Below are 57,410 nucleotides of genomic sequence, written 5' to 3' on the forward strand. Positions count from 1 at the left end.
TGCGGATGCGCTCGAGGATTTCGTTGCGCCGCTGCCGCGATGTGGATGGCAGAGCAAGAAGCACGTTGTGCACGCCAAGAGCCTCGGCGAGTACAGGCAGATCGGACGGGTCGTAGATCGGCAAGCCGCCCATGATGCCGCCCTTAAGACGCGGATCATCATCCAGGTAGCCGACGACATTGAGTTCGGCGCTATTTGTCAGCGCGCCGGCGAGTTGTCGGCCGGCATTCCCTGCCCCGTAGATCAGCACCTTGGCGAGCGTATTCTGGTGAAGGATCCGCTGATAGGTATCGCCGAGCCAATAGCGGATGCCCAACCGCGACAGACCGATCGCGATCAGCAGCAGGAAGGGCTGGAGAATACCGACGGTTCTCGGAACGCCCGGGACGCTCAGCGCCGTAAATATCGTCATGAAGGCGACGCCGTAGATCGCAATCGCCTTTAGAACCGCGATGAAAGCGGCCATGTTGGCATAACGAAAGATCGCCCGATACATGCCCATGACGATGAAGATGGGAAGGGCCATGCACAAGGAAACGAAGACCGGCAGCCACTGCACGCCGGTCAGCACCGTCCATTCGTTCAAGCGGAAGCAATAGGCCAGCCAGATCGTCAGGACACAAAGACTGGAATCCACCAGCAAGGCGAGCGCGCGTTTGGCAGCACGCGGCATCGCCAGCAAAGGGGCGACGAGCGCCTGCATCGGCACTAAGAACCATGCTGAGCGTGGCGTCTCAGTGGGGGTATTTTCAGGCATTGCTTCCCAGCGTCTCGCAGATCAATCAGACAATCACCTTCTTGTCATTTTCTACAACGAGCGCAACTGAAATAATCGGAAATCAAGGTCTTCCGCACCGCTTATCTATCGGAAGTTGGTAACTTAATGCCTTATTCCCTTGCGGCCGATCACCTTGCCGGCGGTCAGAAACAGAATGCGCATGTCGAAACCGAACGAGCGCCGCTCGAGATATTCGACATCGAATTTCACCTTGTCAGGAATCGGCAACTCGTCGCGGCCGTTGATCTGCGCCCAACCGGTCAATCCGGGCAGGAGTTTATCGACGCCGTGGGCTGTCCGCAATTCGATCAGATCATATTGGTTGTAGAGCGCCGGCCGAGGCCCGACAAAACTCATTTTGCCGCCCAGAATGCACCAGAGCTGCGGCAATTCGTCGAGGCTCGATTTGCGCAGAAACGAACCGATGGGTGTCAGAAACCGATCGGGATTCTCGAGCAGATGTGTGGCAACCGTCGGCGTGTCGACACGCATGCTGCGAAATTTCGGCATCAGGAAGATCTGATTGAAGCGGCCGACACGTTTTGACCAGTAGAGGATTGGCCCCGTCGAGGTCAGCCGGACACATAGAGCGACGACAAGGATCGGAACCAGCAGGATGACCGACGCGACCACAGCCAGAAGAAAATCGACCGCCCGTTTCAAACCCATGCTCCGCACTTGTTCCATCGCCTTGTGGGGATTTCGCCATACGCCCCACCGCGCCGTATCGTCAAAAAGGTGTTTCACGTCAACTCCAGTGGGCGTCGTTTCCTCCATGGAACTCTGGCTTTTAGTTTAAAAGACCAATATGTCGCCTGTGCTTAGGAGAACCGCTGACGCCCCGACGCCTCCCGGCAACTCCTTCTTTGGACCCGACGGGCGGGCCTCGCATTTAGGTCCTGGCGCTACATTTATATCTCAGTGATCTGCGCAGAACGGAGACCTCTCTTGGAACGATCGCTATTTCTCGCCAAGCTTCTGGGGCCGACATTCGTCGCCGTCGCGTTGGGGATGCTGCTCAATCTCGGCCTGTACCGGACTATAATCGCCGAGGGGCTGCATGCCGGCATCTTACTCTACCTGTCCGGCTTCCTGTCGATGCTCGGTGGCCTGGCAATCGTCAACCTGCACAACAGGTGGCAGATGGACTGGCGGGTCGTCATTACAGTACTGGGCTGGTTGATGACAATCGGTGGCGCCATCCGGATCGTCTTGCCACAAATAGCAATTGCGGTCGGTTCGACTATTTATAGCGGTCGCGCCTCCGTTGTCGTCGCCGCCCTCACAACCGGGGCGCTGGGCGTGTTCCTCAGTTTCAAGGGTTACATGCGGCGCTCCTAAGCCATGAAACTTCTACATCGACGATTTCGGCCACGCGCGCAAATATAAGCGCCAAACACGACGGCCGCATCGATCTCGTCAAAGAATCCGGACTTCGAGAAGCACGTGTGCTGCCCATGTGAAGCCGTTAAGCCAAAATTGAATGCTGGATTTTCAGCTTGGCGCTTCAATTGAAATTGGGACGTAAAAGCCACAACGGAACGCGCGGCGGATCATCGGCCATTTCCCTCCCTCCCCGACCAACTGGAAGTATCTAACCTCATGATCTCAAAGGGAGAAGACGCCAATGAGAAGTTATTTCCATCTTTAGTTCCGTCACACTTCGTTAACCATACATTCGCACAACAAAGGCCGCTCGGAATCTCATCCCGTCTTGCCTCTCACCGGCACATTGGTGCGGGCAAGGGCCATCACCATCGGGCCAATGGCAAACTCTCCTCTTTCGGCACGGCGCGTCAAGTCGCGGAGATAGCCGCCGGCGGAGTTGATGTGCCCTGCCCTTTCGAGGACGCAAGCCATGACGGTGGCCGCATTTTCCGGCCCCATGATCTCACAGGCCTGTTCGTAGGCCGACGGACTGACACCGAGCATCGAACGAACGACCACAGCCGCGGCCATCAGATCGCGCCAGGAGCCAATCGAGCCCTGCGGTCCATAGGCCGCGATCTCGGGGCAGGCCTGCAGCACCAGGCCCAGGGGGAAGGATTTGAGCGCGCCGCTGCCAACAGAAGCAGACCTGGCGTCCCGGACATGGCCGTTCGTCCCTTCCCCTTTCTGCATTCGGGCTGCCGGTTCGGCCCGACCTGCCGATCGATCGTCCGCCGTTGCGCCCTGCTTCGTTTCGAAGCCTGGTTCAAGTTCAGTAATGGAGTGTGGGTTTGAATTCTGTATGTGCCGCTCATAATGTGGGGCATTGCCGCTTTGATTTTGTGTTTCTTCCTGCATTTCCAACTGATTGGTGATTTCGTCGCGCAGCAGTTCCAGTTCATCGAGCGCTGCAGTGATCTGTGCGGCGGATGGCGAGCGTGGCAGTCGCTCGACGACATCGCGGAAATGCAGATGGATCCGGCCCCAGTCGCCGGCGACCCCCTCTTCCAGCGCCATCTCGATGAGCTTGGCGACGTCGCGACGGCATAGCGTCAGGCGCTCTCTGAGCCGCTGCAGATGCAATCGTTCGGCCGCCACCTCCGCCGCCAGCCGCTCGACCTCATCGGCGCGGGCGAGCAGCGGCGCCAATGAGAAACCGAATGCCTCGCGGATGTCCCCGCTCTGCTCCTTACGGGCATAACGCTTGCCGTTCGGGCTGTCCTTGCGGATCAGCAGTCCGGCCTCGATCAGGCTCGCCAGGTGACGGCGGATCGTCTGCTCCGCCATTCCATGCGCGCGCAGGGAGAGCTGAGCGTTGGACGGGAATACGACAAGCCCATTTTCCTCGGAGAGCTCTGCTTTGGGATAAAAGCTCAGCAGGGCGTTGAGGATGGCGAGCGCCCGGTCGGTGATGCCGAGCAGCGGCTTGGCCTCACACAGGGCGCGGTAGAGTTTCCATTTGTCGATCGATTGACCGGGCTCGATTTTCCGAGCCGCCGCCTGGCTTGCCAACATGCCAAACGTCATCGGCCGCCGCCCGAAGGGCGTCGTCACATTTCCGCTTTCCATTTTCTTCGCCTTCTTCAAGGCAAAAGATCGCAGCTCACCAAATTCGGTGCCAAAGACTCTTGACTATGATTCGCGGAAATGTGATTCTCTGGGTGTCTAGATCAGAGAGGGCTTCCGCGACGGCAACGTTCGGGGGCCTTTTCTTTTGCTTATTGATCTCCGTTCTTCGTCGAATCCTGTGTCTTCTCGAACGCCTCGTAGAGGCGATCCAGATTGCTGGCGATGTAGGCTCCAAAGGCAGATGCCTTTTCCGCCTTCAGCGCGATGGTGAACTGCCTTCCATCATCCTTGATCTTCGCCTTGACGGCTCCGTCCTGGCGCTGCCAAGCGCGAGCCACCGGCTGAAGCGCGGCAGTGGACGAGACTTGATGCTTCCTGCTGATGAAGGCAACGAGCATGTCGAAGCGGGCGTCCGGCTCCGCCGTCTCGAACTCCGCCGACCGGGCAAACTCGATTGCCCGGGCGGTGATGTTTTCAGTCTCGAATTTCACCGAAAGATCATGCCAGCGGTCGCGGCCGGTGGTCTTGGCCGCGCCGATCGCCGCCAGGACTTCGGCTGGAATCCGTTTGGTGACGGACAGCATCTTGGAAACCGTGGTCTTGTCGGCGCTAAGGGCCGACATGATCGTTTCCCGGTCGAAGCCCAGCGTGTCGAGCCGGTCGGCGAACATCGTCCTCTCGATGAAGGACAAATCGGCGCGGGCCGAATTCTCCTGTCCCTGAGCAATGACGTGGTCGCGATCGTCGAGCCTCTTGACCACCGCGCGGACGGGCCGGCCGAGCTCTTTTGCAGCGCGGGCGCGGCGATGCCCGAAGGCGATCTGATATCGGCCGTCTTTCTCGGGATGCGGGCGAACGAGGATTGGCGAATCCTGGCCGCGCAGGCGAATCGCCTCGACCAGTTCGCGGAACTGCTCGTCGGTATGGACCAACCGATCCGTCACGAAGGAATCTTCGATCAGCGCGGGATCGAGATCGACCACCGTCTCGCCACTCGCCAATTGCTCTTCGATCGCCCTGGCTGCATCAGCCTTCGCAGCCAGCGCATCAATGCTGCGGGTGACGGCCCCGAGCGCACCGATCCCTTTATAGGTGATGTGCTGTCTCTCATCGCGATGGGTCGGCTCATCCTCATTGTTTACCGCAGTAAACTTCTTGGAGTCGTCCATCAGGCCGGAGAGGAGATTTTTACGCGCCATCAGCCATCTCCCCGCCCCGGTTTACCGCAGTAAACTTCCTGGTCATTTCCGCCCCCACGCCTTGTGGATCAGATCGACAATTTCGGTGTTGACCGCGTCCATTGCCTCCATGGCGCGGTCATAGGTCGCCCGGGTAAACTGACTTCGCTCGACCTCGTAAAGTGTCTGGTTGGTCATCGCCGCATCTGAAATCGCCACGCTGCGCAACATCGGATTGGTGAGCACGTGGTTTTTGAACATCGACCGCATGAAGGCGACCATCTGTGTCTGCGGCCCATCCTGCGGATCGTAGCGGGTCACGAGATAACGCAGCCAGTCGAGGTTCATGTTGCCGCCGGCGCCCTTCAGCGTGTTCAGCACTTCACCAAGCATCTGCAGGAACTGGCACATCGACATGACATCGAGCATCTGCGGATGAACGGTGATCAGGACCGCCGTCGCGCCGCAAATGGCGCTCATGGTCAGAAAGCCGAGCTGGGGAGGGCAGTCGATGATGACGACGTCGTAGTCGTCGGCGACCGAAGAAAGCGCTTCGTCCAGCCGGGCGAAGAACACGCGTCCATAGTCGCCTGCCTTGCCCTGAGCGAGGACCCGCGGCGTGTCATGCTCGAATTCCATCAGCTCGAGGTTGCCCGGCACCAAATGAAGGTTCGGGAAATTGGTCGGGCGGATCACGTCCCGCAACGGCCGCCGCCGATCGTCGTAGCGAATGGCGGCGTAGAGCGTCTCGTTCTCGTTGACGTCGAACTCCGGCTGAAAGCCGTGAATGGCCGAGAGGGACGCCTGCGGGTCGAGATCGACGGCAAGGACGCGGTGACCCGTCAGGGCAAGGTGCTGGGCAAGATGCGCCGCACTTGTCGTCTTGCCGCTGCCGCCCTTGAAGTTGACAACGGCGACCACCTGCAGATGTTCATGGCCGCGGCGATGGCGGACATAATGTGTTCCGGCGCGCGCATTGTGCTCAAGGAAGGCGCGCATCTCTTCCATCTGTTCCGCCGTGTAGGACCGACGGCCCGACGGCGTAACCTGGGGGAGGGCGCCCTTGCCCTCCAGCGACAGATTGCGAAGATAGCCGCTGGTCACGCCGAGAAACCGCGCCACTTCGGCAAGCTGAAATTCCCGGAGCCCCTTCAGTGCGCGCGGCGGAAACATTTCGAGCCGATGCTGCTTCAGCTTGTCGGATAGTTCCTGCGCCTGACCGATGATGAGTTGGTCGACATCGGAAATTGCTTTTTCTATCTGCGGTGCCATATTCATGGAAATCTCGAAAATGCGATTTAAAAGCTCTACGTGCTTTGAAACCGCATTTAGCGCCGATTCTGGAGGAGTGGCAAGGCAAATAGGGTTAACAAGACCCTATCAAGAGGTTGTCCAATCTTTTTCAAGCACTTGCCCAAGCGCGCGTGTCGCTGGCGGGTGCGGCAATCGCGCATTCACAGGCCGAATCGGACGAGACCAAGCTGCAACAACGGCATTGTAGCGGAATCGCATATCTAGCATACGAACCCTTTGACACAAGCCCGCGGCCGCAAGCCCGGCGCCGTCGGCGACGATTGAGCGCCGCGTGCCGGCAGCAAGACGTGACGAGGTCGGTCAGCCGCAGCGTGGCAAATGACGCAGATCTGAACTCACACGAAAAGTCCGGTTACTCCCCGAGCGGACGGGAGCTATCTGCAACGGAGGCCGCCGCGGTCAGACCACGGCTTTCTGCCTGCCCCATCGCCGTGACCAGTGCGATGATCGATTCACGAATCTCGGGATCGGCGATCTTCAGAAAGGCGCGATTGAGCACCAGTCCCTCTTTGGTTCGCAGGAATTCGGCAACCGGATCGGCATGGTCCGGTCCATCCAACCCCCGCACCGCCAACGGCTGGGAGTCGCCCTGCTCGAAAAAGAAGCTCGGTGAGGTGTGAAGCACCTCGGCGATCCGCTGCAAACGACTCGCGCCGATGCGGTTGATGCCCTTTTCATATTTCTGAACCTGCTGAAAGGTCACGCCGATCTGCTCGGCAAGCCGCTCCTGGCTCATTCCGAGCAGCTGCCGGCGCGTTCTGATGCGCGCTCCGACATAGCTGTCTATGGCATTCGGTGTCTTGACATTCATCGCGTATTGTCAGCCTCGATCGCATTTCAATCGGCGCAGCTGTAGTGCCCCTCTGAACGGTTTTCCATGGTTGTTTTCACATAGCATACCACATATGCGACGATCCCGGCTGACTGTGGTATGAAAACCCCCATCGAAAAGACGGGCGAGCGCATGAACTCGCTCGACGGAAGGCAAATCGAACAAAAGCCGTACCAATCCCGGAGAAACCGGGCTGGCGATTGCTGCCAGGCGTGGGTTAAATGCTTCTCAGCGACCGTCGCTCGACAGTCTTGCCAGCCCCGATCGCCGCAAATCCATCGAAAACGACGCAGCACGGCAACTCATCGTGCCCGTTCAGGAGAATATTGATGGCAACCGTTGCCGAAGGCGCGCCCCGTTTCGAAAAAACGACGATGTCTATTCTGATGGCGGTCAGCTTCTGCCATATGCTGAACGACATCATGCAGTCGCTGCTCGCCTCGCTCTATCCGCTGTTCAAGGCGAATTACGATCTGGATTTCGTGCAGATCGGCCTTCTTACCATGACATTTCAGGTTACCGCCTCTCTGCTGCAGCCGGCGGTCGGTATCGTCACCGATCGCTGGCCGATGCCCTATTCTCTGCCAGTCGGCATGGCGAGCACCTTTTGCGGCCTTATTCTGCTCGGCAACGCCGGCAGTTTCGCACTGCTGCTGGTGGCAGCAAGCCTGATCGGCTTCGGTTCGGCGGTCTTCCACCCGGAATCCTCGCGTGTTGCCCGTCTTGCCTCCGGCGGTCGTCACGGTTTTGCGCAGTCCTTTTTCCAGGTCGGTGGCAATGCCGGCCAGGCGATCGGTCCGCTGCTCGCCGCCTTCATCGTGCTGCCCCTCGGCCAGCACAGCGTCTCCTGGTTTGCCGCCATCGCCATGGTCGGCATGATCGTGCTGAGTTGGGTGGGCAACTGGTACATGAGCCATAGGCGCCAGAACGCCAGCAGGCCGGCCGTCAGTCGAACGCTGCCGCTGCCGCAGAACAGGGTCGTCTGGGCGCTGCTGATCCTCGTGCTGCTGACGGCAACGAAGAATGTCTATATGGCGAGCGTTTCCAGCTACTTCACCTTCTATGTCATCGACAAATTCGAACTCAGCGTGCAGCAGGCGCAGCTGATGCTCTTCCTGTTCCTCGGCTCGGTTGCCGTCGGCACTTTCCTCGGTGGACCGATCGGCGATCGCTTCGGTGCCCGTTTCGTCATCTGGTTTTCGATCCTCGGCGTCATTCCCTTCGCATTGCTGCTGCCCTATGCGAATCTTCTCTGGACGGGCGTGCTCAGCGTCGTCATCGGCCTGATCTTCGCGTCGGCATTTTCGGCGATCGTCGTCTTTGCTCAGGAGCTGGTGCCCGGCCGCGTCGGCCTGATTGCCGGCGTCTTCTTCGGCTTCGCGTTCGGGGCAGGGGGGCTTGGTGCGGCGCTGCTCGGTGATTTTGCCGATACGCATGGCATCGACTTCGTCTACCGCATCTGCTCCTACCTGCCGCTGCTCGGCCTACTGACGATCTTCCTGCCGCGTATCCCGAAGCAGAAACCGGCCTGAGGCTAGGTCCGCAACCAATGCGAAGATTTCCTCCGCATCTGGACGGGGAGGATTGGCATGGCTTTACCCTGATGTCGCCCCACACTTGGACAGGCGCTACGCCATCACGATCTCGGCGACCGCGCCCCTCAAGCGCCGCCTTCATCCTTTAGGACATGCTTAAGGGCCGCAATTAATCCATAAATTTGATGGAAATTTATCCTGCCGATATTGAAGGCAGGGCAAGAGTTTTTCAGGCTCTTCCTTCACATCAGACTTTCGTGCTTCGCCCCTGATCCGCGCATTTGCCATGCTCAGCCTGCTCGGGGCGTTCGGCCTCATTCAGTCAGACGGGATGTAATAATGACCAACAACAAAAAACTTCACGGACTACAGCTTTCGCGCCGGGCGGTTCTTACCGCCGCCGCCGTTTCCGCTGCCGCGCTTTTTACCTTTGCAGCACCCGCTCCCTCCTTCGCCGAGGACAAGTCGATCAAGGTCGGCATCATGGCTGGCGAAGAGGAGGACATCTGGCGTGTCGTCACGAGTGAGGCGGCCAAGAAAGGCCTCAAGATCGAAACCGTCGTCTTCAACGACTACACGCAGCCGAACGAAGCTCTGGAGCAGGGCGAGATCGACGCCAACGCCTTCCAGCATCAGCCCTATCTCGATAACCAGATCCAGCAGCACGGATATCATATCGTCCGCGCCGGCTATACCGGGGTCTGGCCGATCGGCCTCTACAGCAAGAAATACAAGTCCGTCGCCGAAATCCCGGAAGGGGCCGTCATCGGCGTCCCGAACGATCCCTCGAATGAAGGCCGGGCGTTGCGCGTTCTTCAGAGCGAAGGCCTGATCAAGCTGAAGGACGGTACGGGCATTCTTGCAACGGTCGCCGACGTCAGCGACAATCCGAAGAAGATCGAGATCAAAGAACTCGATGCCGGCATCGTCGGCCGTTCGATCGAAGATCTCGATGCCGGTGTGGTCAATACCGATTGGGCTTTGAAGAGCGGCCTTTCTCCGGCCGAACGTATCGCGCAGGAGCCGGTCGCCGATAATCCGTACCGCAATTTCATCGCCGTCAAGGACGAGAACAAGGATGCGGACTGGGTCAAGACGCTTGTATCGTCTTATCAGAACGACACCGTCAAGGCCGAATTCGACAAGGTCTATAAGGGCACCGGTCTCAGCGCCTATTGATCCGAAACTCGGCCGGGGTTAAGGCCTGCCGAAAGGCGGTCCGGGCGTTCCTTGCCGGGACCGCCATTGGCGTTTTTAAGGAAAAAGCAGATGAATTCCTTTGTTTCCGCCACGACAATCGAGCCGCAGCCGCAAGCTGCAGCGGCCGAAGAAGTGGTGAGACTTGTCGACGTGAAGCGGCGGTTCGGAGCCACGGCGGCACTCGACGGTATTTCGCTGAGCGTGAAGAGGGGCGAGATCCTCGGCATCATCGGCCGCAGCGGCGCCGGCAAGTCGACGCTGATCCGCTGCCTGAACGGCCTGGAGCGCGCCGACAGCGGCGAAATCCGTATTGAAGGCCGCGATATCACCGGGCTTCAAGAACAGGAACTGCAGCCGCTGCGCCGCCGCATCGGCATGATCTTCCAGCACTTCAACCTGCTTTCCGCCAAGACCGTCGAAGACAATGTCGCCCTGCCGCTGAAGATCGAAGGCGTTGCCAAGGCCGAGCGCCTGCGGCGGGCGCGTGAGCTGCTTGAGCTCGTCGGTCTCGCCGACAAGGCGAAGGCCTATCCCGCCTCGCTCTCCGGCGGCCAGAAACAACGCGTCGGCATCGCCCGCGCGCTCGCGGCACGCCCGGCGCTGCTGCTGTCCGACGAGGCGACATCGGCGCTGGATCCCGAGACGACCCGGTCGATCCTGTCCTTGCTCAAAGACATCAACCGCAAACTCGGCCTGACCATTCTGCTGATCACACATGAGATGGAAGTGGTGCGCGGCATTGCCGATCGCGTCGCGGTCATCGATGCCGGGCGGATCGTCGAGGAGGGCCAAGTCTGGTCGGTCTTTGCCGATCCGCAGCAAGCGATCACCCGGAGCCTGCTCGGCGGCATCCGCCCACAGCTTCCCGATCATATTGCCGGCCGGCTGTCTGCGACATCTGGCAGCGAGGCGATCCTCAGCGTCGATCTGGCCGGGCCTGAAGCGCAAGGCGCGCTGTTTGCCGAGCTGTCGGCGGCGCTGCCGCATTCCTTCCGCCTCGTCCATGGCGGCATCGACCATATCCAGAACCAGCCGGTGGCGCGGTTCTTCATCGCCGTTCCCATGCGCGACCCCGCGCTTGCCGGCAAGGTCGAACAATTTCTGACGGCCCAGTCCGCCCGGGTGGAGGTGCTTGGTTATGACGCCGATCATGTTTGAACTGCTGATCCGCTCGCTTTGGGAGACGGTCCTGATGACCGTCGCCTCCGGCGTGATCTCGCTCGTCGCCGGTCTGCCGCTCGGCCTTGCCCTCGTCGTCACGACACGCGGCGGCATTGCTGAAAATCTCTGGATCAACCGTGTGCTCGGCGCTGTGATCAACGGCTTCCGTTCGGTGCCCTTCATCATCCTGCTGGTGGCGCTGATCCCGCTGACGCGACTGATCGTCGGCACGGCGCTTGGCACATGGGCGGCCATCGTGCCGCTCGCCATCGCCGCCACGCCCTATTACGCCCGCATCGCCGAAGTGTCGCTGCGCGAGGTCGACCGCGGCCTGATCGATGCGGTGCGCGCCATGGGCGGTAATCGCTGGACCATCGTGCGCGAAGTGCTGGTGCCCGAAGCGCTGCCCGGCATCGTCGCCGGCTTCACCGTCACGCTGGTGACGCTGATCGGCGCCTCGGCCATGGCGGGCGCGATCGGCGCCGGCGGCCTCGGCGACCTCGCCATTCGCTACGGCTACCAGCGCTTCGAGACCAATGTGATGATCGCGGTCGTCGCCGTCCTCATCGTCCTCGTCTGCGGCATCCAGTGGCTCGGCGACCGGCTGGTCGCCAAGCTTGACCACAAATAGGTCGGCCCCGCAAAATCGTGGCGGATGGGTGGCAGGCGATCGATGCTTTGCTGCGTTCCACGTCCTAAGGCTTTATCGCATTGCGCGCCTATGAAATGATAAGGTGCAATGAAAGAGCCGGAGGAAGGCATGACGAAGAAGACGCTGTCGGATTGGGCGGAGCTTGCGCAGAAGGAGCTGCGTGCTTCGCCGGAAACGCTGACCTGGCAGACGCCGGAAGGCATTGCCGTCAAGCCGCTCTATACGGCCGAGGATCTCGAAGGCGCCGCGCATCTCGGCTCGCTTCCCGGTTTTTCGCCGTTTACCCGCGGCCCGCGCGCCACGATGTATGCCGGCCGGCCATGGACAATCCGTCAATATGCCGGCTTCTCGACGGCAGAAGAATCGAACGCCTTCTACCGCCGCAATCTGGCCGCCGGCCAGAAGGGCCTGTCGGTCGCCTTCGACCTCGCCACCCATCGCGGTTATGACAGCGATCATCCCCGCGTCGAAGGCGATGTCGGCAAGGCGGGTGTGGCGATCGACAGCGTCGAGGACATGAAGATCCTGTTCGACGGCATTCCGCTTGGGGAAATGTCCGTGTCGATGACGATGAACGGCGCCGTCATCCCGATCCTCGCCTCCTTTATCGTCGCCGGCGAGGAGCAGGGGGTGCCGAGGGCCGACCTTTCAGGCACCATCCAGAATGATATCCTCAAGGAGTTCATGGTCCGCAACACCTATATCTATCCGCCGGAACCTTCGATGCGGATCGTTGCCGACATCATCGAATATACGGCAAGGGAGATGCCGAAATTCAACTCGATCTCGATCTCCGGCTATCACATGCAGGAGGCCGGTGCGACGCTGGTGCAGGAGCTCGCCTTCACACTGGCCGATGGCCGCGAATATGTCAGGGCGGCGATCGCCAAGGGCCTCAACGTCGATGATTTCGCCGGACGGCTCTCCTTCTTCTTCGCGATCGGCATGAACTTCTTCATGGAGGCGGCGAAGCTGCGCGCCGCCCGGCTGCTCTGGAGCCGGATCATGGAGGAGTTCGAGCCGAAGAAGGCGTCCTCGCTGATGCTACGCACCCATTGCCAGACCTCCGGCGTCTCACTGCAGGAGCAGGATCCCTATAACAACATCATTCGCACCGCCTTCGAGGCGATGTCGGCCGTGCTCGGCGGCACGCAATCGCTGCACACCAATTCCTTCGACGAGGCGATCGCGCTGCCGACGGAATTTTCCGCCCGCATCGCCCGCAACACCCAGCTCATCCTGAGCCACGAAACCGGCGTCACCAAGGTCGTCGACCCACTGGCAGGCTCCTATTACGTCGAGAGCCTGACGAAGGAGCTTGCCGACAAGGCCTGGGCGCTGATCGAGGAGGTGGAAGCACTCGGCGGCATGACGAAAGCCGTCAATGACGGCCTGCCGAAGCGGCTGATCGAGGAGGCGGCGGCGCGCCGTCAGGCGGCCGTCGACAAGGGCGAGGAGGTCATCGTCGGCGTTAACCGCTACAGGCTCGACAACGAACAGCCGATCGACATTCTGGAGATCGACAACAGCGCGGTCCGCACCGCGCAGATCAAACGGCTTGAGGAAACCAAGCGACGCCGCGATGGCAACGCCGTACGCGAAACACTGGCCGCCCTGGCGGATGTCGCACGCAACGGTCGCGGCAACCTGCTCGAAGCCGCGATCGAGGCGGCGCGAGCCCGTGCCACCGTCGGCGAAATCTCCGATGCCATGCGCGCTGCCTTCGGCGACCATGCCGCAACGCCCGAGGTCATCACCGGCGTCTATGGCGAGGCCTATGACAACGAGCCGGAACTCGCGGTGCTGAAGACCCGCATGGCGGAGGTCACGGAAACGATGGGGCAGCGGCCGAAGATCATGGTCGCCAAGCTCGGCCAGGATGGGCATGACCGCGGCGCCAAGGTGATCGCCTCAGCTTTCGGCGATATCGGCTTCGATGTGCTCGCCGGTCCGCTTTTCCAGACGCCTGACGAGGCCGTCGAAATGGCGCTTGGCGAAAAGGTCAATGTCGTCGGCGTCTCGTCCTTAGCGGCAGGCCATAGGACGCTGCTGCCGCAGCTGATCGACAGGCTGAGAGCACAGGGCGGTGACGATATCATCGTCGTCTGCGGCGGCGTCATCCCGCGGCAGGACTATGAGTTCCTGCACGAACACGGCGTCGCGGCAGTGTTCGGTCCGGGCACCAACGTCCTCGAGGCGGCAAACTCCGTGCTCGACCTGCTGCAGGGCAGGCGGCGGAATCAGTAGTCACAGCAATCCGCGCTTCGCCAGGTTGCTCATCAGCGCCGAAATGCCGAAGGTCCAGGGCGGGCATTCGGTGGAGAGGCGTACGGTGTTGACGAGGGCGCCGAGCCCCGCCGAGGAAATCTCGACGACATCGCCGATCTTGTGGGTGAACCCCTGCTTCGGCGCGTCGCGATCCTGGGTCGGGGCAAACAGCGTGCCGAGAAAGAGCATGAACCCGTCGGGATACTGATGATGGGGGCCAAGCGTCTGTTTGACGAGATCGGCCGGATCGCGGCTGATCTGCGACATTGAACTTTTGCCGTTGAGCACGAAGCCATCGCGGCCGGTGACCTTGAGGTCGAGTTCCGCCCTGCGCACGTCATCCAGCCCGTAACCGGCATCGAACAGGCGGATGAAGGGACCGATCGCGCAGGAAGCGTTGTTGTCCTTGGCCTTGCCGAGCAAGAGCGCCGAACGGCCTTCGACGTCACGCAGATTGACGTCATTGCCGAGTGCGGCCCCCTTGATCTCGCCGCGGCTATTAACCGCCAGCACGATTTCCGGCTCGGGATTGTTCCAGGTCGAGATCGGATGCAGGCCGACATCCGCACCCCAGCCGACCGAGGACAGCACCGGCGCCTTGGTGAAGACCTCGGCGTCGGGACCGATGCCGACCTCGAGATATTGCGACCACATGCCCTCGTCGATCAGGGCCTGCTTGACCTTGGCGGCCTCCGGCGAACCGGCCTTGAGATTGGTGAGACTGCCGCCGATCAGCGTGCTGACGCGCTCGCGGATCGCGGCGGCACGATCCGGATTGCCGGCCGCCTTCTCCTCGATGACGCGCTCGATCATCGACTGGGCGAAAGTGACGCCGCAGGCCTTGACCGCCTGCAGGTCGGCGGGCGCCAGCAGATGGGGACGCGCCTTATCCGGCGTTCCCATACTGTTGCCGGCGACGTCCTCCAAGGAACCGACCGCCTTGCCCTTTGCGGCGCGGACGAAGCCGGCAGCATCCTGTTTTTCAAGCAGGGCGCTTAGCGTCGGCGCGTCGCGCGAGGTAATGTCGACCAGCATCCCCTCGCGAAGCGTTACGATGCTCGGGCCGGCAGCCTCGGGGCTCCAGATGCGGCCGACAAAAAGACCAGCCGAAGCAGCGGCATCGAGAAGGGGATGAGACATGGTGATCCTCCGTCACAGGCAAGCGGGGAGCGCTCTTTGAATATCTTCGAGGTCGTTGCCGCCCTCCAACCCGGCGGCGGCGGAAATCGATCACATTCACGCAGACGGGGCAAGACATGCTGGAGAAAAAGACTTTCGTCCAATCGGATCGAATGAGCGACTTGTCGGCAAAACGGCGCCGGAAGTCAGTAAATAACTATTTAGATACAAAATATCTATTTAATTTCAGATATTTACATGTATCGATACGCACTTTCAGCCTCGATCTCGCCTTGACAGGAGGCAAGTTTCGTTATCTGTTTTGCCCGACATGGAGGATGCCGGCGCCAGCCGGCGCTCAGAAAATCCCGGGAGGATATTGCAGCGATGTTGAGATTTGCCGTCGTCGGAATCGACCATGGGCATACATTCGATCATGTGAAGGGATTGCTTGCCGCTGGCGGCGAGTTCGTTGGCTATTGCCCGCAGACCTCGGTGCCGGCATTGCGCGAAGCCTTCGAGAAGACCTATCCCGATGCGCCGCAGATCGATCGGGAGAAGCTGTTCGACGATCCGTCGATCGATGTCATCTGCATTGCCGCGATCCCGCGCGATCGCGCCGGGCTTGCCATCCGGGCGATGAAAGCGGGCAAGGACGTGATGACCGATAAGCCTGGTGTGACGACCTTCGCCCAGCTCGAGGAGGTTAAGCGCACCGTTGCCGAAACCGGCAAGATTTTCTCGATCTGCTTTTCCGAGCGCCACTGCGTGCGCTCCGCGGTCAAGGCCGGCAAGCTCGTCGCCGACGGCGCGATCGGCAAGGTGATCCAGACGCTCGGCGTCGGCCCGCATCGGCTGCAGCTGCCGACCCGGCCGGATTGGTTCTTCGATCCGGAAGCCTTCGGCGGTATCATCGTCGACATCGCCTCGCATCAGGTCGACCAGTTCCTGTTCTATACCGGCTCGACCTCGGGCGAGGTCATCGCCAGCTCGATCGGCAATTTCGGCATGCCCGACAAGCCGGCCTTCCAGGATTTCGGCGAAGTGCTGCTGCGGTCCGACAGAGCGGCAGGTTATGTCCGCGTCGACTGGTTCACCCCGGAGGCGCTGCCGACCTGGGGCGACGGACGCCTCACCATCCTCGGCACCGAGGGTTATATCGAACTACGCAAATATATCGATATTGCCGGCCGGCCGGGCAAGGATCATCTCTTCCTCGTCAACGGCAAGGAGATGACCCATATCGATTGCAGCGGCGAGAAACTCGATTATTTCGATGCTTTCACCGCCGATGTCGCCAACCGCACGCAGACGGCGATGACGCAGGACCACGTGTTCGAAGTCTGCCGCCTTTCGCTCGAAGCCCAGACGAAAGCCGCGCGTATCGGCGCTCGCTGAGGAGGAAAACATGACCAGGAAATTGCGCGTCGGCGTCATCGGCGCAGGGATTGCCGCGCGGCATCTGACCGGCTTCGGCTGGAACAAAGATCTTTTCGACGTTCCCGTGCTCTGCTCGCTCGACGAGGACCGCGGCAAAGCGCTCTGCGAAGAGTTCGCCATCGCCGAATATACGCAGGACGCAGACTCGCTGTTTGCCCGCGACGATCTCGATATCATCGATATTTCGACGCCGCCGAGCTCGCATTTCGAGCTTTGCCGCAAGGGCATCGAATCCGGCAAGCACGTGATCTGCGAGAAGCCGCTTTTCGGCTCGATCGCCGAGGTCGACGAGATGGAGCGCATCCTCGCCCGCTTCCCCGGCAGGAAGCTGATGCCGATCTTTCAGTATCGTTACGGCTCCGGCCTGCAGAAGCTGAAGCTGCTGATCGAACGCGGCCTGGCCGGCAAGCCGTTCCTGACGACGATCGAGACCCATTGGTGGCGCGGCCCGGATTATTATGCCGTGCCGTGGCGCGGCAAATGGGCGACAGAGCTCGGCGGCGGCCTTCTCGGCCACGCGATCCACGCCCATGACATGCTGAATTACGTGCATGGCCCCTGTGCCGAGGTGTTTTCCTATGGCGCCACCCTGGTCAACCCGATCGAGGTCGAGGATACGGCAGCGCTTTCGGTGAAGATGCAGAACGGTTCTCTGGCGACGCTGTCGATGACGCTCGGCTCGCGCAAGGAGATCTCGCGGCTGCGTTTCTGCTTCAGCGATCTTGTCGCCGAAAGCATTCTCGAACCCTATACGATGGGCCGCGATCCCTGGGTCTTTACCGCCGGAACGGAGGAACATCAGGCGCGGATCGACGCGGCGCTGGCCGCTTACGTGCCCGGCGAGGACGGCTATACCCGCCAGTTCGAGCTCTTCCACACGGCGATCGTCGAGGGCAAGGACCCGCCGGTCACATTGCAGGACGCCCGCAATTCGCTGGAACTGGTGACGGCCGCCTATTTCTCGCAGCGCACCGGCAAGCCGACGCCGATGCCGATCGCCGCCGATCACCCGCTCTACCGCTCCTGGCTTCCGGAGGAACAGCGCGCGGCTGCCGGCCTGTGAGCAAAGCAGGGGAGGGGCGTTAAAAAAGGCTAGGGACGTGAGGCCTTCCGACGGGGCCTTCGAACGGTCAAACGGGGGATGCCGGACTGGGCTTGGCATCCACCTTGAAACGCTTCTTGACCCGATCGACGGGCGTTCCGTCCAACAGCGGGACCTCGACCAACCTGTCATAGGGCTCGAAGCCCATCTTTGCGTAATAAGCAAGACCGCCGACATTGTCGGCACGAATGGTCGCATTGATGAATTCGAGCCCGAGCTCTTCGGCTGCTGCCCGCGTCGCCGGAAAAAGGGCGCTGCCGACGCCGGAAATCCTCGGGCTCATACGGGCAAATGTCGCGATATCGGCATAACCCTTCGGCGGATCGCCGTACACGCTCAACGACTGAAAGCCGACAAGCGACCGATCATGCTCGGCGACATGGCAGACAAGGGGAAACTCGCCGTCGATGAACCAGTCTGCGAATTCCGCAGCCGTCAGCGGCATCTCGAGCGCGGTTGTTCCGCCGGCCCGGATGATCTCGTTCAGGAGACCGCACAGTTCCTCCGCGTCGGCAGGTAGCGCCCTTCGAATATGCATGACTTTGGTGGCCCCGTCTTTCAACGACAACCTAGTGGCGACATTGAGAGAGCGCAAGCGACCACCCGTCTGCAGCCCTCCAGCCATCCCGCTCATCCTTAAAATTCCAAGGCGCCGCCGAAATCCGTTCTCATCCACAAACGAAAGGAGCACCTATGCTGAAATCCTTCGAACATATCGGCATGACGGTCAGCGACATGGATCGTGCCATCGATTTTTACTGCGGCCTGCTCGGCCTGCGCCTGCACCTGCGCAAGACGATGGCCGACGGCTCTCAGATCGCCTTTCTCGATGCCGGCGGCGGCATACTCGAAATCGTCGCGCCGGCCGGTGGTGCGGCAAGGGCGGTTGACGTTCCCGAGGGCACGGCAGGGCTGCGGCATCTGACCTTCCTGTTCGAAAGTGTCGATGAGACATTCGCCCGGCTGGAACAGGCCGACGTCGAGGTCAAGGAGCGGCCGCGGCTGGCGGTCAATGCCGAAGTTCTGCATAAGGTCGCCTTTCTGCGCGATCCCGACGGCATTCAGATCGAGCTCGCAGAGAAACGGTAAGCCGTCAGTGGCGGCCCGGCCTGCCGATCGCCTCGGTTCGCGCGACCAGCCCCTTCAGGAGAAGCGCGACGACAGCGCTGCGCGTCTGAAAAGGCGCCCAAAGAACGCTGCGTCGATTCCGAGTTAAGGAACGATGCAGACGCCGCGCAAACAACGCCGTCATTCTTCGCCGCATGCTCAACTCGCCAATTTGGCGCGAATATACGTTCGCCAGCCGCCGAGCGGCGTGATGTCCTCGGCGCCGCTCACCGCGTGTGCCTCGCAGAGAAAACCGGAAACGCTCGTGCCGTCGTCGAGCGCCACTTTTCCAATACCGAGCGGTGCCGGGATCTTTTGGACGAAAAACCCGAAAGCATCGGCAGGCATGGCCCAGACCTCAACCTCCAGGCCGGAACCCCTATAGCCGGGTTCGCGGATGAGACCCGGCTTCGGCGGCACCGTGCCCGGCAGCACGAAGAGACGATATTCGCCGGTCGTGCGGCAGGCCTTGACCAGCCGCGCGCCGGCGCCGGTCAGCTCATGATTGAGCGGCATGCCTGTCAGGTGCGCACCAACCACGACAATCTCGACGAAGTCATCATCAGCAGCCGCAACGCGGCTCGCCTCGGGGATCGCCGCTTGCCGGTCGATGCCCATGCCTGATGTCGCAGCCCGGTGCAGCGCATCGGCAAGTGGCGCCAGAGCATCGTCCGTGAAAGCAGGCGCGATCACGGTAATGCCGCCGGGCAAGCCGCCCTCCGCGAAGCCTGCCGGAACGGCGATCGCCGCGCAATCAAGCAGGTTGACAAAATTGGTATAGCGGCCGAGACGGCCGTTCAGCACGACGGGATCGGCGAGCATATCGGCGACCGTGTAGGTGGTCGGTGCAGTCGGCAGCAGAAGCACGTCGGCCTTTCCCCATTCGATTTCCGTCTTCCGGCGCAGTTCTTCCAGCCGATATCGGCCATTGAAGGCGTCGACCGCGGTGCTGCTCCCGGCGCCTTCGATGATCCCCCGTACTGTCGGGTCGAAATCGGCTGCGTTCGTCGCCAGGAAAGCCTCGACCGCCGCCAGGCGTTCGGCGACCCATGGGCCATCATAAAGGAGGGCGGCGGCCTCGCGGAAGGGCGTGTAATCGAAGGGGACAATGGTCGCGCCCAGTGTTCTCGCCCGCTCGATCGCCTGGTCGTAGAGTGCCTCCACCCCCTTGTCGCCGAAGAATTCCCGCTCCCCGGCGGTCAGGACGCCGATCCGCAACCCCGACACCGGCAGCTTCGCCGGCTCGGCCCGACGCGAGAAAGGATCGGCAGCGTCAAATCCCTCGGCGACCTTTCGGACCGCGACGCCGTCGCCGACGGTGGGGGCGAAGATTGTAATGCAGTCGACGCTCCTGCAGGCCGGAATAGTGCCGGTATTCGGGAGAAGCCCCGGCGTCGGCTTGATGCCGACCAGATTGTTGAAAGTGGCCGGCACGCGGCCGGAGCCCGCCGTATCTGTGCCGAGCGCGAAGGCGGCGAGGCCGGAGGCGACCGTGACCGCCGAGCCCGAGCTCGAGCCGCCGGATATATAGGCCGCATCGAAGACCGAACGTGGCGCCCCATAGGGCGAGCGCGTGCCATTGAGGCCGGTCGCGAACTGGTCGAGATTGGTTTTGCCGATCACGATGGCGCCGGCTGCCTTCAATCTGGCAACGACGGTGGAATCGACGTCCGGCCGATATTCATAGGCCGGGCAGGCGGCGGTCGTCGGCAGGCCGGCGGCATCGATATTGTCTTTCACCGCGAACGGCACGCCCCAGAGCGGCAGGCTGTTTGCCTCAGGCGCGCGCGCCATCAGCGCTTTGGCGGCAGAGCGTAACTCTTCATCCGGCACCGGGGTGATGAATATTGCCGGATCTTTCGAAGCGGCGCGGCGGGCGATCACCTCTTCGATGATGTCGAGCGGCGTCAGGCCGGATTGATAGGCGGCGCGAAGGCTTGAGAGATCGAGAATGGTCGGCAGCATGTCAGCATTCCTCCACGACGACGATAATATCGCCGGCTTTGACGTTTCTCCCCGGCCCGGCGCGCAGGTCGCGGACACGGCCTGCCGCATGGGCGGTGACATTGATTTCCATTTTCATCGATTCGATGATGGCAAGCGTGTCGCCGGCCGCAACCGGGGCGCCCGGTTCGACCAGCAATTTCCAGATATTGCCGGGCACAGCGCTGGCAACGCCGAAGCATCCGTCGGGAACATCCGCGGCCGTATTTTCGCCCGTGCCTTCATCGGCGACGAAGCTGTCGAGCCCGGCTTCCTTCCAGTGCTGACGCTCTACATCGAAGGCCGCCTGCTGCGTCGCCTTGAAGCGGCCGACGGATACTGCGTTCGCCTGCATGTCCTTGTCGTAGGCGGCATAGGAGAATTCGGTCTCTTCGATCCTGACAGGATAGCCGCCATGCGGGAAGGCCGCACGCGCCTCGGTCAGCTCCTGGTTGCTGACCGGAAAAAAACGGATCTGGTCGAAGAAGTTCAGGAGCCAGGGCTTGCCCCTGGCAAAGGCCGGCGTTTCCCGCCACGTGTTCCAGACCTGGATGGTGCGACCGAAGAGCTGATAGCCGCCCGGTCCTTCCATGCCGTAGATGCACATATAGGCCCCGCCGATACCGACCGCATTTTCCGGCGTCCAGGTGCGGGCGGGATTGTATTTTGTCGTGACGAGACGATGGCGCGGGTCAATCGGGGTCGCAACCGGAGCGCCGAGATAGACATCGCCGAGGCCCAGGACGAAGTAGCTCGCGTCGAAGACAATATTCCGGACGGCCTGTTCGTCGGGAAGACCGTTGATGCGGCGAATGAACTCGATGTTATCGGGGCACCAGGGCGCATTAGGGCGGACGAGTTCCTGATACTTGCGCATGGCAAGCGCCGCATCCGGATCGTTCCACGACAGCGGCAGATGCACGATACGGCTCGGCACCTTGACATCCTGTGCCGCCGGCAGCGTGGTCTCGATCTCAGAGAGTAGCCCGAGCAGGCGCCGGCGCGTCAGCTGCGTGCCGTCATAATGGATCTGCAGCGAGCGGATGCCCGGCGTGAGGTCGACGATCCCGGGCAAGCGGGCCTCGGCGACAGCCTGCATCAGCAGATGAACCCGCAGGCGGAGCGCGATGTCGAGCGTCATCGGCCCATATTCGACGAGCAGGTTGTCGTCGCCCTGGCGGCGATAAACGACCGAAACCGGGCCGTCCTCGCTGACGCCGACGATCGGCGAACCCGTCTCTTCCGCGGCCCGCCGCACCGCCGGGCCGGCGATCGGGTCTTCCGGCCGGGCCACGGCATGAAAACGGATACGGTCGCCGGGCTTGAACTGCCCCATCTTCCATTGCTCGTCACGCGCGATCACGGCCGGGCAGACGAAACCGCCAAGGCTCGGACCGTCGGGCCCGAGAATGATCGGCATATCGCCGGTGAAATCGATCGCGCCGATCGCATAGGCATTGTCATGCAGGTTGGAGGGGTGAAGCCCCGCCTCGCCACCGTCGCGGCGTGCCCAAAGCGGGGCGGGGCCGATGAGGCGCACACCGGTGCGGGCGCTGTTGAAATGCACCTCGTAAGCTGCGGAGAACAGCGTCTCGATATCGCTATTCTGAAAGAAATCCGGTGCGCCATGCGGACCGTAGACGACGCCGACATCCCATTCTCGGGACAAGGCGGCCGGCTCGGATGCAGGTTTGGCCGGTTGCACCGGCGCCTGCCGGGCGAAATGCAGCACATGCCCCGTCTTCAGCGTGCCGGTGGCGTTGCCGCCGAATTGGCCAAGGCCGAAAGTCGCCCGCGAGCCGAGCACGACGGGCGCGGCAAAACCGCCGGCAGCGGCAAGATAGGCGCGCTGCCCCGGTCCTTCGATCGCACCGACCGACAGCACCTGACCGGCCCGGATCAGGACCGGCTCGTCGTGGGGAAGCCTGATCCCATCGCACGTCATCGCCATCCGCGCCCCGGCAAGGGCGATCGTCTGGTCGGCATAAAATCGCAGCGTCGGACCGGAAACCGTCAGTTCCAGCGCGGCCGTCTCATCGGCATTGCTGACCAGCCGGTTGGCATGGCGGAAGGAGCGCTCGTCCATCGGCCCGCTCGGCGGCACGCCGACATGCCACAGGCCGAGCCGGCCCGGCAGCTCCTGAATGCTCGATTGCGCACCGGGTGCGATAACCTCGACGATATCCGGAACGAAGGCGAAGTCACGCAGCGCCGTCGTCGCCACCTTACCGCCGGCAAGCAGTTCGGAAGCGGCGATCGCCCGGAGATAATCGAGATTGGTTTCGATGCCTGAAATCGCTGTCGCGGCAAGCGCTGCCTTCAGCTTCTCGATCGCCGCCGGCCGATCCTCCGCCGCCACGATCAGCTTGGCAAGCATCGGGTCGTAGAAGGGTGTCACCTCGGTTCCCGTCTCGATCCAGCCGTCGACACGGGCATCGTTGGGAAAGACGACCTCGGTCAGCAGGCCGGCGCTCGGGCGGAAATCGGCATGCGGCATCTCGGCATAGATGCGCATTTCGATCGCCGCACCCTTCGGCGTCAGGTCGCTCGCGCCCGACAGCACGTCCTCGCCCGCCGCCTGCCGGATCATCCACTCGACGAGATCGATGCCGAAGACGGCTTCGGTGACGGGATGCTCGACCTGGAGGCGGGTATTGACCTCGAGGAAATAGAATTCCCCGCGCTGGGGATCATAGATGAATTCGACGGTGCCGGCCGATTCATAGGAGACCGAAGCTCCCAAATCGACCGCCGCCTTGTGCAGGCGCGCCCGTGTTTCCGCCGACAGACCAGGGGCAGGCGTTTCCTCGACGACCTTCTGGTTTCGCCTTTGCAGCGAGCAGTCGCGCTCTCCGAGCGCGATCACTGTGCCCTTGCCGTCGCCGAAGATCTGCACCTCGACATGGCGGGCTTCGGCAACGAAACGCTCGATATAGACACGCGCATCGCCGAAGCTGGCGCGCGCCGTTCGCTGTACGCTTTCGAAAGAGGCCTTGAGACCGGCCGCATCGGCGCAGAGCTGCATGCCGATACCGCCGCCGCCCGCCGTGCTTTTCAGCATAACGGGGAAACCGATGGTCTCGGCGGCCAGGAGCGCCTCTTCGACACTCCGCAGCAGATCGGTGCCGGGCAGCAGCGGCACGCCGCTCGCTTTCGCCAATTCACGCGCCGTATGCTTCAGGCCGAAAGCCGACAGATGCTCCGGCCGCGGACCGATGAAGGCGATGCCTTCCGCGGCGAGCCGCTCGGCAAAGCCGATATTTTCCGAGAGGAAGCCATAGCCCGGATGCACGGCCTCGGCACCGGTCGCCTTGCAGGCGGCGATGACGGCATCGACGTTGAGATAGCTTTCTCCAGCAGGCGCCGGGCCGAGGCGCACGGCTTCGTCGGCGAGCAGCGCCGGCTTCGAGAAGCGATCGGCATCGGAATAGACGGCAACCGAGGCGATGCCCATCCTCTTCAATGTCCGGATCACCCGGACGGCGATTTCGCCGCGATTGGCGATGAGAACCTTGGTGAACATCGATCAGTCCTCGCCGTCCCAGATCAGCACCCGGATCGGTGTCGGATCGAAGCCGTTACAGGGATTGTTGATCTGCGGGCAGTTGGAGATGACGCAGAGCACGTCCATTTCAGCCACCAGTTCGACATAGTCGCCGGGCGCGGAAATGCCGTCGACAATGGTCATCTCGCCGTTCGGCTTGATCGGAACATTCATGAAAAAATTGATGTTCGGCACGATGTCGCGCTTGCTCATGCCGTGCCGGGTCACCTCGAGCACGAAATTGTCGCGGCAGGCATGCAGGTATTTCGTGCCATGGCCGAAGCGCACGGTGTTGCTCTCGCAGGAGCAGGCGCCGGCGGAGGTATCATGGCGGCCGCAGCTGTCGGCCGTCATGACAAGCATGACATTGCCCTCGTTCGAGACGATCTTCGTGCCGGCGCCGATATAGGCGCCACCCTGCGCCCGCATCGTGTCCTGGTTGGAATAGCGCTCGCCAAAATCATCGGCGCGATAAAACAGCGTGTCGATCGCCTGCTGGCCGTAGCTGTCTTCGATGCGGATCGTCTGACCCTTGCGCACGATGCCGGACCACGGCGCTTCCGCCGGGATGAAATGATCCTGCACGGCGTTTTCGAGGCTGCGTGAAGCTGACGTCTTGATGAAATCGGTCATCGTCATTCCTCCTCAGGCCAGCATCGCGGCGTTGTTCTCGAAGCCGCGAACGGCCTCGGCGGTCGCCGTGCGCGCGAGGTCGTCGACGGCGGGCGCACCTGCACGAAAGCGCGTCACGATGACCGGCTTCGGCGCATAGACCGGATCTGGATCGAGCGGATGCGGGCAATTGGAAAAGCCCACGATCATGTCCATTTCGGCGCGCAGTTCGGCATAATCGCCGCTATTGGAAAGTTTGCCGCGCCAGTGGAAGCCACCCTCGTCGTCGACGCGGACGGAAGCGAAAAGATTGAGAATCCCAGGGATGTCGCGCCTGGTGAGACCGAGCTTGCCGGCGACGAGCACGAGATTGTCGCGGGTGTTGCGGGTCTTGACGCCGGGATATTTTGCGGCGTTCGAGGCCGCCGTCGAGCCGCCCATCAGGCAATCATGGGCACCGGAACTGTCTTCGGTCAGCGAAAACATCACCCGGCCCATATCCGAAAAGATGACGCGGCCCTTGCCAAGGGCAGTCGTCCACTGCACCTTGACCGTATCGACGAGATTGAGCCGCTCGCTGGTATCAGCGGCGTTCCAGGCGACGAGCGCCACGGTCGATCCGCCGTCGCCTTGGTCGATGCGGAGCGCTTCGCCGCGCTTCAGCGCTGTCGACCAGTACCAGCCGCCGGGGATGGTTTCCTGGTGGATGATCGCAGCCGCATCGATGGCGGGGGCGGGCAGGGGGCTCGGCGCCGGCAGAGCCTTCGGCGCGAATTCCAGCCCCTTCTTCTGATGTTCCTCGTAACGCTGCCGGTTGGCGGCGATTTCCTCGGGCGAGCGTCTGACATGCATCATGGTTTTTCTCCTGACGGACTGGAAGCCGGGTCGTCCCGGCGATGGCCCAGAGAAATGACCGGGCCGTCCCGGTCGGGGCTGAAGATGGAAGGCGCGCCGGCAAGCCTGGGCGGCCAAATGGAAATGTCCTTGGTGATGGTCGCGCCGTAGCGCTCCTTCTCTTCCGGGCGGTCACGCCGCCGCTCGAAGGCGACGACCCGCGTCGCCAGCGTGAAGGCCTCGCGCATGTCGTGCGTCACCATGACGACGGTCATCTGCGTTTCGTGCCAGAGCCGTTTCATCAAGGTATGGATTTCGGCGCGAATGCCGGGGTCGAGCGCCCCGAATGGCTCGTCGAGCAGCAGCACTTTCGGCTTCATGATGAGCGCCTGCGCCAGCGCCAGGCGCTGCTGCATGCCACCGGAAAGCTGTGCCGGATATTTGTCCTCGGCGCCGGCAAGGCCGACTTCGCCGATCAGCCGCCGCGCCTCGTCGACCGCGCTGCGGCGGGCAGCGCCGAAAAGCTTTGCCTTGCAGCGCGCCGCAGAAAATTCGCGGCCGAGCAGCACATTGCCGAGGACGGTCAGATGCGGGAAGACGGAGTAGCGTTGGAAAACCACGCCGCGATCCGGCCCCGGCTCGAGCGGCAACGGTTCACCGTCGAGCCGGATGGCGCCCCGCGTCGGTCGTTCCTGGCCAAGCAGCATGCGCAGGAATGTCGTCTTGCCGCAGCCGGACGGGCCGACAAGAGCGACGAAGGCGCGCGAGGCGACGGTGAGCGACACATTCTCAAGCACGATCTGGTCGCCATATTCCTTCCAGACCCTTTCGATCACCAGCTCGCTCATGCCTGCTTCTCCAGCTCCGACCACGGGAAGAGAGCGATGCGAATGCGATCGAGGATGTAATTCATGACCACGGCGAGCAGCGTGATCCAGACGACATAGGGAAAGATCACGTCCATGGAGAGGTAGCGGCGCACGAGGAAGATGCGGTAACCAAGGCCGGAATCCGACGAGATCGCTTCGGCCGCAATCAGGAACAGCCAGGCAGGACCGAGCTGAAGCCTGAGGCAGGTGATGAGCCGCGGCAGGATCTGCGGCAGCACGACGCGAAGACCGATCTGCCAGGAAGAGCCGCCGAGCGTTTCAGCCTTGACGATCTGTTCGCGCGGCAGTTCCAGCGCCTTCAGGGCAAGGTCGCGGATCATCGTCGGGGCAACGCCGATGGCGATGAGCGCGATCTTAGAGGCTTCCCCAAGCCCCATGGCGATGAAGAGAATCGGTAGTAGCGCCAGCGGCGGCACCATCGAGACAACGGCGACGAAGGGGGAGAGCAGCGCCCGCAGGTACGGCAGCATGCCGATCAGCATGCCAATGACGAGTGCGGTGACAGTGGAAATGCCGAGACCGGCAAACAGCCGCACTAGGCTCGCCGCCGTATCAGACCAGAGCAGGTATTCGCCGGTGCGCGGATCGGCGACGAAGACCAGGCGATTGATCGCATCGGCGAAATCTGCGAAGCCCGGCAACAATTTGTCATTGGCGTTTTCCGCCAGTCGCGCCGCTGAGCCGAAAGCATAGGCGACGATTAGCAGCACGAAGGGCAGCAGCGTCAACGCAAGCTGCGAGCCCCGGCTCGGTCTCGTGTTGATCCAACGCATGAGAGAAGCTCCGCAGATGAAGGATGGCGGCGTGGGCAAGCACGCCGCCGCTCGAGCCACTCTCAGAGCGAACCGTCGGCGGCTGCTTTCATGTAGGTCTCGGTAAAGCGCAGCTTGACGTTGCCGCTGTCGCCGAGAATCTTGCCATCCGGCATTTCGATGCCGATCACGTCCGCCGACGGCGCACCGCTGCCGAGCAGACCCTTTTCGAACAGGAAGTTGCGGACGAGATCCATCGTCTTCGGCAGGCTGCCCGACGCGGTAAAGGCGACGGCATCAGCCGGCTTGGCAAACAGCTTGGTGGCGGCAAGCTGGGATTCGAAGCCCTTGAGATCCGTGCCCGACGCCTGGCCCATCGCCTCGCGTGCGGCCTTGCCGTCGGCGCTGTCTGATGTCAGCAGCGCTGCCGTCTCATACCAGATGCCGGCGAGCGCCTTGCCGAAATTCGGATTGTCCTTCAGCACGCCTGTGTTGGCGACCATCAGGTCGATGATTTCGCCCGGCACCTGCGAACTGTCGAACACTTTCTTGGCCGTGGGATCCTCCAGAATGGTCGAGACCAGCGGATTCCAGGTGACGACAGCCGTCACGTCAGCCGTCTGGTAGGCAGCGACCATGTCGGCATCGGAGGTATTGACCACCTTGACGTCGCGCTCGGTCATCTTGATGCTTTCGAGTGCCCGGGCGAGCAGATAGTGGGAGACGGAAAATTCGACGAGATTGACGTTCTGACCCTTGATATCGGCAAGGCTCGTCTTGTCTTTCAGGATGACCGCATCATTGCCGTTCGAAAAGTCGCCAATGATCACGGCCGTCGTATCGACGCCGCCGGCTGCCGGGATTGAGAGGCCGTCCATATTGGTGAGCGTAACGGCATCGAAGGCGCCGGCCGTATACTGGTTCATCGATTCGACATAGTCGTTGAACTGGGTCACCTCGATCTTGATGCCGTATTTGTCGGCCCATTTCTTGACGATGCCGTGATCGGCGGCATAGCCCCAGGGCATCCAGCCGACATAAATCGACCAGGCAACCTTGAAATCGGTCTTCTGTTCGGCTTTCGCGGTCGAACCGAGGCCCAGAGCCAAGGATGCCGTCAGTGCGGTGATGGAAAGAAGCTTCGAAAAAGTCTGCATTGAAATTCCCCTTTGCTTTTCGTCAAAAGGGATCGGCAATGACCATCGTGCCGCCAATCCCTTGGCTTACGAGGTCTCCCGGGTTTTTATCCCGCCGTGCACCCGGCAGGATGTCTCCCCTGCCGGTGGCAGCTCTCGGACCAGTCACGCCTTGCGACGCCGGAACCCTAGCCACCAACTCTGCAAATATCGAAGCAAGCCGCGTGCCAGGTTCCAAATCGTTGATTTCACTGGAGGCATCATGGCGCCGCGCGTGGCGACATCGCAGAGTGCATGCACTTGCGCAAAAAATGTGCGCAGCCTGCCGTCACCATAGGCTGGTTTTTTGCTCGGTAGAAAGCGCGCAGCGAATCTGAAAGATCGCGACGCGTCAGTTCTGGAAGGCGCCAGCGGGCACCGTCGTCACCAGCCGGATATCCCGGCGGAAGTCCGATGGCGACATGCCGGCGATATGGCGGAAGGATTTGTTGAAGGCGCTAATCGAGCCGAAGCCGCTGTCCATCGCCACCTGCAACACATTGGCGCCTTCGCTCATCAGCATCGCCTGGGCGCGCGACAGCCTGAGCAGCGTCACATATTTGCTGATCGTCATGCCGGTCGATCGCTTGAACAGGTTCATCGCATATTTCGGGTGCAGATCGGCGGCGCGGGCGATGTCGACCGAATCGATGTCCTGCAGGAAATTGGCGGCGATGAAATCGCACATGCGCGCGACGCTGCGCGAGGAATTCGGATGCGGCTGATCGCCTTCCAGGCTGACGGCCGTCTTCGACGTCGTCATCGAATAGGGTTCGAGCGCAATGCGCTCGATACGCAGCAGCAATTCATCAACGGCGTGCTGGGCCTTGGCGGAATCGCCGGACTTGGCATAGCGGAACCAGCGAGCGAAATTTTCGTTGTCGGCGGCATCGGTCGCCGAGGTCAGCAGCGTCTCGCCCTTCATCAGTCGGCTGGAAATGCTGATCGGCAGACGCAGCCGGAAGAAATAGATGAGCGGCAGATGGGCGCCGGCATAGAGCGAATCATCCGAGGATTCGTCCATCTGATGCGGCTGGCCACCCCAGAAGAGGCACATTTCACCGGCGTTCAGCCGGAATTCGTGATCGCTCATCCGATAGTGAACAGTGCCGCGCATGACATAGTTGACCTCGACCTGCGCATGCCAGTGCGGCATGGCCATGACGAGCGGATGGGCATGAAACATCTGCAGCGCCGTCGGCGAACCCTCGATGCTGCTGGCGCCGGGCCGGTAGATTGCACTGGTGCCGATCTTACTTTCCGCCAAATCCATATTCCCTTTTTAGGAGACAGCCGCTCCCTTGCGGATAGTCTAACCGCGTTCGTGAAAGATCGGCAATTGAAAAGGGAGGATTTTCAATGCGCTTCAAACTTCTCGCCGCGACCGCAGCTGTCGCACTGCTTGCTTCCGGCTCTGCTTTTGCGGAACCGGCCAATCTCACCATCTGGAGCTGGAATGTCGCCGCGTCGGCATTGAAATCCACGCTGCCCGGCTTCAACAAGCAATTTCCCGACATCAAGATCACCGTCGAGGATCTCGGCAACAGCCAGGTCTTCGACAAGACGCTCGCAGCCTGCGCTGCCGGCGGCGAAGGCTTGCCCGACATCGTCAGCATCGAGAACTTCGAAGCTGAAATCTTCTGGAGCCGCTTCCCGGATTGCTTCGCCAATCTGAAAGAGCTCGGCTACACCGCCGATATTCAGGCGAAGTTCCCCGACTTCAAGCGCACCGAGCTCGAGGTCGGCGATGTTGCCTATGCTATGCCCTGGGATTCCGGCCCTGTCGCCGTCTTCTACCGCCGCGATCTCTATGAAAAGGCCGGCGTCGATCCGAGCACCATCAGCACCTGGGACGATTTCATCGCCGCCGGCAAGAAGATCTCGGCCGCCAATCCCGGTGTCGTCATGGCGCAGGCCGATTTCAACGGCGACAGCGAATGGTTCCGCATGATCGCCAACGAGCAGGGCTGCGGCTATTTCTCGACCGACGGCCAGAACATCACCATCAACCAGCCGGCCTGCGTCGCTTCGCTGCAAAAGGTGAAGGAGATGAAGGATGCCGGCACCCTGACATCAGCCAACTGGGACGAAAAGATCCAGGCCAACACCGCCGGCAAGGCGGCAAGCCAGCTCTATGGCGGCTGGTATGAGGGCACCGTGCGCTCGACCTCTCCCGATCTCAAGGGCAAGTGGGGTGTCTACAGAATGCCGAGCCTGACGGCCGATGGCCCGCACGCGGCCAATCTCGGCGGTTCGTCGCTTGCCATTTCGGCAACGTCGGCAAACAAGGAAGCGGCCTGGAAATTCGTCAACTACGCCCTCGGGACGAACGAGGGGCAGGTGACCATGCTGAAGGAATTCGGCCTGGTGCCGTCGCTGCTTTCGGCCGAGAAGGATCCCTTCGTCAACGAGGCGCAGCCCTATTGGGGCGGGCAGAAGGTCTGGGCCGATATCCTGGCGACGCTGCCGAAGATCGTGCCGAGCCGCGGCACCGCCTTCCAGAGCGATGCCGAAGGTATCTTCAGGGCGACGCAGACGAAATTCTTCGCCGGCGGCTACCCGGATGCGAAGGCGGCTCTCGACGATGCCGCCAAGCAGATCGCTTCCGCAACCGGACTTCCGATCGCGCAATGAATGACGATGCCGGGCGCTTGAAGCGCCCGGCTTTCCCCCGGCCTGCAACGCGGCCGGTCATTCGTTCGTGAGGAGGAGGCTCGATGCCGTTCAGAACCCGGAGCGCCTATGCGTTCCTCGCCCCCTATCTGCTTGTTTTCGCCACCTTCTGGGTCTGGCCGATCATCGACTCGTTCCTGATTTCCTTTCAGAACACCCGCATCAACCCGTGGAAATACAGTTTCCAGGCCAATTGGGGCCGGCTCTTTTATGACCCCGCCTTCTATAATGCCCTTTACAACACGCTGATCATCCTGGTGATCCAGGTGCCCGTCATGATCGCGCTTGCGACCGTCATGGCCGTGCTGCTCAATTCGCCGCTCCTGAAAGCGCGCCCGCTTTTCCGTTTCGCCTTCTTTGCCCCCGTCGTCGTCGGTGAGGTCGCTTACGCGGCCGTGTTCCGGCTGATGTTCAGCCTGGATTTCGGCGTCATCAACAAGATGATTTCAGCCATCGGTTTCAGCCCGATATCCTGGTTCGACAATGCCAATGCGGCGATGGCGGTGATCATCCTCGCCGTCACATGGCGCTGGGCGGGCTATAACGCCATCATCATCCTTGCCGGCCTGCAGGCCATTCCCGACGATGTCTACGAGGCAGCAACGCTCGACCGGGTGAGCAAGGTACAGCAATTCTTCCACATCACGCTGCCGCTGCTGAAGCCGATCATCCTCTTCTGTGTGGTGCTCTCGGTGATCGGCACCATGCAGCTCTTCACCGAGCCCTTCCTCATCACCAATCGCGGCGGCCCCGGCGGCGGCACGGAAACACTCGGCCTCTTCCTTTATCGCCAGGGCTTCACCGCGCTGAACTTCGGTTATGCCTCGGCGATCGCCTATACGATGGCTGCCCTTGCGGTGGCGATCTCGCTTCTCAATCTCTGGGTCGGGAGGGATCCGAAATGAAATCCAAATCGCAATCCCTTCTCCTCCGTCAGATTGCGCTGCACGCGGTGCTGGCGCCGCTGGCGCTGATCTGGCTGTTTCCGCTCTGGATGATGTTCGTCTTCTCGACCATGCCCGACAACGGCATCTTCAGCCCCGAGATCGTGCTCTGGCCTTCGACCAACTTCGTCGCAAATTTCCAGAACCTGCAGGCCGATACCGATTTCATCGGCGCGATGGTGATCTCCGTCGGCGTCGCGATCATCTATACGATGCTCTCGGTGCTGTTGACTTCGATGGCCGGCTGGGCACTGGCACGTTATCGTTTCGTCGGCCGCACCGTCGTCATCGCCATCATCCTCGGCACGATCACGCTGCCTTTCTCCGTGGTCGTCATCCCGCAATTCATCATGGTGGCGCGCGAGTTCAAGCTGGCAAACACCTGGGTGGCACTGATCGTGCCGCCGCTGTTCAATTCGCTCGGCGTCTTGTTCATGCGACAATCCTTCTCGATGATGCCGGGCGAGCTTTTCGATGCGGCCCGGGTCGAAGGCGTCAAGGAATGGCAGATCTTCCTGCGGATCGCCTTGCCGCTGGCGCGCCCGACCATGGCGGCATTGGCGATTATCCTCTTCCTGCACTCGTGGAACAATTACCTCTGGCCGCTGCTGATCAATTCCAGGCCAGGCATGATGACGGCGCCGGTGGCATTGGGAACGCTAATCGGCCTCACCAAGGTCTCCTGGGGCGGCATCATGGCCGGCGCGGTGCTGCTGACGGCGCCGATCCTCGTCATCTTCGTGGCTCTTCAGCGCCATTTCATCGCCGGCATCGCGGCCGGCGCAATCAAGTAATCGGGAGGCTGCATGGCAGAGCTTTCACTCAGCAATATCGTCAAGCGCTTCGGCGGCTTCGAGATCATCCACGGCGCCAATCTGGAGGTGAAGGATGGCGAGTTCGTCGTCTTCGTCGGCCCGTCCGGCTGCGGCAAGTCCACGCTGCTCAGGATGATCGCCGGTCTTGAGGATATCACCTCGGGCGAACTTCAGATCGGCGGCAGGGTCGTCAACGACGTCGAGCCGGCCGATCGCGGCATCGCCATGGTCTTCCAGTCCTATGCGCTCTATCCGCACCTGACGGTCGAGGAAAATCTGAGCTTCGGCCTGCGGATGAACGGCAATCCGAAGGCCGATACCGAGCGGCGCGTGCGCCATGTCGCCGAAATCCTGCAGATCACCGAGCTGATGAAGCGGCGGCCGAAGCAGCTTTCCGGCGGCCAGCGGCAGCGCGTCGCAATCGGCCGCGCCATCGTCCGCGAACCGGAAGTCTTCCTGTTCGACGAGCCGCTGTCGAACCTCGACGCGGAACTGCGCGTGCAGATGCGCGTCGAAATCTCGAGGCTGCACAAACAGCTCGGCACAACGATGATCTACGTCACCCACGACCAGACGGAAGCGATGACGCTCGCCGACAGGATCGTCGTGCTGCGCGCCGGCAATATCGAGCAGATCGGCGCACCGCTCGATCTCTACGACGATCCCGCCAACCAGTTCGTCGCCGGCTTCGTCGGCTCGCCGAAGATGAATTTCCTGAACGCGATGGTGGTCGAAACGCAACCGGGCAGGGCGGTCATCGCGCTGGAAAGCGATGATAATATGCGCTTGCCGCTGCCCGTCACCGAACCCATCGAAGCCGGCACGAAGGTGACGCTCGGCATCCGGCCCGAACATTTCGTCGATGCCGGCGCGGGCGATGCCGATCTCACCGTCGCGGTCGACGTCGCCGAACATCTCGGCAACACCAGTTACATCTATGCCGCCATCGGCAGCGAGCAGCTGATCATCGAGCGGCCGGAATCACGCGTCGCCGGCAATCGCGAGACGCTGACCGTCGGCCTTCCCGCAAGCCGCACATTCCTTTTTGACGGCGCCGGCACCCGGCTCCGCTAGAACAGGATGATTTCAGGCCGGGCCGGCCTAAAATCTGAATCCTGTTCTAAATTAAAGAGTTAGAGCATGATGTCGTCCGAAAACCGCTCACACTTTTCGGCATCATGCTCTGTCGCAATCCCAAGGCAGAAAGACGAAAGAGGTTTCCATGACTTCCGATCAACCGATCCGCTGGGGCATTATCGGCCCCGGCACCATCGCCCGCACCTTTGCCGATGGCGTCGCCCATTCGCGTACCGGCAAACTGGTGGCAATCGCCACCCGCAACCCGTCCAAGCCTGGACTTGCCGAAAACTTCCCCGGCGCCCGCATCGTCAACGGTTACGAGGCGCTGCTTTCCGACCCCGAGGTTGATGCGGTCTATATTTCCGTGCCCCATACCGGCCATGCCGAATGGGCGATCAAGGCCGCCCGCGCCGGCAAGCACATCCTGGTGGAAAAGCCGATCGCACTTTCGGCGTATGATGCCGAAGCCGTCTACTACGAAGCCAAGAAGGCCGGCGTCTTTGCCGGCGAGGCCTTCATGTACCGGGTACATCCGCAGACGGAGAAGCTGGTCGAGCTCATCAAGAACGGCGTCATCGGCACGCTGCGCATCATCCGCTCGAGCTTCGGCTTCAATATGGGCAGCTACAGGCCGGAACACCGGCTGTTTGCCAATGACACCGCCGGCGGCGGCATTCTCGATGTCGGCGGTTATCCGGTCTCGATGGCGAGGCTGATTGCGGGTGCTGCGGAAGGCAAAGCCTTCCTCGAACCGGAGAAGGTTGCGGGCGTCGCCCATCTCGGAGAGAGCGGCGTCGATGAATGGGCGTCGGCGGTGCTCAAATTCCCGAACGAGATCATCGCCGAAGTCTCCTGCTCGATCATGGCGCAGCAGGACAATGTGCTGCGCATCATCGGCTCCGAGGGCCGGATCGAGGTCGCCGACTTCTGGTTCGCCTCCGGTCACAAGGGCGGCGTCGGCAAGATCGAGATCTTCAAGGGCGGCAAACAGGAGACGATCGAGGTCAGGGAGGATCGCTGGCTCTATTCCTTCGAGGCGGACGCGGCGGGCGATGCTATCCGTGCCGGCAGAACCGAATTCAGCGCCCCCGGCATGAGCTGGGCGGATTCGATCGCAAACCTGCGCGTGCTCGACCAGTGGCGCGCCTCGGTCGGCCTCGAATACGGCGTCGAGAAAGCGGCAAAGCGCACGAAAAACATTGCCGGCGGCGTGGTCACGCGCGGCAACAGCATCCCGCGGCGCGAAATCCCCGGCATCTCCAAGCCGGCCTCGGTGGTGACGCTCGGCTTCGAATTCTTCCCGAACTTCGCCGCCGCCTCGCTGACGCTCGACGCCTTCTACGAGGCCGGCGGCAATGCCTTCGATACCGCCTATGTCTATGGCGCCGGCAAGACGGAGGCGATCTTCGGCGACTGGCATACGAGCCGCCAGGTGCCGCGCGAGGAGATCGTGCTGATCGGCAAGGGCGCCCATTCGCCGCTCTGCTATCCGGATATGGTCGCCAAGCAGCTCGACCAGTCTCTCGCCCGGCTGAAGACCGACTATGTCGACATCTATTTCATGCATCGCGACAATACCGACGTGCCTGTCGGCGAGTTCGTCGATGCCATGGATGCAGAAGTCAAACGCGGCCGCATCCGCGGCATCTTCGGCGGCTCGAACTGGACACGGGCGCGCTTCGACGAGGCAATCGCCTATGCCGAAAAGACCGGCAAGGCGGCGCCTGCGGCCCTCTCCAACAACTTCTCGCTTGCCGAGATGCTCGATCCGATCTGGGCCGGCTGCGTCGCCGCTTCCGATGACGAATGGAAGAAATGGCTGAACGAGAAGCAGATCCCGAACTTTGCCTGGTCGAGCCAGGGCCGCGGCTTCTTCACCGACCGCGCCGGCCGCGACAAGCGCGACGACGAGGAAATCGTGCGCGTCTGGTATTCCGAGCGCAATTTCGGACGCCGCGACCGCGCCATCGAACTCGCCAACAAGCTCGGCCGCAACCCGATCCATATCGCGCTCGCCTATGTCATCGCCCAGCCCTTCCCGGTCATCCCGCTGATCGGGCCGCGCACCGTCGCCGAACTGGAAGACAGTCTTTCGGCACTCGACATCAAGCTGACACCCGAACAGGTGAAATGGCTGGAAGGCTGATAATAGAAGAAAGGGCGCGGTTCGAAGCCGCGCCCTTTCCATAACTACTTGCGCGTTTCGGACGCCTTCTTTCTGGCGGCATCGTCCATCAGTTCGTACCACATGGCGTTGAGGACGGCGAAAGCGGCGGCCAGCGGCAGGCCGAGGATCCATGCGAAATACCACATCGTTTCGTCTCCCTCAGTAGGCGTGGCTGTTTTTGTCGGTGACGGATTTCTCTTCGACCTTGCCCCACAAAACCTTGTAGACCCAGGCCGTGTAGGCACAGATGATCGGCAGGAATATCGCCGACACCACCAGCATGATGAACAACGTCATATGGCTGGAGGATGCATCCCAGACCGTCAGGCCCGAGCGTGGATCGAGCGAGGAGGGCAGGATGAACGGGAACATCGAGAGACCGACCGTCGAGATGATCCCCAGGATCGCGACCGTGCTGAAGAGCAGCGTCATCACCTCGCGCCTTGCCCGCATGGCGATGAAAGCCAGTGCAGCACCGGCAAAGCCGAGGACGGGTGCGGCGATCATCCACGCATGGGCGGTGTAATTGGCAAGCCACGCGCCTTTCTCCAGCGCCACCGTCTTCAGCAGCGGATTGGAAGGCCCGATCGGGCTGATATCGCTGGTGATGCGATAGCCGCCGACGCCGATCCACAAGAAGACGCCGCCGAGGGCAAACAGCACGATGGCGGCGAGAGCGGCCATGCTGCCGTAGCTTCTGGCCCGCTCTGCAACCGGACCGCTCGCCTTCAGCACCAGCCAGGCCGCACCGTGCATCGTCAGCATGGCCAGGGAAAGCAGGCCGCACAGCAGCGCAAAGGGGTTGAGCAAGGCGAAGAACGAGCCTTCGTAGAAAATCCGCATGTCGTCGGCAAAGCGGAAGGGCACGCCCTGCAGCACGTTGCCGACGGCAACACCGAAGATCAGCGACGGCACGAAGCCGCCGACGAAAAGCGCCCAGTCCCAGCCGGTGCGCCAACGGGCGCTGTCGCGCTTCGACCGGTATTTGAAGCCGACCGGGCGCAGGATGAGCGCGAAAAGGATCGCGAACATCGCGAGATAGAAGCCCGAGAAGGAGACCGCGTAAAGCGGCGGCCAGGCGGCGAAGATGGCGCCGCCGCCGAGGATCAGCCAGACCTGGTTGCCTTCCCAGGTGGCGCCGATCGTGTTGATCACCACGCGCCGTTCCGTATCGGTCCTGGCGACGAAAGGCAGAAGCGTGCCGACGCCGAGATCGAATCCGCCCGTCGTCGCAAAGGCGATCAGCACCACGCCGAGCAACAGCCACCAGATGAGGCGCAGGGTTTCATAATCGAGGAGTTCGTGAAGGATCATGGCAGTCACTCCGCAGCCGGGATGAGGGTTTCGGAAATCAGCACCGCTTCCGGCTCGTCATCCGGTTCCGGCCCCTGCCTGATCGCTTTGATCATCAGGCTCATCTCGATGACGATCAGCACTGTGTAGAGGGCGGCAAAACCGATGATGGTCAAAAGCACGGTGCCGGCGCCGAGGCTGGAGACGGCCGCCGCCGTCGGCAGCACGCCTTCGATCACCCAGGGCTGGCGGCCGAATTCGGCGACGACCCAACCAAGCTCGATGGCGACCCAGGGCAGCGGGATCGCCAAAACGGCAATCCTGAGAAGCAGCGGGTACTTGTCGAGATGGCGGCGCGCCGACAGCCAGAAGAAGGTGGCGGTCAGCAGGATGAAGAAGATGCCGAGGCCGACCATGATGCGGAAGGACCAGAACAGCGTCGGCACATGCGGGATGGTGTCGCGCGCGGCCTGAGCGATCTGCGCGTCGGTCGCCTGGCGCGGATCGTCGACGTAGCGCTTCAGAAGAAGGGCGTAGCCGAGATCATGGCCGAGATCCTCGAAGGACGTGCGAACCTCCTGGGCCACCTGATCCTGCGCCGGCGCCGCACGGATCTGCGTCAGCGCGTCATAGGCCTTGATGCCGTCGCGGATGCGGACCTCGGCCTGCTGTTCGAGCTTGTCGATGCCGGGTATTTCGGTCGTCAGCGACCGTGTGCCGATCAGGCCCATGACCCAGGGAATATGCACGGCAAAATGCGTCTCGCGCGCCTGCTGATCGGGGAAGCCGAAGGCGGTGAAGGCGGCCGGCGCCGGCTCGGTCTTCCACATGCCTTCGATCGCGGCGAGCTTCATCTTCTGGTTCTCGGTCGCGAGATAACCGCTCTCGTCACCGAGCACGACCACCGAGAGCGCCGAAGCGAGACCGAAGGAGGCGGCGACCGTCATCGAACGTTTGGCAAGCTCGATATGCCGGCCCTTCAGCACATACCAGGCCGAGACGCCGAGCACGAAGATCGAGGCGCAGACATAACCGGCCGACACCGTATGGACGAATTTCGCCTGGGCGACCGGGTTGAACACCACGTCGAAGAAGCTGGTGATCTCCATGCGCATCGTCTGCGGATTGAGGGCCGATCCCACGGGGTTCTGCATCCAGCCATTGGCGATGAGGATCCAGAGTGCGGAGAAGTTCGAACCGAGCGCCACCGCCCAGGTGGCGACGAGATGGCCGACCTTCGAGAGCTTGTCCCAGCCGAAGAAGAACAGACCGACGAAGGTCGCCTCGAGGAAGAAGGCCATCAGGCCTTCGATCGCCAGCGGCGCGCCGAAGATGTCGCCGACATAATAGCTGTAATAGCTCCAGTTCATGCCGAACTGAAATTCCATGACGATGCCGGTGGCAACGCCGAGCACGAAATTGATGCCGAACAGCGTGCCCCAGAATTTCGTCATCTGCCGCCAGATCTGGCGGCCGGTCATGACATAGACGGTTTCCATGATCGCCAAGAGCACGGACAGGCCGAGCGTCAATGGCACGAACAGGAAGTGGTAAAGCGCCGTCAGCGCGAATTGGAAGCGCGATAACGCGACGATGTCTAGTTCCATTGTCTTTCTCCCACGGTCCCACGGGGTACGGAGCGTTCCTCAACGCCGGCCGGCGCTTGAGGGCATGCGATCTCACTCAATCCGGCCGAAGCCGGTCGAGCGCCTTTTCGAACGCCGCTTCTCCACGGCACGAAATTTCTAAGATGCGTCCACCTTCGATGACGGCGATGCGATCGGCGATAACAGCCTCGCGACGGATGTGAGTCGCGATCACCAGCGAGCGGCCTGCCGCCATCGCCGACAGGCGCTGAAGCACATCGCGGGCGGTGGCGCCGTCGAGGCCCTCGGTCGGCTCGTCGAGCAGCCAGAGCGGCGTGTCGCGCAGGAAGAGCCGCGCAAGCGCCAGCCGGCGCGACTGGCCGCCGGACAGGCCGAGCCCGCCTTCGCCGAGCCGTGTGTCGATCCCCCGCGGCATCGCCTCGACGTCTGCAAGCAGACCGGCGGCGGCGAGCGCTTCACGAAGACGGGCCTCGCGCGCATCAGGATTCGCCAGCAGCAGATTGCCGCGCAGACTATCCTCGAAGAGTTCCGTCCGCTGCGTCAGCGGGGTCGCCGTCACTGCGGCGACGCTTCCCGACCTCGCCGGCAGCTCGCCGGAAAGCAGAGCAAGCAGGCTCGACTTGCCGGCGCCGCTGGCGCCGATGACGGCCAGCCGTTCGCCCTGCCGAAGCGCGAGGTCGATGCTCTCAAGCGCAGGCACCACGGAATTTTCATGGAAGGCGGACGCACCAGCCAGTGAAAAGGCATATCCCGGCATCGGCAGCGCCAATGGTTCGGTTATTGCCGCGACAGCAAGCCTTGGCGAGATACGTCTCGCCGCCAGCAGCGTCCGGCCGAGTTCCAAGGCGCCGCGCCGCAGCGCCGCGAAGGGCTCGACCGCCGCGAAGGCGATGAGCAGGCCGAGGGCTGCGACAGGCGCGGTGATTGCCTTCGTCTCCGCCAAAGCGGCGACGGCGAGCAGCGATGCGGTCAGCAGCAGGGTGGAGACGAGACCGAAGCCGAATGTCAGGCCGGTTTCGACGCGGTTCAGCCGATCGTCGGCACGGGCGGCATAGCCATCAGCGGCGATGATCGCGCTTCTCTGCCCATCGAGCCGGCCGGCCATCAGCAGGTCGGTCTGGCCGGCGACGAGATCGATCGTCCGCGACCGCAGCGCCTCGATGCCATGGGCGCGCCTGCGGGCATGTTTGCGCGCTATGCGGCCGGCGATCAAAGGCAGGCCCAGGCCGGCGCTGGCCAGAAAGAGGCCAAAACACAGACCGAACACAGGATGCATCAGGCCGAGCACCCCGCTTGCGGCCAATGCCGCTCCGATCGCCACGACAGCCGGCACGAGAATACGGAGATAGAGGGAGTCGAGCGCATCGATGTCGGCCGTCAGCCGGAAGAGCAGCCGGGCAGGGCGATGCAGCAAAGCGCGGGCAGCGCCCGGCTCGGCAAAGCCGCGAAACAGCCTTTCGCGAAGGGCTGCCAGCACTCCAAGCGTTGCGTCATGGGTCGAAAGCCTTTCACCGTAACGCGCCGCGGTGCGGACGATGGCCAGCAGGCGGATGCCGGCCGCCGGCGCAAAGACGTCGAAGGTCATCGCGACCGCCGCCGAAAGACCGGCGAGCGCGGTGGCGGTGATGAACCAGCCGGACAGGCCGAGCAGCGCGATACCCGCCGTTACCGTCGCTGCCGAGAGTCCTGCGCCAAACAGCAGTGCGCGCCGGCGCTCGGCAAGGAAGAGCCGCAGGATCGGCTTGAGGTCTGCAACAAATGTGCTCATTCGGCTGCCTCCCGGATGATGAGATCGGCGTCGACGCGCATGCAGCGATGCATGCGGGCGGCAAGCAGCGGATCGTGGGTCGCGACGATCAATGTGCGCCCCTTGGAAAGCGAAAGCAGGCTTTCCGTCACCTCGGCGGCGGTCGCAGCATCGAGATGCGCGGTCGGCTCGTCAGCCAGGATGATCTTGAGATGCGGATTGCAGGCCGCGCGCGCGATCGCAAGCCGCAGCGCCTCGCCGCCGGAAAGCCCAATACCGGCTTCGCCGAGCGGCTGGCTGCCATAGGCATCGGCCACCTTCCCAAGTCTCGCTGCATCAAGCGCATTCGCCACCTCGCTGCGCGTGATGCCGGGTCTGCCGAGCGAAATATTGCCGTTGATGGTGCCGGCGAAGATATGCGGTTTCTGGCCGATCCAGGCCATGCCGCAGCGCAGAGCAGCCGCCGTCTCATCCCCAAGCTCGACGCCGCCGATGACGATGTGCCCGCCCGCGCAAGGCACCAGTCCCGCAATCAGCGAAAGAAGCGTCGATTTGCCGGAGCCGCTGGCGCCAAGCAGCGCCAGATGTTCGCCGCCGGCTATCTCGAGGTTGAAACCGTCGAGGATCAGCGGTTCGTCGGTGCCATAGCGAAAGGCGAGATTTTCAAGGCGGATGGCAGGCACCTCGTCGGCGGCAGAGGCCTTCGCTTCGCCTAATCCCTGAATGGGTAGGCCGCCGCCGGCAAGGGAGTCCAGCGCTTTCAGCGCCGCTTCGCCCGCCGCCCGGTCATGCCAGACGGCAGAGAGTTCGCGCAGCGGCTCGAAGAAAGCAGGCGCAAGCAGCAGGATGAACAGGCCCTCGGTCAGGTCGAGCCGGCCAGACCATGTGCCGAAGCGGATCTCGCCGAGCAGGCTGAACCCGATATAGACGGCGACCATCGCCACGCCGAGTGCGGCGAAGAGTTCGAGTACGGCCGAGGAGAGAAAGGCGATTTTCAGCACCGCCATGGTGCGCTTACGCAGCGATTCCGCCTCCTGGCGCAGCCTGAGCGCTGTTGCATCGACCGCGTCGAGCGCACGGATCGTCGCCAGCCCACGCAGGCGATCGAGCAGGAAGCCATTGAGGCCACCGGTCGCGACAAGCTGTCTTTCGCTGGCCGCCTGGGCACGCCAGCCGATCAGCGCCATGAAAATAGGGATCAGCGGCGCGGCAAACAGCAGAACCAGTGCGGCGATCCAGGAGACCGGAAGGATAAAGGCCAGGATGACGAGCGGCACGAGGCTGGCCTTCATACGCGCAGGCTGGAAACGGGCGAGATAGGGAACGATGAGTTCGGCCTGCTCGCCGATAACGCTTGCAGCTTTGCCGGATGCCGGCCGGCCGCGATCGACCGGGGACGACATGGAAAGGGCCGAGACGGCGATCCGGCGTTTGCGGCTAAGCTCGGCGCGGGCGGCATGAAAGGCGAGGCGGCCGCCAGCCGCATCGAGACAGCTTCTCGCCAATCCGAGGAGGAGGATGCCGAAAGCCGGCCAGAGAACGTCATGCAATCCGCCGCCATCGGCGATGCGGCCGACGGAGAGAGCCAGCAACCCGGCCTGCGGGATCCAGATGGCGGCGGCCAGCGCCTGCAGCATAGCCGCCCTGCGCAGCCGGCCCTTCGCCGCGCCGTCGCCCGGCAAGACGGCGTAGTCATCCCGTGACCGCACTTCTGGTTCTATTGTCGCGTCGAAGAAAGCACTGCCCATGGCGCTAACTCTTGTTCGCAGGATTCGGCCGGCGGCTGCGGCCGAGCGAGATGACCCGGTCCTTGGCCTCCAAAAGCTTTGTCACTTTCGCGCCGAGCGAGAGTAGCGTCGCGAGCCTCTCGGTCTCAAGTTGTTTTACGTCTTCGTACCAATGCGTCAGCTGTTCGATCAGCGTGTGCATCTCGCCCATGCGCTGTTGCGCGTGCCGTTCGGCCTCGCTGGCGGGGCGCTGCATCAGGATCTCGCGCAGAACAGACAGCGTCGGGTCGACCTCGCGCTTCTTTCGTTCCTCGGCGAGCGTCCGCAATATCTGCCAGACATCATCCGGCGTGATGAAGAAATCGCGGCGATCATCCGGCTTGTGCTTGAGAAGAACAAGGTTCCAGGCCTGCAACTCGCGCAGGCTCATCGAGACGTTGGAACGCGAGATGCTAAGGGAATCGGCGATCTCTTCCGCACAGAGCGGCGCAGGGGAGACGAAGAGCAGGGCATAGATCTGGCCGACCGTGCGGTTGATTCCCCAGCGGGAACCCATTTCGCCGAAATGGAGAACGAAGGACTGGACAAGAGGCGGAAGGTTCATGGTCGTTTCCGTTGCGTCTGTGATTTCAGAAATTTCTGAAATCACTATACAGACTTTCGGACCCAGCCGACAATCTGCAAGGCGGCCCTGCGTCAATTTGGATGTCCGTCCGTTGATCGTGCGTCAGATATAGCCTGGGGCGCCACAGCCGGATTTGACTTAAATCAAATCCGCAGCAATTTGCGGAGATGACGCAAAAACGCCCGGCAAGGCGCTACCGGGCGTTTGGTGACTGCGATATCGGAAGCGGCTCGAATGGTGCCAGGCTCAGATCAGGCCGGACAGGATGCCGACGCCGGCAAGGGCGGCAATGCTGCCGGCCGTGCGCGTCACCAGGATGCCTTGACGTTCGCCGGCACGCCCGACGGCGTAGCCGAGGGCGAGGCCGGCGGCGTGCAGCAGTGCGGTCGCGACCATGAAACCGGCGGCATAGGCGGCGCCGGCGGCATTTTCCGGCATTTCGGCGCCGTGCGCATGACCGTGGAAGATGGCGAAGAGACCGATGAGACCAGCCGCTACGGCCAGCGGTGCCTTGACGTTGAGCGCCACGATGGCACCGAGGATGACGACCGAAAGCGCAATGCCGGTTTCAACGAAGGGAACATTGATGCCGGCCACCCCGAGGGCGCCGCCGAGCGCCATCACCAGGACGAAGGTCGTCGGCACGAGCCAGGTGGCGCGGCCGCCAAGCTGAAAGGCAAAAACCCCGACCATCACCATTGCAAGCATATGATCAATGCCGGACATCGGGTGAGCAAAGCCATGGCTGAAGCCGGCAGCTTCGCCGATGGCCGGATGGGCCGAGGCGACGGCCGGAAGCGCTACGGCAGCCAAAGCAACAAGGACGCTCTTGAGTGCTGATTTCATTGCTCGATTCCCTCGTGAAATTGCAAATTCCTGCGGCCGCCGAACATCGGCATGGTTCAAAGTCGCGCGCATCACGCTAGTTCAAGGAAATTGCATCGTCAACGAAAAACCAGCAAATGCCAACCAATTCAATTGCTTATCCGATAGGCAAATGCCGCTTTCGATTGCTTTCTTCTGACGCCAGACTGCGCAAGGCCGGCGCGTTTCGACGCGCCCGTTCATATTCCTCTTCACCAACTGGAAAGGGCTTCGCGCAGCAGCTATCAATCATCCGGCTAAGGCGGCCCCAACCGCCGCCACGGAGGAGGACGCGCATGAGCATAATCGAACGGCCGCTGGTAATCAGCGCGCCCGAGCCCCGCACGCTCGATCTGATCTTCAGCGATGGGGCGCGCGCCGAACTGCACGCGAAATACGAAATCGTCGAAGCCGACCCGGAAAATATCGCCGAACTTGGCGACGATATCCTCGGCAGGACCCGATACATCATCGGCCAGCCGCCGCTTTCAGCTGAAACGCTGGCCAGAATGCCGGCCTTGCGCTCGATCCTCAATGTCGAAAGCAATCTCTTGAACAACATGCCCTATGAGGTGCTCTTTGAGCGCGGCATTCATGTCGTGACCACAGGCCAGGTCTTTGCCGAACCGGTCGCCGAAATCGGTCTCGGCTTCGCCCTGGCCTTGGCGCGCGGCATCGTCGATGCGGATGTCGCCTTTCGCGAAGGCAACGAACTCTGGGGCGGGGAGGGCAATGCGAGCGCGCGGCTCGTCGCCGGTTCCGAGATCGGCATTATCGGCTTCGGCGATCTCGGCAGGGCGCTGCGCCGGGTGCTGTCCGGCTTCAGGGCGCGCATCAGGGTGTTCGATCCCTGGCTGCCCCAATCGATCCTCGAGGAAAACGGCGTCGAACCGGCAAGCCTGGAGGATGTTCTGACGAAGAGCGATTTTGTCTTCGTCGTCGCCGCAATCACCAGCGAAAACAAGGGATTTCTCGGCGCCGAGGCCTTCGCCGGCATGCGCAAGGGTGCGGCCTTCATCCTGCTCAGCCGCGCCGATGTCGTCGATTTCGATGCGCTGATGGCGGCCGTCTCGTCAGGCCATATCGTCGCGGCGAGCGACGTCTATCCGCAAGAGCCGCTGCCGCCCGATCATCCGGTGCGCAGCCTGAAAGGCTTCATCCGCTCGGCGCATCGGGCCGGCGCCCTCGACAGCGCCTTCAAGAAGATGGGCGATATGGTGCTGGAAGATATGGACCTGATGGATCGCGGCTTGCCGCCGATGCGCTGCAAAAGGGCGGAACGCGAGACGGTCTCCCGCATGCGCTCCAAACCGGTCGCGGTGAATTAAGCCAGGGTAAGCGCGCCGCCTCAGGCGGCGCGCTGCTCGGTGCCCTGGATCGCGGCGAGCTTCCAGTCAGCGCCCGATTTGCGCACGAAGGTCCACACCTCGGTGCTTTCGCTCGGACGGCGGTCGTCGCCGGAAACGACACGGCCGCTGTCGCGTTCGACCATGGCGTCGATCGACGAGTAACGCATGGCGAGCGTCGCATATTCCTGGCCGTCTTCGCGCCAGGCCTCGGCAATATCGCCCTGCAGCAGCTTGACGTCGGAGACGCGGTTGCGCACGCCGTTGGTGGCGTTTTCCCCGAGTTCCTCGGCAAGATAGGACATGGCCTCGGGCGTCGTCAGCCGGCGCAGCGTGCCATAATCCTCAGCGCCGTAAGCGGTCTGAATGCTGGTCAGCAATTCCTCGAACTGATCGAGATCGGCCTGTGCTAGCCCGATCTCGTCGCTCGGGCGGTTGCCGCGCGACGATTGGCCGAAAGAAGCGCCCGAGCCGATCGCCGGGATCTGGAAGGACGAATTGTTGGTGGGCGACATATTATAGGAGCGGCTCTGGCCGCTCACCCCGTAGGAGGGCTGGCGGCGATTGGCGAAATAACGCATCGCCAGCATGACGGCGCCGCCGATCAGCGCGATCTGCAGCAGCATGCCGAGGAAGCCGAAGCCGCCGCCGAAACCGTGGCCGAGCAGCATGCCGAGAAGGCCGCCGGCGATCAGGCCGCCGATCATCGACCGGCCGAAACCGCCGAAGAGGCCCGGGCGCTGGGCGCCGAAGGGCTGTTGCGCGGCAGCGGGCGCCGTCATCTGCGGGCGTGGCGTCATCGACCGTTCGATCGGCGCGGCCGGAGCAGGCGCAGTTTGAGTGACAGGCGGAGCCTGGAAGGTGCGCGTGCCGCGGCTTCCGAAACCGCCGCCGGCGCGGCGCGCCTCGGCATCCCCGAGCGAAGCAAAAACGGTAGCGCTCGTCAGTACGGCAATGGCCGCGACCTTGGCAAAACGCGAAACGGCACTCGGCATTCCTAATCTCCTGTCATGCACATCGCGGCATATCGAGATGTCATATAGGTATTCTTTCCCGCGTGTGAAGTTCTTCCGCTGCTTTACTGGCAGACATCGACCCAGCTGGCCCCGGTCAACTCCGCCAGCCGCCCTGTGGCGATGCGCACGGCCGAATTGGTCGAGCCGGCCGCCGGGACGACTTCGTCGAAGCGTTTGAGCGAAATATCGCAATAGATCGGCAGCGGCGAGGGCAGGCCGAAGGGGCAGACACCGCCAACCGGATGGCTGGTGACCGCCACGACCTCTTCGGCATCGAGCATGCGCCCCTTGGCCCCGAACGTGTCCTTGAACTTGCGATTGTCGAGGCGGGCCGTCCCGCCGGCGACAACCAACATCATCTGCTCGCCGACGCGCAGGCAGATCGTCTTGGCGATCTGGGCGGGCTCGATGCCATGGGCCTCGGCGGCAAGGGCAACCGTCGAGGAACTCTCGGCGGTTTCGATGATGTCGATATCGGGGGCATGCGCACGGAGGAAGGCGCGGACGGATTCAAGGCTCATGTCGTGATGCTAGCCCAGCATAAGCGCAATTTGAAGCGCAAAACATGCCCGCTGAAAACCGTCGCTTGCAAGTCTTTCGGACATCGTCATAATAATTTTGCACACGTGCTCAATTTTGTCATTCGGCCGTTACGTTGAGCCCATAGAGCGGGACATGTCACGTTTTCGTGGGGTTTCGGAACGGCCGTCAAGCGACAGTGCTGACCCGCCAAGAGGCTTCACACTGCTCTTCCAGGGAGACGAAGAAAATGACCATTTTGCCGACGTTGAAATCCCTTACGATCGCGGCCGCCATCCTGGCCTCGACCTCCGCCTTTGCGCTTGCCAAGGACGTTACCATCAGCGTCTGGGCCGGCGGCACCGGCCCGAACGACACCTATCGCCTCGACGCCATCGAGATCGCAGCCCAGCAGCTGCAGCGCGAAGCCGCGCTCAAGGGTGAAGACCTGAAGATCACCATCGAGAAGAAGCCCTATTCCGGCTGGGACGATTTCAAGCAGGCGCTGACGCTTGCCGCGGAAGCCAAGACCGCCCCGAACATCGTCGCCAGCGGTCATGAAGATATCGCGCCCTGGTCACAGGCCGGCCTTATCGTTCCGATCGAGGATCACGTTGATCTCGACGCCTGGCCGCTCAACGGCATCTACGAAAACCTGATGCAGATCGCCTCCTACAACGGCACCGTATACGGCATTCCGCAGGATGCAGAATCCCGCCCGATGTTCTTCTGGAGGCCTTACATGAAGGCGATCGGCTATAGCGACGCCGATCTCGATGCATTGCCGCAGAACGTTCAGGACGGCAAGTACGCCATGAAGAACCTGCTCGAAGACGCCAAGAAGATGCAGGACAAGGGTCTCGTCCAGCCCGGCTACGGCTTCTATCCGCGCCCCAGCAACGGCCCTGACTACTGGCAGTTCTACACGAGCTTCGGCGGCACGATGGAAGAAAACGGCAAGCTCGTTTTCGACAAGGCGGCCATGACCCGCACCTATCAGTTCATCTCCGATGCCGTGAAAACGGGCGTCACCAAGAAGAACCATATCGGCATGCCGGGTGATCAGTGGTGGAAGGAAGTCGCCACCGGCAAGGCCGGCATCTGGGACGCCGGCACCTGGCATTATGCCCGCCTCGTCAACCAGGAAGGCCTGAAGGATTTCTTCGACAACATCGTCTTCACGCTGATCCCGGCCGGCGAGGGCGGCAAGGCCAACACGCTGACGCATCCGCTCGTCTACATGCTGACCGCAGGACACAGCGATGAAGATACACAGATCGCCGCTCAGCTGATCACGATCGCCTCCGAACCGCGCATCAACGCGCTGCATGCGATCAAATCCGCCCATCTCGGCATCTCCAAAGCCGAAGCCGAAGTGGACTTCTATGCGGACGACCGCTGGGCTCGCGAAGCCACCGAGCGCCTGCTGCCGCATGCCAATGCGATGCCGAACAATTCCGATTTCGGCAAATATTGGAACATCATGTGGAAGAACCTCGAGGCATCCTGGACCGGCGCCAAGACCGTCGACGCCGCCATCGGCGATGCCGAGAACGAGCTGAAGAGCACGCTCGGCGACAAGATCGTCATCCGCTAAAGTCGAAGCACTCTTCCGGGCAGCGGCGACCCCGCTGCCCGGTCCGTCCCGCGAGGAGGCTTCCATGAAATCGTCCAGAGGGCTTGGACTGGTGATGATCGCGCCTGCGGCGATCATGATCGTCCTGTTCTTCCTGATGCCGGTGGTTCTGACGGCGGTCTTCTCGATGACCAATATGACGACCGCAACCGGCATTTCCGGCGGCGTCTATCAGATCGCACCCAATTCCCTGATCGCACTGAAGTCGGCCATGCCCGACATCGCCGCCGAGATGGCCGAACCGCGCTACGCGATCGACGAGGCGGGCCTCAAGGCCGTCGAGGGTCTCGGCCTTGCGCCTGGTATCGCCGCGGAGCTGCGCGCCAAACATGCCGGCGAGGTCTTCCCGACGCGCCGCGAAGCCGAGCGTATGATCAAGGATCTCGCCGACCGGCCTTCGACGCGCGCGGTCAAACAGATCTCCGAACAGTTCAACCGCTCCGTCGTCAACACCCGCTTCGACAGCAAGGAACAGCTGTTTTCGGCGCTGGACACCCTCGGTCTCAAGCTGACTCAGGAACAGAAGGAAACGGTGGCCGAGGCCACCTATACCGGCTGGACCTGGACATCAGACAATTTCTCCCGCATCGCCACCTCGCCTGATATGGCGCGGGTGCTCTTCAACACTGCGCTCTACGTCGCGCTGGTGCTGACGCTCTTCAATGTCGGCTATGCCCTGCTGCTCGCCATCTGGACGCATTATATGCCGCCGACGCCGGCCTCGATCTTTCGCGGTATCTGGCTTCTGCCGCGCATCACCCCCGTCGTCATCTACGTCATGCTGTGGAAATGGCTCGCCTGGGATACCGGTTTCATTTCGATCCTGATGGGCAAGTTCGGCTATCCGCCGAAGAACTACCTGCTCGACAACGCTTATAATGCCTGGTTCTTCGTCGTGCTGATCAACGGCTTCATCGGCGCCTCGATGGGCATGCTGGTGTTCTCCTCGGCAATGAAGGCCATTCCGAAGAGCCAGTTCTATGCCAGCGAGGTCGACGGCGCCTCGCGCTGGCAGCAGATCCGCTACATCATCCTGCCGCAGATGCGCTGGCCGATCCTCTTCGTCACCTGCTACCAGACGCTGTCGCTGCTCGCCTCTTTCAATGAAATCCTGCTCGCCACCAATGGCGGACCGGGCAACGCGACCGAGGTCTGGGCGCTCTCCGCCTATCACACCGCGCTCAGGAATTATGCCGGCAATCTCGAATACGGGCTGGGCGCGGCCATGGCGCTGGTGCTCGTCGTCATCGGCGTGATGCTGTCGCTCCTTTATCTGCGCGTCTTCAACTACGGCACGCTTGTCGCCAAGCCCCTGATCGAGGACTGACCATGGCCGAACAATCGCAGCCCTCGGCAAATTATCGCAGCTGGCCCGTCATAACGGCGCTCACCGTCGTCAGCCTGCCGCTGCTGCTGATGTATGTCTATCTCTTCCTCGACACGGTGACGGTGAAGCAGCCGGATGCGCTGCTGCCCTCCGGCCTGACGCTCAATCACTGGCGTTTCCTGTGGCAGACGACGGCGGGCAAGGCGAATATCTGGCAGGTGACGGTGAATACGCTGCTGTTTTCGGCCTGCACCACCAGCCTCGTGCTCATCGTCTCGTCGATGGCGGGCTACGTGCTGTCGCGGCTGAACGTGCCGGCGCGCGGTTTCTTCCTTGCCGGCGTCATGGTGCTGCATGCCTTCCCGTCGGTGACGCTGATCATCGCTATCTTCATCGTGCTGCAGATGATCGGCCTCTACAATTCGCTGGTCGGCGTCATCCTGGTGAAGGCGGCGATCGACCTGCCGCTCGGCATCTGGCTGATGAAGGGCTTCTACGACACCGTGCCCTGGGAAATCGAAATGGCCGGCGTCGTCGACGGCGCCTCGCGCTTCCGGGTCTGGCGCAGCCTCGTGCTGCCGCAGGTCAAGCCCGGCATCATGGCGCTCGGCCTGTTTTCCTTCCTCGCCGGCTGGGGCGAATTCATCCTGCCGCAGGTGCTGGCGCCGGGCAATGACGTGCAGGTGCTGTCGGTCTATCTCGCCGGCTTCCTCGCCGACGACAACAATTACGATTTCAATATGTTCAAGGCGGTCGGCCTCTTCTACCTCATTCCGGTGCTGATCGCTTACGCGCTCTTCAACAAATATCTGATGAACATCTACGGCGGCGGGAGCAAAGGCTGATGCGCATCCTCCTCGACAATTTTTCGAAGAGCTTCGGCTCCACCAAGGTCATCGAGAACATGCAGCTCGAAGTCCGCGACGGCGAGATGCTGGCGCTGCTCGGGCCTTCCGGCTGCGGCAAATCGACGACGCTTTTCGCGGTCTGCGGCATCCACCGGCCGACCAGCGGACGCATCCTCTTCGGCGACCGCGACGTCACCGACCTGCCGAGCCAGGCCCGCAATGTCGGCGTCGTCTTCCAGTCCTATGCGCTCTACCCGCATATGACGGTCGCCGAAAACATCGCTTTTCCCCTGAAGGTGAAGGGCGTGCCTGTCTCAGACATTCGCAAGGAGGTCGATCGCATTTCCGGGCTTGTCCACATCGACAATCTCATGGAACGCCGACCGGCGCAGCTTTCCGGCGGCCAGCAGCAGCGCGTGGCGCTGGCCCGCGCCCTGATCCGCAAGCCTGATGTGCTGCTGCTCGACGAACCGCTCGCCAATCTCGACGCCAAGCTGCGCCTCGAAATGCGCTCGGAAATCCGCCGGCTGCAGCGCGAGACCGGCATCACCGCCATTCTCGTCACCCATGACCAGGTGGAGGCGATGAGCATGTGCGACCGCATCGCCATCATGAAGGAGGGCGAGATCGTCCAGATCGCCACGCCGGCCGAAATGTACAATGACCCGAAAACCGCTTTCGTCGCCGGCTTCCTCGGCAATCCGCCGATCACCTTCCTGCGCGGCGTCATGGACAAAGGTGCCTTCATCATCCCCGAGAGCGAGATCCGCGTGCCGCTGCCAGGCACTGTCGGCGCCGCCGAGGGCAGCAAGCTGATGCTTGGCGTCAGGCCCGAGCATTTCACACCGGCGGGTGATACCCCCGTCACCGGCAAGATCACCTTCGCCGAGACACAGGGCCGCGAAAACCTCTACGACGTGGCTCTTGCAGGTGGCCCGCTGTTGCGTTCGATTCAGCCGGTGCGCAACGATATCCATGTCGGCGACCATGTCACCTGGGCGATCGACAGCCGTGGCGTGTTCGTCTTCGACGAAAATGGCAGGAGGATTTGATGACTCGCGATTTTTCGGCTTTTTTCGAGCGCTATGGCTGGCCAGCGGCCAAGGGCCGGCTTCCCTTCTGCATCGGCCATCGCGGCGCCAGCGGCCATGAACGCGAGAACACGCTCGCCGCCTTCCGCCGCGCCGCCGAACTCGGCGCCGAGATGTGGGAGCTCGACACGCAGCTGACCGGCGACGGCGTGGTCGTCGTCTCGCATGACGACCATCTCGAGCGCGTCTTCGGCATCGACCGACGCATTTCCGAAATGACGGCTGCCGAGCTCGCCGCCCTTGACGGCGTCGACGTGCCGCGTTTTTCGGAAGTCGCCGCTCTCGCCCGGGAGACCGGAACCGGTCTCTATGTCGAGCTGAAGGCGTCCGGGACCGGCCTGCGCTGCTGGCGCCACCTTGCCGAGATGAACCAGCGTTTTGCCTGCCTCGGCTCCTTCGATACGGCGCAGGTGCGCGAACTCAGGGACGCGGGCTGCGATTTCCCGCTTTCGGTGCTGATCCGCGTCGGCCATGATCCGCATGCGCTGGGCGACGAGGCCGGCGCCGATATTCTGCATCTCTGCTGGGAGAGGGCAGGCGCGCGGCCGCAGGACCTGGTAAGCGACGCGCTGATGCAGCGTGCCTTTGAGGCGGGCCGCGAGATCGTGCTCTGGCACGAGGAGCGGCCGGCCATTCTCGACGATATCATGAAGCTTCCGGTTCTCGGCATCTGCACGGATCTGCCCGATCTGATGCGGCCGTCGGCAGAGAGGGAAAAAGCAGTTGCCAGACAGGGATAAGGGACCGCGCAAGGTAACCTCCTTCGACGTGGCGCGGGTGGCCGGCGTCTCGCGCGCGGCCGTCTCACGTGCCTTCACACCAGACGCCAGCGTCTCACCGAAGACCCGGGAAAAGGTCTATCAGGCCGCCAAGGAGCTCGGCTACCGGGTGAACTACCTTGCCCGAAGCCTCACCAACAAACGCTCCGATCTCGTCGGCGTCGTCGCCGCCGGCCTCGACAATCCGTTCCGCACATTGCAGATCGAGCATCTGTCGAGAGTGCTGCTTGCCCGCAATTTCCGTCCGATCCTGCTGCCGACCTCGCAGGAGGCGGATACGTCGACGGTCATCGGCCAGCTGCTGCATTACGCCGTCTCCGGCGTCATCGTCACCTCGGACGCACCGCCGACCACGATCTGCGAGCAATGTGCGGCCGAAGGCGTGCCGATCGTGCTGATCAACAAGGGCAACGACATTCCTTTTGTCGATCGCATCATCTCGGACGACCGCATGGCCGGCCATCTCGCCGCCACCCACTTGATCGAAAGCGGCGTGCGAAAGCCCGCCGTGATGGCCGCACCCGCGATATCCTATACGGCGCGGCGACGCAGCGAGGCCTTCATTGCCCGCTGCAAGCAGCTCGGCGCCGAGCCGCAGGTTCTGCAGATCAGGATCAACGATTATCGCAGCGGCTATGACGCGGCCGGCGAACTTGCCGCATCCGGCATTGACGGCTTGTTCTGCGCCAACGACTACATGGCCTGCGGCGTCCTCGACCGCATCATGCGGGGCCGCGGCCGCGACGACGCGCCGCCACTCTCCATCATCGGCCATGACGATATTCCGCAGGCGAGCTGGACCGCCTATGAGCTAACGACGATCCGCCAGCCTTGCGATATCCAGGCCGAACAGACCGTCGATCTGCTGATGAGCCGGATAGCCGAGCCGGACCTGACGGCGCGCGTCGAATTTACACCGGTGACACTGATAAGAAGAAGGACCGCTTGATGAATTCCGCATTCGATGCCGCTGCCATCCGGGCCCGGGCGGAGGTCGCGATCGCCGTTGCCCTCGAGACCGGACGGGAAGCGGCCCGGTTTCGGCGCGACTCTGACCCCGGCATCCTCGCCGTCGAAAACAAGGGATTGCAGGATTTCGTCACTGTCGCCGACAAGAGGGCCGAACAGGCGATCCGCGACGGGCTCCTCTCGCGCTTTCCGGACGATACGTTCATGGGAGAGGAAAGCGGCGGACTGTCGGACGGGGTCGGCGCCTGGGTCGTCGATCCGATCGACGGCACGACCAATTATATCAGGGGCTTCCGTCATTGGGGCGTCTCGATCGCTTTCGTCGCCGGCGGCAGGATCGAGATCGGCGTGGTTTACGACGCTGCCGAGGACAAGGTCGTCCATGCTGTGCGCGGCGGCGGCGCCTTCAAGGATGGGCTTGCCATTCATGCCGCCGCAACCGACGATCCGGCCAATGCGCTGGTCATCCTCGGCCATTCCCGCAAAACGAGTTTCGACGACTATCTCGCACTCTCCCGGCGGCTGCACGAACGCGGCATCGACTATCGCCGCATGGGCGCGGCTGCCATCGACCTGGTTCGCGTCGCCGAGGGTGCCGCCGACCTCTATTACGAACGCCATCTCAATGCCTGGGACATGCTTGCCGGCGCGCTGATCGCCGAAGAGGCCGGCGCTGTGGTGGCGATGCCGCCGATCGACAAGCTGCTTGCGGATGGCGGGCCGGTCATCGCTCACGCGCCGGGGCTTGCCGGCGAATTCGCCTTCATCCTCGACATCGAGGGACTGACCGCCTGATTGCGGCTTTGCCCGATGGCTGCGGAACACCCGTTACGAAACAACACGATTGCGACCGCTCTTTTTGGCCGCATAGAGATTTTGATCGGCGATCTCCAGAATGGTGTTCGGAGATTTGGCGGAGAGGGTACCGGCGACGCCTATGCTGATCGTCACGTGCAACCCGTTGCAGATCTCCGACCAATCCCAGTTTTCAACGGCCGAACGCAGCCTTTCGCAGACATCGGCGGCCCCTCGGGGAGCGCCTGAGAGCAGGACGACGAATTCCTCGCCGCCAAAGCGAATTGCCTGATCGGTAACCCGCAGCTGGCTGCGCAATATGGTTCCAATGGCGCTGAGAACCTGGTCGCCGATCATGTGAGAGAAGTTGTCGTTGATCGCCTTGAAGTGATCGACATCCAGCATCGCGATCGAATATGGACGCTTCTCGGCGGTCAGTTCCTTGAAACGGCTGTCGAGATATTTGCGGTTATAGAGCCCGGTGAGCGCATCCAGATAAACGGCGCTGGCGAGAATATCGGTCTCCTCCTGCAGTTTCTGATAGGAGGCTTCCAGCGTTTCGGCACGCTTCGACTGGGTGTCGGCGACTTCCTTGAGCCGCTTGGTTTCGTAGTAGATTTCCGCCAGACGCGCGCGCTGCTGGGTTCTCTCGGCGCTATTCTGCAAATAGGCCTGATGGTATTTCTTGTGTGCCTCCAGCGCCAGATCGAACTGCCCCAGCCCTTCATGCGCCTGCGACAGGTAAAAATAGATCTGGATATAGGAATCGAAACTGCCGCCGTCGCCGATCAGGTCGACTGCCTCGAGGAGAAGCGATCGGGCCTCCTCGAATTTTCCGTAATTGTTGTAGATCTGGCCCAAGGTGTAGAGATATTGCTGCCTGTCCCTGACATAGCTGTTTTCCTGAAACAGCTGATAGCGGAGCATGCACTGGAGCGCCTTCTCGTGCTCGCCGAGATGGCTGTGGTAATCGGCTTTGTTGCCGAGACAGATACGAGCCGCCCAGCTGTCGCCGATCTCGGTGGCTATATCGAGCGCCTGATCGGTCAGTTCCAGCGCTTGCACCAGCATCCGGCGGCCTTCCTCCGGCTTGCCGAGCGCCTGCGCGATATAGCCGCCTTCCGAATGGGCGCCGCCGAGATTGATGAGCCACCAGCATTCATAGGTCTTGTTGCCGATCATCCTGGCAAGTTCGACAGACCGTTCGCTCATCAGGATGGCCCGGTCAGGCTGCTTGTTGTACCAGAAGATAATGCCGATGACGTTGGTGGCGAGGCTTTGGGCTTTGAGGTCCGCGGCCTTGTCGGCGAGATCCAGCGCGCGGGTCGCTTCTTCGATCGCTTCCTCCGGCAAGCCCAATTCCAGAAGCAACCATCCGAAATAGGCCCGGGCATAGGCTTCTTCTCTGGGCTCTCCGGTCAATTTCCAGAAGTCGACCGCCCGCCGGACATGCGTCAGGCCAAGTTCGGCCTTGCCGGTTTGAAAACAATACCAGGCAATATCCGTGTCGCATTGTGCGGCGAGCCGGCTGTCGCCCCGCGCCGTGGCTTCGGCAAGAATTTTGCCGGCCAGCATGAGTGCCTCAACCGAACGGCCTGTACACCCGAGGCGCCATGCTTCCTGTAAGCCGGAATCTGCTTGTTGCGGAATTGTTACAGTATCAACAACCTGCATATCGAACACCAACATTTGACTGTCGGGTATGAATAAACTCAGAAGTTTAAAATGATGCAAATTGTACAAAACATCCGGCAAACCGGGAAATAGGGGGCCGCAAGCCGCTTACACCTTCGGCGCCATGCGTCGACGCCCGCGGTCAACCCGCCATGCGGAGCCTCCAGGCGCGTTCGGTCGCCGGCGCCTCGTCGGTGGTGATCTGATCCGGCTTCAGGGCCATCAGCGCCTGGAAGTTCCGCCATTCCGCTTCGCTGAAACCGGCCTCTGGATGCTTCAAGGTAAAGGTCCAGGCGTCGACGCGTTTGCCTTCATCCTGGCAGAGCGCGATCATGTCGAGACCCTCATTGGCGGCATCGAGGATCAGCGGCCAGTGAAGATAGACCGTGTCCGGTTCGGTCGGACCGCGCAAATCGGCGCGCAATTCGATCTCGACAGCCTTCCAGCCGCCGGCCTTCCTGATCCCGTAGAGCTTGTCCGTGGGATCGATGCCGCGCAGGAGATGGGGAAGCTTCTCCTTGACCGCGACGATGAGGTCGAGACTGCCGGCGCTGACGATCACCGAGGCGGCGATCTCCTGGAAATGCGCGGAGAGATGCGCGATGCCCTGCGCGCCGATCGCCTCGTAGTCGTCCTTCATGTCGAATTGCAGCAGTGCGGCCGGGTGGGCCGCTTGCAACATGGCGGCGAGGTCTTCGCTGAGGATCAGCGGCCGGTCGCCCCCCTGCATCCTGATATCGCGGAGGTCGCTGAGGCTCTTTTCGGCGATCGGTCCATGACCGGTCGTTTCCCCTTCGAGGTCCTCGTCGTGCAGCACGACGAAACCGCCGTCGGCGCGCACGCGCAGATCAAGTTCCATCGATGCGCCTGCGGCAAATCCCTCCGCCATCACTTCGGCGGAGAACAGCGGATCGGCAAAACGTTTGCGCAGCCGGTGCCATTTCAGACGGGTGCGATGCCCCTCGTGCAAAATCTCCAGGCCCTGCGCATCCAGCAATTTCGACATCTGCATCCGGTCTCCGCGATGCCACTCTCCTGCCTTGCCGAGCCGCGATTATCAAGACCCGAACATAACATTCAGCGACTGTAGGCTGCGGCTATCGCCTCTGCAGCGGCGGCGATATCGGCGGGACGGCCGGTCTGCCTAAGGGCTGCGCCGTAGCCCACGACATTCGAGAGCACTGTCTGGAATGCGGCGCGCGGGCCTGTGTGGTTCAGCCGCACGAGGCGGGCGGGCGCGGTTCCCACGGCTTCCGTCAGGTCGACCCCCAGCCGCCCCGCGGCCGCGATCACCGAAGCCGGTTCCAGTGCCTCCGGCAACGGCACCGCCGTCACCAGGTTCGACGCTTTTGCCGCCGGCACCCAGGCCGGGGCGCCGAGTGCGGCGAGCCCGGC

At 62.2% G+C, this 57,410-nt stretch carries 49 protein-coding genes, 1 pseudogene and 1 riboswitch (1 of these 51 running past the window's edge); of the genes and pseudogenes, 22 read left to right on the forward strand and 28 right to left on the reverse strand.

All coding sequences use genetic code 11. The annotated features are described in order from the left end of the window. Positions 1-757 (reverse strand): annotated as a pseudogene (locus CO655_RS22100) (polysaccharide biosynthesis protein); the annotation flags it as partial. Positions 758-880: 123 nt separating this feature from the next. After that, a complete protein-coding gene (locus tag CO655_RS22105; protein WP_010029781.1) occupies positions 881-1,447 on the reverse strand; it encodes a sugar transferase in 567 nt (188 codons plus the stop codon). 279 nt (positions 1,448-1,726) lie between these two features. On the opposite strand from CO655_RS22105, the gene CO655_RS22110 reads away from it, so the two are divergent. Continuing rightward, positions 1,727-2,119, forward strand: a complete 393-nt coding sequence (locus tag CO655_RS22110; protein WP_097666649.1) for a hypothetical protein — start codon at positions 1,727-1,729, stop codon at positions 2,117-2,119. A gap of 363 nt (positions 2,120-2,482) precedes the next feature. Here CO655_RS22110 and repC read toward each other — a convergent pair whose 3' ends face one another. The 4 genes from repC to CO655_RS22130 form a co-directional block, all read right to left on the reverse strand. Continuing rightward, positions 2,483-3,775: a plasmid replication protein RepC gene (gene repC / locus CO655_RS22115; protein ID WP_097666651.1), complete on the reverse strand. Its 1,293-nt coding sequence runs from the start codon at positions 3,773-3,775 to the stop codon at positions 2,483-2,485. Between the two features lie 149 nt (positions 3,776-3,924). Next, complete coding sequence (repB, locus tag CO655_RS22120; RefSeq protein WP_097607543.1) at positions 3,925-4,974, reverse strand: plasmid partitioning protein RepB; 1,050 nt, start codon at positions 4,972-4,974, stop codon at positions 3,925-3,927. Between the two features lie 42 nt (positions 4,975-5,016). Beyond that, positions 5,017-6,231, reverse strand: coding sequence for a plasmid partitioning protein RepA (repA, locus tag CO655_RS22125; protein ID WP_064685227.1), 1,215 nt, complete (start codon positions 6,229-6,231; stop codon positions 5,017-5,019). A 388-nt stretch (positions 6,232-6,619) separates the two neighbouring features. Then, positions 6,620-7,078: a helix-turn-helix transcriptional regulator gene (locus tag CO655_RS22130; protein ID WP_010026179.1), complete on the reverse strand. Its 459-nt coding sequence runs from the start codon at positions 7,076-7,078 to the stop codon at positions 6,620-6,622. 350 nt (positions 7,079-7,428) lie between these two features. Between CO655_RS22130 and CO655_RS22135 the strand changes: the two genes are divergently transcribed. The 5 genes from CO655_RS22135 to scpA all read left to right on the forward strand — a co-directional run bounded on the left by CO655_RS22135 (position 7,429) and on the right by scpA (position 13,894). Next, positions 7,429-8,631 carry an MFS transporter gene (locus CO655_RS22135; RefSeq protein WP_097607544.1) on the forward strand — a complete coding sequence of 401 codons (1,203 nt, stop codon included), beginning with the start codon at positions 7,429-7,431 and terminating at the stop codon, positions 8,629-8,631. Positions 8,632-8,973: 342 nt separating this feature from the next. Next, a complete protein-coding gene (locus CO655_RS22140; protein WP_097666653.1) occupies positions 8,974-9,813 on the forward strand; it encodes a MetQ/NlpA family lipoprotein in 840 nt (279 codons plus the stop codon). A gap of 90 nt (positions 9,814-9,903) precedes the next feature. Beyond that, a complete protein-coding gene (locus CO655_RS22145; protein ID WP_097607546.1) occupies positions 9,904-10,992 on the forward strand; it encodes a methionine ABC transporter ATP-binding protein in 1,089 nt (362 codons plus the stop codon). Beyond that, on the forward strand, positions 10,973-11,626 hold the full coding sequence (locus CO655_RS22150) for a methionine ABC transporter permease (protein ID WP_097607547.1): 654 nt from the start codon (positions 10,973-10,975) through the stop codon (positions 11,624-11,626). Before CO655_RS22145 ends, CO655_RS22150 begins: the two co-directional genes overlap by 20 nt. A gap of 129 nt (positions 11,627-11,755) precedes the next feature. Continuing rightward, positions 11,756-13,894, forward strand: coding sequence for a methylmalonyl-CoA mutase (gene scpA / locus CO655_RS22155; RefSeq protein WP_097607647.1), 2,139 nt, complete (start codon positions 11,756-11,758; stop codon positions 13,892-13,894). On the opposite strand, the gene CO655_RS22160 is transcribed toward scpA, so the two are convergent. Next, on the reverse strand, positions 13,895-15,055 hold the full coding sequence (locus CO655_RS22160; RefSeq protein WP_097607548.1) for a fumarylacetoacetate hydrolase family protein: 1,161 nt from the start codon (positions 15,053-15,055) through the stop codon (positions 13,895-13,897). Positions 15,056-15,421: 366 nt separating this feature from the next. Here CO655_RS22160 and CO655_RS22165 point away from each other — a divergent pair, with 366 nt between their 5' ends. Together CO655_RS22165 and CO655_RS22170 are read left to right on the forward strand one after the other, a co-directional pair. Further along, a complete protein-coding gene (locus CO655_RS22165) occupies positions 15,422-16,432 on the forward strand; it encodes a Gfo/Idh/MocA family oxidoreductase (protein WP_097607549.1) in 1,011 nt (336 codons plus the stop codon). A 10-nt stretch (positions 16,433-16,442) separates the two neighbouring features. Beyond that, positions 16,443-17,537 (forward strand): Gfo/Idh/MocA family oxidoreductase, encoded by a 1,095-nt coding sequence (locus CO655_RS22170; protein ID WP_097607550.1) that lies wholly within the window; start codon positions 16,443-16,445, stop codon positions 17,535-17,537. A gap of 67 nt (positions 17,538-17,604) precedes the next feature. On the opposite strand, the gene CO655_RS22175 is transcribed toward CO655_RS22170, so the two are convergent. Beyond that, positions 17,605-18,114, reverse strand: coding sequence for a GNAT family N-acetyltransferase (locus CO655_RS22175; RefSeq protein ID WP_097607551.1), 510 nt, complete (start codon positions 18,112-18,114; stop codon positions 17,605-17,607). 155 nt (positions 18,115-18,269) lie between these two features. Between CO655_RS22175 and CO655_RS22180 the strand changes: the two genes are divergently transcribed. Next, the gene (locus CO655_RS22180) at positions 18,270-18,665 is read left to right on the forward strand and encodes a VOC family protein (protein ID WP_097666655.1); all 396 of its coding nucleotides are present in this window, start codon (positions 18,270-18,272) and stop codon (positions 18,663-18,665) included. Between the two features lie 177 nt (positions 18,666-18,842). On the opposite strand, the gene atzF is transcribed toward CO655_RS22180, so the two are convergent. The 8 genes from atzF to CO655_RS22220 form a co-directional block, all read right to left on the reverse strand. Continuing rightward, positions 18,843-20,648 (reverse strand): allophanate hydrolase, encoded by a 1,806-nt coding sequence (atzF, locus tag CO655_RS22185; RefSeq protein WP_097607553.1) that lies wholly within the window; start codon positions 20,646-20,648, stop codon positions 18,843-18,845. 1 nt (position 20,649) lies between these two features. Beyond that, a complete protein-coding gene (gene uca, locus CO655_RS22190; RefSeq protein WP_097666657.1) occupies positions 20,650-24,189 on the reverse strand; it encodes an urea carboxylase in 3,540 nt (1,179 codons plus the stop codon). Between the two features lie 3 nt (positions 24,190-24,192). Further along, positions 24,193-24,843, reverse strand: a complete 651-nt coding sequence (locus CO655_RS22195) for an urea amidolyase associated protein UAAP2 (protein ID WP_097607648.1) — start codon at positions 24,841-24,843, stop codon at positions 24,193-24,195. 12 nt (positions 24,844-24,855) lie between these two features. Continuing rightward, complete coding sequence (locus tag CO655_RS22200) at positions 24,856-25,677, reverse strand: urea amidolyase associated protein UAAP1 (RefSeq protein ID WP_097607555.1); 822 nt, start codon at positions 25,675-25,677, stop codon at positions 24,856-24,858. Beyond that, a complete protein-coding gene (locus tag CO655_RS22205; RefSeq protein ID WP_097607556.1) occupies positions 25,674-26,504 on the reverse strand; it encodes an ABC transporter ATP-binding protein in 831 nt (276 codons plus the stop codon). The genes CO655_RS22200 and CO655_RS22205 overlap by 4 nt, the downstream gene beginning before the upstream one ends. Then, the gene (locus CO655_RS22210) at positions 26,501-27,319 is read right to left on the reverse strand and encodes an ABC transporter permease (protein ID WP_097607557.1); all 819 of its coding nucleotides are present in this window, start codon (positions 27,317-27,319) and stop codon (positions 26,501-26,503) included. The genes CO655_RS22205 and CO655_RS22210 overlap by 4 nt, the downstream gene beginning before the upstream one ends. A 62-nt stretch (positions 27,320-27,381) precedes the next feature. Beyond that, the gene (locus tag CO655_RS22215) at positions 27,382-28,455 is read right to left on the reverse strand and encodes a putative urea ABC transporter substrate-binding protein (protein ID WP_097666659.1); all 1,074 of its coding nucleotides are present in this window, start codon (positions 28,453-28,455) and stop codon (positions 27,382-27,384) included. 73 nt (positions 28,456-28,528) lie between these two features. Continuing rightward, a riboswitch (guanidine-I (ykkC/yxkD leader) is annotated at positions 28,529-28,637 on the reverse strand. Between the two features lie 188 nt (positions 28,638-28,825). Further along, complete coding sequence (locus tag CO655_RS22220; RefSeq protein ID WP_097607559.1) at positions 28,826-29,746, reverse strand: helix-turn-helix domain-containing protein; 921 nt, start codon at positions 29,744-29,746, stop codon at positions 28,826-28,828. Between the two features lie 86 nt (positions 29,747-29,832). Here CO655_RS22220 and CO655_RS22225 point away from each other — a divergent pair, with 86 nt between their 5' ends. The 5 genes from CO655_RS22225 to CO655_RS22245 all read left to right on the forward strand — a co-directional run bounded on the left by CO655_RS22225 (position 29,833) and on the right by CO655_RS22245 (position 36,131). Next, the gene (locus CO655_RS22225) at positions 29,833-31,107 is read left to right on the forward strand and encodes an extracellular solute-binding protein (RefSeq protein WP_097607560.1); all 1,275 of its coding nucleotides are present in this window, start codon (positions 29,833-29,835) and stop codon (positions 31,105-31,107) included. Between the two features lie 83 nt (positions 31,108-31,190). Beyond that, positions 31,191-32,051, forward strand: coding sequence for a sugar ABC transporter permease (locus tag CO655_RS22230; RefSeq protein WP_097607561.1), 861 nt, complete (start codon positions 31,191-31,193; stop codon positions 32,049-32,051). Beyond that, complete coding sequence (locus tag CO655_RS22235; RefSeq protein WP_097607562.1) at positions 32,048-32,884, forward strand: carbohydrate ABC transporter permease; 837 nt, start codon at positions 32,048-32,050, stop codon at positions 32,882-32,884. The genes CO655_RS22230 and CO655_RS22235 overlap by 4 nt, the downstream gene beginning before the upstream one ends. A 12-nt stretch (positions 32,885-32,896) precedes the next feature. Continuing rightward, positions 32,897-33,979 (forward strand): sn-glycerol-3-phosphate ABC transporter ATP-binding protein UgpC, encoded by a 1,083-nt coding sequence (gene ugpC, locus CO655_RS22240; protein WP_097666661.1) that lies wholly within the window; start codon positions 32,897-32,899, stop codon positions 33,977-33,979. A 148-nt stretch (positions 33,980-34,127) separates the two neighbouring features. Next, on the forward strand, positions 34,128-36,131 hold the full coding sequence (locus tag CO655_RS22245) for an aldo/keto reductase (protein WP_097666663.1): 2,004 nt from the start codon (positions 34,128-34,130) through the stop codon (positions 36,129-36,131). 44 nt (positions 36,132-36,175) lie between these two features. On the opposite strand, the gene cydX is transcribed toward CO655_RS22245, so the two are convergent. From cydX to CO655_RS22280, 7 genes are all read right to left on the reverse strand, one after another. Continuing rightward, on the reverse strand, positions 36,176-36,298 hold the full coding sequence (gene cydX / locus CO655_RS22250; protein WP_003595707.1) for a cytochrome bd-I oxidase subunit CydX: 123 nt from the start codon (positions 36,296-36,298) through the stop codon (positions 36,176-36,178). 13 nt (positions 36,299-36,311) lie between these two features. Continuing rightward, a complete protein-coding gene (gene cydB, locus CO655_RS22255; protein WP_097607565.1) occupies positions 36,312-37,466 on the reverse strand; it encodes a cytochrome d ubiquinol oxidase subunit II in 1,155 nt (384 codons plus the stop codon). Positions 37,467-37,471: 5 nt separating this feature from the next. Next, positions 37,472-39,052, reverse strand: a complete 1,581-nt coding sequence (locus tag CO655_RS22260) for a cytochrome ubiquinol oxidase subunit I (protein WP_097607566.1) — start codon at positions 39,050-39,052, stop codon at positions 37,472-37,474. Positions 39,053-39,128: 76 nt separating this feature from the next. Beyond that, entirely contained in the window at positions 39,129-40,820 is a 1,692-nt protein-coding gene (locus CO655_RS22265) for an amino acid ABC transporter ATP-binding/permease protein (protein ID WP_097666665.1), read from the reverse strand. After that, the gene (gene cydD, locus CO655_RS22270; RefSeq protein ID WP_097666667.1) at positions 40,817-42,547 is read right to left on the reverse strand and encodes a thiol reductant ABC exporter subunit CydD; all 1,731 of its coding nucleotides are present in this window, start codon (positions 42,545-42,547) and stop codon (positions 40,817-40,819) included. Before cydD ends, CO655_RS22265 begins: the two co-directional genes overlap by 4 nt. Before the next feature lie 4 nt (positions 42,548-42,551). Continuing rightward, complete coding sequence (locus CO655_RS22275) at positions 42,552-43,130, reverse strand: GbsR/MarR family transcriptional regulator (protein WP_097666669.1); 579 nt, start codon at positions 43,128-43,130, stop codon at positions 42,552-42,554. Positions 43,131-43,397: 267 nt separating this feature from the next. Further along, the gene (locus CO655_RS22280; RefSeq protein ID WP_097666671.1) at positions 43,398-43,997 is read right to left on the reverse strand and encodes a HupE/UreJ family protein; all 600 of its coding nucleotides are present in this window, start codon (positions 43,995-43,997) and stop codon (positions 43,398-43,400) included. 314 nt (positions 43,998-44,311) lie between these two features. On the opposite strand from CO655_RS22280, the gene CO655_RS22285 reads away from it, so the two are divergent. After that, positions 44,312-45,343 carry a hydroxyacid dehydrogenase gene (locus CO655_RS22285; RefSeq protein ID WP_097666673.1) on the forward strand — a complete coding sequence of 344 codons (1,032 nt, stop codon included), beginning with the start codon at positions 44,312-44,314 and terminating at the stop codon, positions 45,341-45,343. A gap of 20 nt (positions 45,344-45,363) precedes the next feature. On the opposite strand, the gene CO655_RS22290 is transcribed toward CO655_RS22285, so the two are convergent. Together CO655_RS22290 and CO655_RS22295 are read right to left on the reverse strand one after the other, a co-directional pair. Further along, positions 45,364-46,356 (reverse strand): Tim44 domain-containing protein, encoded by a 993-nt coding sequence (locus CO655_RS22290; protein ID WP_097666675.1) that lies wholly within the window; start codon positions 46,354-46,356, stop codon positions 45,364-45,366. An 83-nt stretch (positions 46,357-46,439) separates the two neighbouring features. Beyond that, the gene (locus CO655_RS22295) at positions 46,440-46,898 is read right to left on the reverse strand and encodes a YbaK/EbsC family protein (protein WP_097607573.1); all 459 of its coding nucleotides are present in this window, start codon (positions 46,896-46,898) and stop codon (positions 46,440-46,442) included. A gap of 248 nt (positions 46,899-47,146) precedes the next feature. On the opposite strand from CO655_RS22295, the gene CO655_RS22300 reads away from it, so the two are divergent. From CO655_RS22300 to CO655_RS22330, 7 genes are all read left to right on the forward strand, one after another. Then, positions 47,147-48,493, forward strand: coding sequence for an extracellular solute-binding protein (locus CO655_RS22300; RefSeq protein WP_097666677.1), 1,347 nt, complete (start codon positions 47,147-47,149; stop codon positions 48,491-48,493). A 64-nt stretch (positions 48,494-48,557) separates the two neighbouring features. Beyond that, positions 48,558-49,859, forward strand: a complete 1,302-nt coding sequence (locus CO655_RS22305; protein ID WP_097666679.1) for a sugar ABC transporter permease — start codon at positions 48,558-48,560, stop codon at positions 49,857-49,859. A 2-nt stretch (positions 49,860-49,861) separates the two neighbouring features. Next, positions 49,862-50,704 carry a carbohydrate ABC transporter permease gene (locus CO655_RS22310; RefSeq protein WP_097666680.1) on the forward strand — a complete coding sequence of 281 codons (843 nt, stop codon included), beginning with the start codon at positions 49,862-49,864 and terminating at the stop codon, positions 50,702-50,704. Beyond that, entirely contained in the window at positions 50,704-51,759 is a 1,056-nt protein-coding gene (locus CO655_RS22315) for an ABC transporter ATP-binding protein (RefSeq protein WP_097607577.1), read from the forward strand. Before CO655_RS22310 ends, CO655_RS22315 begins: the two co-directional genes overlap by 1 nt. Continuing rightward, positions 51,759-52,538: a glycerophosphodiester phosphodiesterase gene (locus tag CO655_RS22320; protein ID WP_097666682.1), complete on the forward strand. Its 780-nt coding sequence runs from the start codon at positions 51,759-51,761 to the stop codon at positions 52,536-52,538. Before CO655_RS22315 ends, CO655_RS22320 begins: the two co-directional genes overlap by 1 nt. Beyond that, entirely contained in the window at positions 52,522-53,526 is a 1,005-nt protein-coding gene (locus tag CO655_RS22325; protein ID WP_097666684.1) for a LacI family DNA-binding transcriptional regulator, read from the forward strand. Before CO655_RS22320 ends, CO655_RS22325 begins: the two co-directional genes overlap by 17 nt. Beyond that, complete coding sequence (locus CO655_RS22330; RefSeq protein ID WP_097607580.1) at positions 53,526-54,341, forward strand: inositol monophosphatase family protein; 816 nt, start codon at positions 53,526-53,528, stop codon at positions 54,339-54,341. The genes CO655_RS22325 and CO655_RS22330 overlap by 1 nt, the downstream gene beginning before the upstream one ends. A 33-nt stretch (positions 54,342-54,374) precedes the next feature. On the opposite strand, the gene CO655_RS22335 is transcribed toward CO655_RS22330, so the two are convergent. The 3 genes from CO655_RS22335 to CO655_RS22345 form a co-directional block, all read right to left on the reverse strand. After that, the gene (locus CO655_RS22335) at positions 54,375-56,030 is read right to left on the reverse strand and encodes a tetratricopeptide repeat-containing diguanylate cyclase (protein WP_097666686.1); all 1,656 of its coding nucleotides are present in this window, start codon (positions 56,028-56,030) and stop codon (positions 54,375-54,377) included. A gap of 127 nt (positions 56,031-56,157) precedes the next feature. Further along, positions 56,158-57,027: a glycerophosphodiester phosphodiesterase family protein gene (locus tag CO655_RS22340; RefSeq protein ID WP_097607582.1), complete on the reverse strand. Its 870-nt coding sequence runs from the start codon at positions 57,025-57,027 to the stop codon at positions 56,158-56,160. A 65-nt stretch (positions 57,028-57,092) separates the two neighbouring features. Next, a protein-coding gene (locus CO655_RS22345; protein ID WP_097666688.1) for an aminotransferase class V-fold PLP-dependent enzyme crosses the window boundary here: on the reverse strand, positions 57,093-57,410 show its end. It continues 777 nt past the right edge of the window; 318 of the gene's 1,095 nt are visible here — the last part of the coding sequence; its start codon lies beyond the right edge, outside the window; the stop codon is at positions 57,093-57,095.

Source organism: Rhizobium sp. M1, assembly GCF_002531805.1.
GTDB classification, from domain to species: Bacteria; Pseudomonadota; Alphaproteobacteria; order Rhizobiales; family Rhizobiaceae; genus Rhizobium; species Rhizobium etli_C.

Excerpts from the sequence above, each read along its gene's own strand:
- CO655_RS22105 (WP_010029781.1), bottom strand. The coding sequence starts at position 1,447 with ATGGGTTTGAAACGGGCGGTCGATTTTCTTCTGGCTGTGGTCGCGTCG.
- repC (WP_097666651.1), bottom strand. The coding sequence starts at position 3,775 with ATGGAAAGCGGAAATGTGACGACGCCCTTCGGGCGGCGGCCGATGACG.
- repB (WP_097607543.1), bottom strand. The coding sequence starts at position 4,974 with ATGGCGCGTAAAAATCTCCTCTCCGGCCTGATGGACGACTCCAAGAAG.
- repA (WP_064685227.1), bottom strand. The coding sequence starts at position 6,231 with ATGAATATGGCACCGCAGATAGAAAAAGCAATTTCCGATGTCGACCAA.
- CO655_RS22130 (WP_010026179.1), bottom strand. The coding sequence starts at position 7,078 with ATGAATGTCAAGACACCGAATGCCATAGACAGCTATGTCGGAGCGCGC.
- CO655_RS22135 (WP_097607544.1), top strand. The coding sequence starts at position 7,429 with ATGGCAACCGTTGCCGAAGGCGCGCCCCGTTTCGAAAAAACGACGATG.
- CO655_RS22140 (WP_097666653.1), top strand. The coding sequence starts at position 8,974 with ATGACCAACAACAAAAAACTTCACGGACTACAGCTTTCGCGCCGGGCG.
- CO655_RS22145 (WP_097607546.1), top strand. The coding sequence starts at position 9,904 with ATGAATTCCTTTGTTTCCGCCACGACAATCGAGCCGCAGCCGCAAGCT.
- CO655_RS22150 (WP_097607547.1), top strand. The coding sequence starts at position 10,973 with ATGACGCCGATCATGTTTGAACTGCTGATCCGCTCGCTTTGGGAGACG.
- scpA (WP_097607647.1), top strand. The coding sequence starts at position 11,756 with ATGACGAAGAAGACGCTGTCGGATTGGGCGGAGCTTGCGCAGAAGGAG.
- CO655_RS22160 (WP_097607548.1), bottom strand. The coding sequence starts at position 15,055 with ATGTCTCATCCCCTTCTCGATGCCGCTGCTTCGGCTGGTCTTTTTGTC.
- CO655_RS22165 (WP_097607549.1), top strand. The coding sequence starts at position 15,422 with ATGTTGAGATTTGCCGTCGTCGGAATCGACCATGGGCATACATTCGAT.
- CO655_RS22170 (WP_097607550.1), top strand. The coding sequence starts at position 16,443 with ATGACCAGGAAATTGCGCGTCGGCGTCATCGGCGCAGGGATTGCCGCG.
- CO655_RS22175 (WP_097607551.1), bottom strand. The coding sequence starts at position 18,114 with ATGCATATTCGAAGGGCGCTACCTGCCGACGCGGAGGAACTGTGCGGT.
- CO655_RS22180 (WP_097666655.1), top strand. The coding sequence starts at position 18,270 with ATGCTGAAATCCTTCGAACATATCGGCATGACGGTCAGCGACATGGAT.
- atzF (WP_097607553.1), bottom strand. The coding sequence starts at position 20,648 with ATGCTGCCGACCATTCTCGATCTCTCAAGCCTTCGCGCCGCCTATCAA.
- uca (WP_097666657.1), bottom strand. The coding sequence starts at position 24,189 with ATGTTCACCAAGGTTCTCATCGCCAATCGCGGCGAAATCGCCGTCCGG.
- CO655_RS22195 (WP_097607648.1), bottom strand. The coding sequence starts at position 24,843 with ATGACCGATTTCATCAAGACGTCAGCTTCACGCAGCCTCGAAAACGCC.
- CO655_RS22200 (WP_097607555.1), bottom strand. The coding sequence starts at position 25,677 with ATGATGCATGTCAGACGCTCGCCCGAGGAAATCGCCGCCAACCGGCAG.
- CO655_RS22205 (WP_097607556.1), bottom strand. The coding sequence starts at position 26,504 with ATGAGCGAGCTGGTGATCGAAAGGGTCTGGAAGGAATATGGCGACCAG.
- CO655_RS22210 (WP_097607557.1), bottom strand. The coding sequence starts at position 27,319 with ATGCGTTGGATCAACACGAGACCGAGCCGGGGCTCGCAGCTTGCGTTG.
- CO655_RS22215 (WP_097666659.1), bottom strand. The coding sequence starts at position 28,455 with ATGCAGACTTTTTCGAAGCTTCTTTCCATCACCGCACTGACGGCATCC.
- CO655_RS22220 (WP_097607559.1), bottom strand. The coding sequence starts at position 29,746 with ATGGATTTGGCGGAAAGTAAGATCGGCACCAGTGCAATCTACCGGCCC.
- CO655_RS22225 (WP_097607560.1), top strand. The coding sequence starts at position 29,833 with ATGCGCTTCAAACTTCTCGCCGCGACCGCAGCTGTCGCACTGCTTGCT.
- CO655_RS22230 (WP_097607561.1), top strand. The coding sequence starts at position 31,191 with ATGCCGTTCAGAACCCGGAGCGCCTATGCGTTCCTCGCCCCCTATCTG.
- CO655_RS22235 (WP_097607562.1), top strand. The coding sequence starts at position 32,048 with ATGAAATCCAAATCGCAATCCCTTCTCCTCCGTCAGATTGCGCTGCAC.
- ugpC (WP_097666661.1), top strand. The coding sequence starts at position 32,897 with ATGGCAGAGCTTTCACTCAGCAATATCGTCAAGCGCTTCGGCGGCTTC.
- CO655_RS22245 (WP_097666663.1), top strand. The coding sequence starts at position 34,128 with ATGACTTCCGATCAACCGATCCGCTGGGGCATTATCGGCCCCGGCACC.
- cydX (WP_003595707.1), bottom strand. The coding sequence starts at position 36,298 with ATGTGGTATTTCGCATGGATCCTCGGCCTGCCGCTGGCCGCCGCTTTC.
- cydB (WP_097607565.1), bottom strand. The coding sequence starts at position 37,466 with ATGATCCTTCACGAACTCCTCGATTATGAAACCCTGCGCCTCATCTGG.
- CO655_RS22260 (WP_097607566.1), bottom strand. The coding sequence starts at position 39,052 with ATGGAACTAGACATCGTCGCGTTATCGCGCTTCCAATTCGCGCTGACG.
- CO655_RS22265 (WP_097666665.1), bottom strand. The coding sequence starts at position 40,820 with ATGAGCACATTTGTTGCAGACCTCAAGCCGATCCTGCGGCTCTTCCTT.
- cydD (WP_097666667.1), bottom strand. The coding sequence starts at position 42,547 with ATGGGCAGTGCTTTCTTCGACGCGACAATAGAACCAGAAGTGCGGTCA.
- CO655_RS22275 (WP_097666669.1), bottom strand. The coding sequence starts at position 43,130 with ATGAACCTTCCGCCTCTTGTCCAGTCCTTCGTTCTCCATTTCGGCGAA.
- CO655_RS22280 (WP_097666671.1), bottom strand. The coding sequence starts at position 43,997 with ATGAAATCAGCACTCAAGAGCGTCCTTGTTGCTTTGGCTGCCGTAGCG.
- CO655_RS22285 (WP_097666673.1), top strand. The coding sequence starts at position 44,312 with ATGAGCATAATCGAACGGCCGCTGGTAATCAGCGCGCCCGAGCCCCGC.
- CO655_RS22290 (WP_097666675.1), bottom strand. The coding sequence starts at position 46,356 with ATGCCGAGTGCCGTTTCGCGTTTTGCCAAGGTCGCGGCCATTGCCGTA.
- CO655_RS22295 (WP_097607573.1), bottom strand. The coding sequence starts at position 46,898 with ATGAGCCTTGAATCCGTCCGCGCCTTCCTCCGTGCGCATGCCCCCGAT.
- CO655_RS22300 (WP_097666677.1), top strand. The coding sequence starts at position 47,147 with ATGACCATTTTGCCGACGTTGAAATCCCTTACGATCGCGGCCGCCATC.
- CO655_RS22305 (WP_097666679.1), top strand. The coding sequence starts at position 48,558 with ATGAAATCGTCCAGAGGGCTTGGACTGGTGATGATCGCGCCTGCGGCG.
- CO655_RS22310 (WP_097666680.1), top strand. The coding sequence starts at position 49,862 with ATGGCCGAACAATCGCAGCCCTCGGCAAATTATCGCAGCTGGCCCGTC.
- CO655_RS22315 (WP_097607577.1), top strand. The coding sequence starts at position 50,704 with ATGCGCATCCTCCTCGACAATTTTTCGAAGAGCTTCGGCTCCACCAAG.
- CO655_RS22320 (WP_097666682.1), top strand. The coding sequence starts at position 51,759 with ATGACTCGCGATTTTTCGGCTTTTTTCGAGCGCTATGGCTGGCCAGCG.
- CO655_RS22330 (WP_097607580.1), top strand. The coding sequence starts at position 53,526 with ATGAATTCCGCATTCGATGCCGCTGCCATCCGGGCCCGGGCGGAGGTC.
- CO655_RS22335 (WP_097666686.1), bottom strand. The coding sequence starts at position 56,030 with ATGTTGGTGTTCGATATGCAGGTTGTTGATACTGTAACAATTCCGCAA.
- CO655_RS22340 (WP_097607582.1), bottom strand. The coding sequence starts at position 57,027 with ATGCAGATGTCGAAATTGCTGGATGCGCAGGGCCTGGAGATTTTGCAC.